45 protein-coding genes and 1 pseudogene are annotated in these 45579 nt (G+C 38.2%); 11 read left to right on the top strand and 35 right to left on the bottom strand.

Annotation, left to right across the window (positions count from 1 at the left end; translation table 11 throughout):
* Window positions 1–264, bottom strand: a 264-nt coding sequence (locus EZL74_RS13245; RefSeq protein WP_204745141.1) for a hypothetical protein, incomplete at its 3' end; no start/stop codon positions are given.
* A gap of 158 nt (window positions 265–422) precedes the next feature.
* On the opposite strand from EZL74_RS13245, the gene EZL74_RS12485 reads away from it, so the two are divergent.
* Window positions 423–674, top strand: coding sequence for a hypothetical protein (locus EZL74_RS12485; protein ID WP_131477004.1), 252 nt, complete (start codon window positions 423–425; stop codon window positions 672–674).
* Between the two features lie 1216 nt (window positions 675–1890).
* On the opposite strand, the gene EZL74_RS12480 is transcribed toward EZL74_RS12485, so the two are convergent.
* From EZL74_RS12480 to EZL74_RS12420, 14 genes are all read right to left on the bottom strand, one after another.
* A complete protein-coding gene (locus tag EZL74_RS12480) occupies window positions 1891–2403 on the bottom strand; it encodes a hypothetical protein (protein WP_131477003.1) in 513 nt (170 codons plus the stop codon).
* 484 nt (window positions 2404–2887) lie between these two features.
* On the bottom strand, window positions 2888–3451 hold the full coding sequence (locus EZL74_RS12475; RefSeq protein ID WP_131477002.1) for a hypothetical protein: 564 nt from the start codon (window positions 3449–3451) through the stop codon (window positions 2888–2890).
* A 164-nt stretch (window positions 3452–3615) separates the two neighbouring features.
* Window positions 3616–4326: a hypothetical protein gene (locus EZL74_RS13115; protein ID WP_154669987.1), complete on the bottom strand. Its 711-nt coding sequence runs from the start codon at window positions 4324–4326 to the stop codon at window positions 3616–3618.
* A 39-nt stretch (window positions 4327–4365) separates the two neighbouring features.
* Window positions 4366–4866 carry a hypothetical protein gene (locus EZL74_RS12465; protein WP_131477001.1) on the bottom strand — a complete coding sequence of 167 codons (501 nt, stop codon included), beginning with the start codon at window positions 4864–4866 and terminating at the stop codon, window positions 4366–4368.
* 158 nt (window positions 4867–5024) lie between these two features.
* A complete protein-coding gene (locus EZL74_RS12460; RefSeq protein WP_131476999.1) occupies window positions 5025–5444 on the bottom strand; it encodes a hypothetical protein in 420 nt (139 codons plus the stop codon).
* 192 nt (window positions 5445–5636) lie between these two features.
* Window positions 5637–6023 carry a hypothetical protein gene (locus EZL74_RS12455; protein WP_131476997.1) on the bottom strand — a complete coding sequence of 129 codons (387 nt, stop codon included), beginning with the start codon at window positions 6021–6023 and terminating at the stop codon, window positions 5637–5639.
* A gap of 154 nt (window positions 6024–6177) precedes the next feature.
* A complete protein-coding gene (locus EZL74_RS12450) occupies window positions 6178–6594 on the bottom strand; it encodes a hypothetical protein (protein ID WP_131476995.1) in 417 nt (138 codons plus the stop codon).
* 1195 nt (window positions 6595–7789) lie between these two features.
* Window positions 7790–8233: a hypothetical protein gene (locus EZL74_RS12445; RefSeq protein WP_131476993.1), complete on the bottom strand. Its 444-nt coding sequence runs from the start codon at window positions 8231–8233 to the stop codon at window positions 7790–7792.
* A gap of 186 nt (window positions 8234–8419) precedes the next feature.
* Entirely contained in the window at window positions 8420–8902 is a 483-nt protein-coding gene (locus EZL74_RS12440; protein WP_131476991.1) for a hypothetical protein, read from the bottom strand.
* Between the two features lie 477 nt (window positions 8903–9379).
* On the bottom strand, window positions 9380–9715 hold the full coding sequence (locus tag EZL74_RS12435; RefSeq protein WP_131476990.1) for an SdpI family protein: 336 nt from the start codon (window positions 9713–9715) through the stop codon (window positions 9380–9382).
* 43 nt (window positions 9716–9758) lie between these two features.
* Window positions 9759–9929 (bottom strand): hypothetical protein, encoded by a 171-nt coding sequence (locus EZL74_RS13170; RefSeq protein WP_162604292.1) that lies wholly within the window; start codon window positions 9927–9929, stop codon window positions 9759–9761.
* The gene (locus EZL74_RS12430) at window positions 9907–11436 is read right to left on the bottom strand and encodes an RNA-directed DNA polymerase (RefSeq protein WP_131476988.1); all 1530 of its coding nucleotides are present in this window, start codon (window positions 11434–11436) and stop codon (window positions 9907–9909) included. The genes EZL74_RS13170 and EZL74_RS12430 overlap by 23 nt, the downstream gene beginning before the upstream one ends.
* Window positions 11437–11536: 100 nt before the next feature.
* Window positions 11537–13279 carry a tyrosine-type recombinase/integrase gene (locus tag EZL74_RS12425; RefSeq protein WP_131476986.1) on the bottom strand — a complete coding sequence of 581 codons (1743 nt, stop codon included), beginning with the start codon at window positions 13277–13279 and terminating at the stop codon, window positions 11537–11539.
* A 359-nt stretch (window positions 13280–13638) separates the two neighbouring features.
* On the bottom strand, window positions 13639–14094 hold the full coding sequence (locus EZL74_RS12420) for a hypothetical protein (RefSeq protein WP_131476984.1): 456 nt from the start codon (window positions 14092–14094) through the stop codon (window positions 13639–13641).
* 192 nt (window positions 14095–14286) lie between these two features.
* Here EZL74_RS12420 and yaaA point away from each other — a divergent pair, with 192 nt between their 5' ends.
* Window positions 14287–15045: a peroxide stress protein YaaA gene (gene yaaA, locus EZL74_RS12415; protein WP_131476982.1), complete on the top strand. Its 759-nt coding sequence runs from the start codon at window positions 14287–14289 to the stop codon at window positions 15043–15045.
* Between the two features lie 416 nt (window positions 15046–15461).
* Here yaaA and EZL74_RS12410 read toward each other — a convergent pair whose 3' ends face one another.
* The 9 genes from EZL74_RS12410 to EZL74_RS12370 form a co-directional block, all read right to left on the bottom strand.
* Window positions 15462–15812, bottom strand: a complete 351-nt coding sequence (locus tag EZL74_RS12410; RefSeq protein ID WP_131476980.1) for a hypothetical protein — start codon at window positions 15810–15812, stop codon at window positions 15462–15464.
* 103 nt (window positions 15813–15915) lie between these two features.
* Window positions 15916–17505 carry an MDR family MFS transporter gene (locus tag EZL74_RS12405; RefSeq protein WP_131476978.1) on the bottom strand — a complete coding sequence of 530 codons (1590 nt, stop codon included), beginning with the start codon at window positions 17503–17505 and terminating at the stop codon, window positions 15916–15918.
* Between the two features lie 30 nt (window positions 17506–17535).
* Entirely contained in the window at window positions 17536–18615 is a 1080-nt protein-coding gene (locus EZL74_RS12400; protein WP_131476976.1) for an HlyD family secretion protein, read from the bottom strand.
* Window positions 18616–18629: 14 nt separating this feature from the next.
* A complete protein-coding gene (locus tag EZL74_RS12395; RefSeq protein ID WP_131476974.1) occupies window positions 18630–19958 on the bottom strand; it encodes a TolC family protein in 1329 nt (442 codons plus the stop codon).
* Window positions 19948–20571, bottom strand: coding sequence for a TetR/AcrR family transcriptional regulator (locus tag EZL74_RS12390; protein ID WP_131476972.1), 624 nt, complete (start codon window positions 20569–20571; stop codon window positions 19948–19950). The genes EZL74_RS12395 and EZL74_RS12390 overlap by 11 nt, the downstream gene beginning before the upstream one ends.
* Window positions 20572–20957: 386 nt before the next feature.
* Window positions 20958–21530, bottom strand: a complete 573-nt coding sequence (locus EZL74_RS12385; protein WP_131476970.1) for an anthranilate synthase component II — start codon at window positions 21528–21530, stop codon at window positions 20958–20960.
* A 242-nt stretch (window positions 21531–21772) separates the two neighbouring features.
* The gene (locus EZL74_RS12380) at window positions 21773–22339 is read right to left on the bottom strand and encodes a YceI family protein (RefSeq protein ID WP_131476968.1); all 567 of its coding nucleotides are present in this window, start codon (window positions 22337–22339) and stop codon (window positions 21773–21775) included.
* Window positions 22340–22362: 23 nt separating this feature from the next.
* Window positions 22363–22995, bottom strand: coding sequence for an NAD(P)H-dependent oxidoreductase (locus EZL74_RS12375; protein WP_131476967.1), 633 nt, complete (start codon window positions 22993–22995; stop codon window positions 22363–22365).
* 12 nt (window positions 22996–23007) lie between these two features.
* Window positions 23008–23463, bottom strand: coding sequence for a MarR family winged helix-turn-helix transcriptional regulator (locus EZL74_RS12370; RefSeq protein ID WP_131476966.1), 456 nt, complete (start codon window positions 23461–23463; stop codon window positions 23008–23010).
* 168 nt (window positions 23464–23631) lie between these two features.
* Here EZL74_RS12370 and EZL74_RS12365 point away from each other — a divergent pair, with 168 nt between their 5' ends.
* Genes EZL74_RS12365 through EZL74_RS12355 form a run of 3 tightly spaced genes read left to right on the top strand, consistent with a single transcriptional unit; the run spans window position 23632 to window position 25939 of the window.
* Window positions 23632–23949 carry a rhodanese-like domain-containing protein gene (locus tag EZL74_RS12365; RefSeq protein WP_131476965.1) on the top strand — a complete coding sequence of 106 codons (318 nt, stop codon included), beginning with the start codon at window positions 23632–23634 and terminating at the stop codon, window positions 23947–23949.
* Window positions 23950–23971: 22 nt separating this feature from the next.
* Window positions 23972–25276, top strand: a complete 1305-nt coding sequence (locus tag EZL74_RS12360; RefSeq protein WP_131476964.1) for an NAD(P)/FAD-dependent oxidoreductase — start codon at window positions 23972–23974, stop codon at window positions 25274–25276.
* Window positions 25277–25279: 3 nt separating this feature from the next.
* Window positions 25280–25939, top strand: a complete 660-nt coding sequence (locus tag EZL74_RS12355; protein ID WP_131476963.1) for a M15 family metallopeptidase — start codon at window positions 25280–25282, stop codon at window positions 25937–25939.
* On the opposite strand, the gene EZL74_RS12350 is transcribed toward EZL74_RS12355, so the two are convergent.
* The 6 genes from EZL74_RS12350 to tsaD form a co-directional block, all read right to left on the bottom strand.
* Window positions 25936–26505, bottom strand: coding sequence for a hypothetical protein (locus EZL74_RS12350; RefSeq protein ID WP_131476962.1), 570 nt, complete (start codon window positions 26503–26505; stop codon window positions 25936–25938). The two genes, EZL74_RS12355 and EZL74_RS12350, sit on opposite strands and share 4 nt — an antisense overlap.
* A gap of 6 nt (window positions 26506–26511) precedes the next feature.
* Window positions 26512–27687, bottom strand: a complete 1176-nt coding sequence (locus EZL74_RS12345) for a THUMP-like domain-containing protein (protein ID WP_131476961.1) — start codon at window positions 27685–27687, stop codon at window positions 26512–26514.
* 80 nt (window positions 27688–27767) lie between these two features.
* Window positions 27768–28724 (bottom strand): zinc metalloprotease, encoded by a 957-nt coding sequence (locus EZL74_RS12340; protein ID WP_131476959.1) that lies wholly within the window; start codon window positions 28722–28724, stop codon window positions 27768–27770.
* 153 nt (window positions 28725–28877) lie between these two features.
* Window positions 28878–29516: a DUF4159 domain-containing protein gene (locus EZL74_RS12335; RefSeq protein WP_131476957.1), complete on the bottom strand. Its 639-nt coding sequence runs from the start codon at window positions 29514–29516 to the stop codon at window positions 28878–28880.
* Window positions 29517–29526: 10 nt separating this feature from the next.
* Window positions 29527–30234 (bottom strand): 16S rRNA (uracil(1498)-N(3))-methyltransferase, encoded by a 708-nt coding sequence (locus EZL74_RS12330; protein WP_131476955.1) that lies wholly within the window; start codon window positions 30232–30234, stop codon window positions 29527–29529.
* Window positions 30235–30236: 2 nt separating this feature from the next.
* Window positions 30237–31259: a tRNA (adenosine(37)-N6)-threonylcarbamoyltransferase complex transferase subunit TsaD gene (gene tsaD / locus EZL74_RS12325; RefSeq protein ID WP_131476953.1), complete on the bottom strand. Its 1023-nt coding sequence runs from the start codon at window positions 31257–31259 to the stop codon at window positions 30237–30239.
* Between the two features lie 99 nt (window positions 31260–31358).
* Here tsaD and EZL74_RS12320 point away from each other — a divergent pair, with 99 nt between their 5' ends.
* From EZL74_RS12320 to EZL74_RS12300, 5 genes are all read left to right on the top strand, one after another.
* The gene (locus EZL74_RS12320) at window positions 31359–35882 is read left to right on the top strand and encodes a translocation/assembly module TamB domain-containing protein (protein WP_131476951.1); all 4524 of its coding nucleotides are present in this window, start codon (window positions 31359–31361) and stop codon (window positions 35880–35882) included.
* Window positions 35883–36024: 142 nt separating this feature from the next.
* Window positions 36025–37011: a 6-phosphofructokinase gene (gene pfkA / locus EZL74_RS12315; RefSeq protein WP_131476949.1), complete on the top strand. Its 987-nt coding sequence runs from the start codon at window positions 36025–36027 to the stop codon at window positions 37009–37011.
* An 88-nt stretch (window positions 37012–37099) separates the two neighbouring features.
* A complete protein-coding gene (gene gap / locus EZL74_RS12310) occupies window positions 37100–38110 on the top strand; it encodes a type I glyceraldehyde-3-phosphate dehydrogenase (RefSeq protein ID WP_131476947.1) in 1011 nt (336 codons plus the stop codon).
* A gap of 121 nt (window positions 38111–38231) precedes the next feature.
* Window positions 38232–39083 (top strand): N-acetylglucosamine kinase, encoded by an 852-nt coding sequence (locus EZL74_RS12305; RefSeq protein WP_131476945.1) that lies wholly within the window; start codon window positions 38232–38234, stop codon window positions 39081–39083.
* Window positions 39084–39233: 150 nt separating this feature from the next.
* Window positions 39234–39608 (top strand): methylglyoxal synthase, encoded by a 375-nt coding sequence (locus EZL74_RS12300; protein ID WP_131476943.1) that lies wholly within the window; start codon window positions 39234–39236, stop codon window positions 39606–39608.
* A 15-nt stretch (window positions 39609–39623) separates the two neighbouring features.
* Here the strand turns inward: EZL74_RS12300 and EZL74_RS12295 are convergent, their stop codons facing one another.
* From EZL74_RS12295 to EZL74_RS12285, 3 genes are all read right to left on the bottom strand, one after another.
* A complete protein-coding gene (locus EZL74_RS12295; protein ID WP_131476941.1) occupies window positions 39624–40316 on the bottom strand; it encodes a cyclase family protein in 693 nt (230 codons plus the stop codon).
* A gap of 3 nt (window positions 40317–40319) precedes the next feature.
* A complete protein-coding gene (locus EZL74_RS12290; protein ID WP_131476939.1) occupies window positions 40320–41726 on the bottom strand; it encodes a pyridoxal phosphate-dependent decarboxylase family protein in 1407 nt (468 codons plus the stop codon).
* A gap of 134 nt (window positions 41727–41860) precedes the next feature.
* Window positions 41861–42475, bottom strand: a complete 615-nt coding sequence (locus EZL74_RS12285) for a TetR/AcrR family transcriptional regulator (RefSeq protein ID WP_131476937.1) — start codon at window positions 42473–42475, stop codon at window positions 41861–41863.
* 82 nt (window positions 42476–42557) lie between these two features.
* Here EZL74_RS12285 and EZL74_RS12280 point away from each other — a divergent pair, with 82 nt between their 5' ends.
* The gene (locus EZL74_RS12280; RefSeq protein WP_131476935.1) at window positions 42558–43007 is read left to right on the top strand and encodes a cupin domain-containing protein; all 450 of its coding nucleotides are present in this window, start codon (window positions 42558–42560) and stop codon (window positions 43005–43007) included.
* Window positions 43008–43165: 158 nt separating this feature from the next.
* Here the strand turns inward: EZL74_RS12280 and EZL74_RS12275 are convergent, their stop codons facing one another.
* Window positions 43166–44833, bottom strand: a complete 1668-nt coding sequence (locus EZL74_RS12275; RefSeq protein WP_131476933.1) for a T9SS type A sorting domain-containing protein — start codon at window positions 44831–44833, stop codon at window positions 43166–43168.
* A gap of 529 nt (window positions 44834–45362) precedes the next feature.
* A pseudogene (locus EZL74_RS12270) lies at window positions 45363–45579 on the bottom strand (integrase core domain-containing protein); the annotation flags it as partial.

Below are 45579 nucleotides of genomic sequence, written 5' to 3'. Positions count from 1 at the left end.
GCATAACACGTAATTATCTTGAACACGTGATTCAGAAAAACATACATGGTAATCATCCGGGAGATGTTTTTCGTTGACTGGTTCTGGAAAATTTACATACTCTGAATTCCAGTCAGATGGGATTGTGATTGTAAAATCATTATTTGGCGAGGTCAGCTTTTTTTTGTCAAAGACAATGTGATAGGATTTATATTCTTCAAAACTTACTTGGCTAAAACAAAGATTGAAAAGTAGTAGATTGATAAATAAGAATATTTTTTTCATTTTATAGCAACTTTTTCTAACTGTCGTACAACGTTTCGCGGCTTTACGTCTGTTGAGAGGTACGAAACCGCGTACTATCGGCTAAGATAAATATTATTACGGAAACTAAACGTGAACTTACCACAAAACTCGCAATAGCGGAAAACCGCTGTTAGCGGATGGCGTTATTAATCAGTAAATCTTGGATTAAAACAAATGCCATAATTGCGTTAACAATTATTCCAATCCACTTCTTTATTGAATTTGGTTCTTTGATACCTGCAATTGCAAATGAAAAACCCAATACTCCTATAATTCCGCCAACGATTGTGAACAAATCTGCTAATCCTTCGCAAACTGCCGGTGAAGGGAAAATAGTTATTAGTAAAAACATTAAAACGAAACAGCTTAAAATTGCTATCGAAAAGTAAAATGATATTTTCGTAAATGAAATATTTTTCATCAAAACTAAATTGTTTTAAGTGTCAAATTAAAAGGGTTTTGCCAACGCTTTCCGCTAACGTTCCGCGGCTTTACGTCTGTTGCGAGGCGCGAAGCAGCGTACTATCGGCTAAGATAAATATTATTACGGAAACTGAACGTGAATTTACCGCAAAACTCGCAATAGCGTAAAACCGCTGTTATACACAGTAATTATCAAAGTAATTATCAAAGTAATTAAACTCCGCAATCCAATTCGGCGCAAACTTTTGGAATTCGGCCAAACTGAAATCCGGCAAGCAGAGAATTTTCGATAAAGACCAAACGATTCCAAATAAAAAACTCGATAAAAATCGAGTAAGAGAAGCATTTTTTTCGGTAAACTTTAAATGCAAAGTTTCAAAGCAAATTTCGGCAAAAATTATTGTGTATAACGTTTCGCGGCTTTACGTCTGTTGCGAGGTAGGAAGCAGCGTACTATCGGCTAAGATAAATATTATTACGAAAACAAAGCGTGAATTTACCACAAAACTCGCAATAGCGGAAAACCGCTGTTAACAGCAGCATTTTGTAGTAGTTTTAAAAATTCTTATTCGGCAACTTCGGACGGACGTTTTCCGGCGCTCAGACTCAGTTTCCATTGTCACAGTCTTTTCCAAACACAAAACACCGATTGTGGAATTTTTAAAACTGCGTGCGTTTCTTTGCGTTAACTTTTGTTTTTATGTTGCTGTTAACGGATTGCGGCTTTACGTCTGTTGCGAAGTACGAAACCGCGTACTATCGGCTAAGATAGATATTATTATGAAAACTGAACGTGAATTTACCACAAAACTCGCAATAGCGTAAAACCGCTGTTATACACAGCAATTATAAAAGTAATCAAACTCCGCAATTCAATTCGGCGCAAACTTTTGGAATTCGGCCAAACCGAAATCCGGCAATCAGAGAATATTCCACAAAGCCCAAACAATTCCAAATAAAAAACTCGATAAAAAATCGAGTAGGGGAAGCATTTTTTTCGGCAAACTTTAAACGCAAAGTTTCAAAGCAAATTTCGGCAAATATTGTTGTGTATAACGTTTCGCGGCTTCGCGACAGTTGTGAAGCCAGCGAACTGATTATTTTCTGTTAAAGATAAATGTTTTTCGTGAACTCGTAAAAATGAAAACCAACAATTGCGCGAAACCGCTGTTATGTGACGGCTTAAATATTTAACGAATCAATTAACTTATTTAATTTGTCAACCATTTTCTGCAACTCGTTTTTATATTGTTGTTCTCCTTCTTTACTCAAAATTCCCAGAGGATAATAATTATTCCATCTATTTTTAAAAAGATTTAATCTTCTTACCAATTCTAAATTGTGAGTGTAATTTTGGTTTAAATTTTTGATACTTAAGTATAAGTCTTCAAAATCATATTTTATTAGATTTAAGTCATATGAAATAAAACTTGTTTCATTCCAAGTTTCTCGATGATTGTAATAAGTTAGTAAATGAGCTATATGTCTAGTGAATAATCTTCCATATCGTTCATCTTCAGAATTTAGAAAAAAGCCTCTATAGTCAGAATTATAAACTAAAACAATATTCGAATTCAATCGAGCATTGAAATCATCCAAGTTTAAACTCGTAATTTCTATTTGTTTGCTATGTATATTTTTATCTTCTTGATTTAAGATGTTTTTTTCAAAAAAAATATTCTTGCTTATTTCCATAATTTCTATTTAAATGTGGTTTTAAAAGCTGTCACATAACGGATTGCGGCTTTACGTCTGTTGCGAGGTAAGAAGCAGCGTACTATCGGCTAAGATAAATATTATTACGGAAACTAAACGTGAATTTACCACAAAACTCGCAATAGCGGAAAACCGCTGTTAACAGCAGCATTCTGTAGTAGTTTTAAAAATTCATATTCTGTAAAACTCGGACGGACGTTTTCCGGCATTCAGGCTCAGTTTCCATTATCACAGTCTTTTCCAAACACAAAACACCGATTGTGGAATTTTTAAAACTGCGTGCGTTTCTTTGCGTTAACTTTTGTTTTTATGTTGCTGTTAACGTTTCGCGGCTTTGCGCTGTAGCGGAGCGCGTGATTGATTGTTTTCGGCTAAGATAAGACTTTCCAGCGGAAAGTCGACAAGCGGCTTAAGCAACCCAGCTATTGCGCGAAACCGCTGTTATGAGCAGGTTAAATATTGCCTATGTTTTGTATTTTTTGTCAACGACAGCTTGAATTGAATCAAATTTTCTGTCGTTTATATTATGAACTTCAAGATATTGATGCATAGTGTCACGGTATAAAACATAGAATTTTTCTATTTCTTTTGTGGAAATTGCAATTGAATCGCTATATCTCGAATTATTTTCGGGAATATCATCTGACATGTCGCTAATAAGTATCGGAAATTGCCTTTCCATATTCTGTATTTTTTTAAGATACTGAATGCTAACATCAAAAATTTTTTCATTCTTGTTTTTCGCGGATTCTGTTTCTAAATTTTTTAAACTTTCTAAAAGCCTTTTGTTTATTTCTTTCTGTAAGTTTTGAAGCTTTTTTAAATTTTCAGCGTCAACCTTTTTTCCATTTCTAACTTCATCAATCATCTGAGTTAAACACACATCTCTCTTATCTCCAACACTTATTACATTAGAAACTGAATTTAAAACGATATAACAATTTTCATCAGCAATGTTTTTTTGCTTGGTTGTATTGCAAGAAATGAATTGCATGATTGCTAAAAATAAAAATACGTTTTGTTTCATCTATTTTTGCTCAATTTATAGTTGGGTTTTTAACTTGCTCATAACGGTTTGCCGCTTTGCGAAGGCGGGGATTTTCAGCACTAAACTTCATTAGATGCACAAAGCTTGAATTTAGCACTTCACTGTCATAGAAGCACGAAACCCCCGCTTTTGCAAAACGGCTGTTAGCTGCTGTTTTTGTTCATGAGTTCATATATTTCTATGGTATTGTCTACATACTTTCTAACTCCACCTGAAACGGTTTTGTACATATCTTCAATTTGTTCTTCTGTTAAATTACCAAGTCGAACATTGTAATGTTGAACTTTCCCACTTTTTAAAGGTGTGGCTAATTTGTAAAAATGTCCTTTAATTAAAGACTCATCAATTTGTTCTCGTCTTATACTATCTATAATTCTAGCTTCTGCTTCATTATCAACTATTATCCCGTAATAATTTAGCTGGTCTTGCAATAAATATGCATCAATAAGAGGTTGACCGTAAAATAACGATTTTTCAAAATCTGCAGTCAGTCTTCCAAATGAAATTGCTCCTTTGGTAGGGGCACCTCTTTGAATAGCTGCTTCTTGGAAAATTTCCAGTACACTTGATAGGATTAACAAATCTGATAATGAATCATCTTTTGTTACAAACAATACCGAATCTGAAAAAGTAATTGACTTCACTCTTTCTTCTCTTTCAAACATTTCATTTTTTTCTTTCAGTGGGCTAACAATTACCCTTTGTAATATATCTTTCATAAAAGACATTTGATGTAGCATTCGTCCAACTTCTTCGTGACTTTTTCTTGCTACCATGTCCTTAAAACCCATTACATCCATGAAACCAATATATCTGTTACAGTCAACTTTCCATTCTTGATTTTCTGTTTTCATGTTTCTGTTATTGTTTTAATAATTAAATGGACATAAAAACTAAAAGTTTTCCATATCGCCTCCAAGATCTTGGTATATGTCATGTAAGTCGTATGAAATTTGTACAAACATTTCTGGAATAACCCATTCTTCACATTCTCTTATTGATTTTTTGTCTTTTATTTCTCCGAGTCCTTGTTCTAAACCATCTGTCATATCATTGAAAGCTTTTGAAGCTTTTAAAAGTATTTCCTGCAATTCATTTATTGAAGGTTCAAATGTCAAATGGTGAGCAAACTTATTTCGCATTTTATTAATCAGTATCAAGACTTCTTTTTGTCGCTCATCAATATGATTTAACCCATATACTAATTCAATTAGTTTATAATGGTTCAGTCCTTCAGCAAAATCTATAAGCTTTGGTTGGCTCAACTCTATTATTTTAACCAGCAGAAACTCAATTACCAAATGTCCAGTCATAAAACTTGACAAAAGGTAGTCTCCAGATACAGTTGTTTCATACAATTCAGAAAAGGTTTTTATATTTTGTTTCGGTTTCATAAAGTTGAGTGTTAAAATAGCAGCTAACGTTTCGCGGCTTCGCGTCTGTTGCGATGCCAGCGAACTGCGTACTGTCTGCTAAGATAAAATATTTTCGTGAAGAAAGAAGTACAATTCAAGAAAAACCAGCAATAGCGCGAAACCGCTGTTAGCGGTAGTTAGTTCCTTTTCAATTTCACTATATATATAATTAAAAGGATAAGTAATAGTGTTGCAAAAGAAATCATGACACCAGCTTGCAAAGGAATTTCACAAAATAATTTCACTACAATCGGAAGATATATAACAGGGATTGTCATGAAGCTTCCAAGAATTGAAGCAAATTGCAAATGATCATTTTCCAACTCTTCGTCTGAATTATAATATAATTGATAATAAACAAAAATACTATTAATAAACCAAATTGGAAATGAAACTGAAATACTTAATAAGGTTAATTTAATTGTATCCGTATTAATAAATAGGTCTTTGCCAAACATGAACACAAATAAAATTCCAGGACAAATAACAGAAACAATAAAAGATGGAATAAAAATAAATGTTATTAGCTTTATTTTATTAAGATCAATATTTGTCATAACTTCTAAATTTAAATTATTCAATGTCCTTGAGTCTGGGAACTAATTACCGCTAACGGATTGCGGCTTTACGTCTGTTGCGAAGTACGAAACCGCGTACTATCGGCTAAGATAAATATTATTACGGAAACTAAACGTGAACTTACCACAAAACTCGCAATAGCGTAAAACCGCTGTTACCAGCAGTTGTTATTATTCTGGATGAAATACTTCCATATTTATTTCTTGACCGTCCTTCAAGTTTTTTCCAACTATATCTTCTGAACCATAAAAATATGGAACACTGAGTAATAATAAATATTTTTCATCGCGATCTATTTTAATTTTCACCGAACCTGAAGAATCAGTTACATATTCAGCTATTTTCGGAAATCGTTTGGCAGGGAATCCAATCGATTCTATTCTGACCTCAATAGTATCAAATACATTTGTTCTAGGTAGTTTAGTTTTTCTGTCTATTGAATTTATTTTTATTGTAATCTGATTTTCTAAATCATTTTTTCTATTACAACTGAAAATAACTAAAGTAATTATATAAACTAGTACTAATATTTTTGGTTTTAGGATTCTTGATCGCATAGTAGTCTATTCTACCTGTTTTACAATTGCTGGTAACGTTTCGCGGCTTTGCGCAGTGACGGCAAGTTAAGAAAAAATTTTTGCGTGAAGAAGCGTTTGGAGAAACCGTTAGGTTTCCGGCGGAGCGGTTAGGAGTCATTGCGCAAAACCGCTGTTACAAGCTGGCTTTTAGTTTCAAAACTGTTTTCACGCAACTTATTAAACCAATTGATGCTTTTCCAGTTTCCATTTGGAAATCATGTTGCTCTCCGTACATGTCAACAATCCTGAATTTTGATAATTCTGGTTTGTTTATTTGCCCTTTAAAATCTCCGTAAATTACATCGTCAACTTCTTCAAAATCTACAAAGCAAACCTTTTCATTTTCCTTTTCAATTATGCGGCGAGTAGTTATAATTGTCTTTGCTTTCGCGCTACTAACTTCAAAAATTGGCAATTCATTTTCTTCAAGTTCAAATTCATTTGCGCTATTTTCTGAGTAAACTTTTGAATAAACCCAACTTTCCGGATTCATTGCTGAACGATTAATTGCTGCAATAGTTATTTCTTTTATCGAATTGTCAGTTTTCATTTTTTTTGCAGAGTGTTTGTGAAGCTTGCTTGTAACGGATTGCGGCTTTACGTCTGTTGCGAGGAGCGAAACCGCGTACTATCGGCTAAGATAAATATTATTACGAAAACAAAACGTGAACTTACCACAAAACTCGCAATAGCGTAAAACCGCTGTTGTGCGTTCGGTTTTTTAATTGGTTAATTTATGGTGCTTTAGGGCAAAATTCCATCACCTTATTGCCCAATTTAAAGACTTTACGAAAAGGTTTCATCACTCCAGTGGCAAGCTCAACTACCAAAATGGGGGAACGCGTCACTTTGGTGGGGAAACGCTTCTCTCGGGTGGGGAAACGCTTCTCTCGGTCGGGGAAACGCTTCTCTCGGGTGGGGAATCGCATCTCTAGGGCGGGGAATCGCGTCTCTCGGGTGGGGAAACGTATCTCTAGGGCGTTCGGACGTATCTTTATAGTTAGAAACGAAATTACTTGGTTTTTAATACCTCGACTCCCTTTCAGAAGATTCTATGATTTTTCATTAAAATTCCTAGCCTTAACCGAGAATCCTAAAAATCTGTTTGCGATTAAAATCTAAAGTGTGATTATTTTTTCGGATTAACCCTAAACTGACGCACAACGTTTCGCGGCTTTACGCCTGTTGCGAGGTAGGAAGCAGCGTACTATCGGCTAAGATAAATATTATTACGAAAACAGAACGTGAATTTACCACAAAACTCGCAATAGCGGAAAACCGCTGTTATGCCCAGTTTTATTTCGATAACATCTTGAATTTTAATTAGTTTTCTTTGGTTGATTAAGTGAGCAATATTTTAGTTAGTTTTTCTATTTCAAAGTTATATTCTTCGAATCAGTTTCTTTGTCGTGTAAACATTCACATTTATCAAGAGTATAGTTCCAACTTCCACCTTTATCCAAGCACGAATCAATTTTAATAAATCTTGTCAATTTATTGTAAGTGAAATAAGTTAAGACAACTAACAAAACTATTAATCCGGAAACTTTTATTCTTTTAGCTTTCATTCATTTTTGCACTTTTTGAAAAATTGGGCATAACGTTTCGCCGCTATCCGACTGTAGCGAATCCAGCGAACTGCGTACTGTCTGCTAAGGTAAAACTTTTTACGTGAAAATAGAAGTACAACTCAAGAAAAACCAGCTATAGCGGATAACGGCTGTTAGCAGACGTGGCTTTTTTTATTAATAAATAACCTTATTCCATTTTGGTAATCCTCCCATGATTTCAAAGTAATTTTTCAGTAATTTACTTTCAATTATCTTTGGACAATCACAGTATTTGCTGTCATGAGTTGCGAACCAATAAATATCCAAAGCTTCGATATTTTCTTTTCGCATTTGGTTTGGCCATGATTTTTTTCTTGGTACTTTTCCAAATTGATGTCCGTTAACCAATCTGTCTTTTATTCCGCCGAGCCCAGCTTTTCGGACAAACATTTTTCCGTCTTTTTGAAGTTTACCGGAACAACCAATATAGACTAGCTCTATTTTTCCATTTTTTAGAGCATACACATAATACACTCCGCTTTTGTCTGTCGGTGCGTTACAAACTTGCTTTAAATCATCATCTGGTTCTAAAAAAAAGTGATTGTTGATTTTGTATTTTTCTAATTCTTCTATGAACATTTTAAAAAATTGAATAAGTTCTCATAAAACCGTTTTTCTGCCATGTCTGCTAACGTTTCGCGGCTTTGCGCCAGTAGCGGCAAGTTAAGAAAAAATTGTATGCGGAAGACAAGGTTTCAGGAATCCGTTAGGATTCCGGCGCAATGCTTACTAGCTATTGCGCGAAACCGCTGTTGGCAGAAGGCTTTACTTTTCACCAAGCCACACTTGACTTCCATATTCTTCAATTCTTAATTCCCAATTATATTCGTCTATTCTGCTTGTTGTTTTTGCAAAGCTTGATTTTTCGATAGTTTTTTTCACTTCGGTTTCATTAAAAATATTCTCGTAATATTCTATTTTTTCATTTATTGCGCAAACTACTTGGGAATTGTAAACATCAGGTTCAAATAACCAAATTTTTAAATAATACGGTTTTCCAAGTTCTTTTAATTGCACATTCCAACGTTCATAAATTTCAAAAAATGATTCGATAATTTTCTTTCGAATTTTTCCTTTTGGATTTGGATAATTATGAATAGACATTGCGACTGGATTCCAAGGAAAAACTCGAAACTTTACATAATCTTTATTAGTTTTTAGAAAATAGTTTAAATCAATTTCAAGACTGTTAATTTTCCAATTCTCAATTTGCCTTAATCGTCTTCTATTTCCTCTGATTTTCTTCATAATTAGATTTCGAGATATAGTTGCGTTTCTCAAGCTTTCTGCCAACGTTCCGCGGATTTACGTCTGTTGCGAGGTGCGAAACCGCGTACTATCGGCTAAGATAAATATTATTATGAAAACTAAACGTGAATTTACCACAAAACTCGCAATAGCGTAAAACCGCTGTTATACACAGCAATTATAAAAGTAATCAAACTCCGCAATTCAATTCGGCACAAACTTCAGAATTCGGCCAAACCGAAATCCGGCAAGCAGAGAATTTTCCATAAAGCCCAAACGATTCCAAATAAAAAACTCGACAAAAATCGAGTAGGGAAAGCATTTTTTTCGGCAAACTTTCGAAGCAAATTTCGGCAAATATTGTTGTGTATAACGTTTCGCGGCTACCCGCAGTAGCGGCGCCAGCGGACAGATTATTTTCGGTTAAAGATAAAGTTTTTTCGTGAAGAAAAAACGTCAATTTGACTAAGCAACCAGCTATTGCGGGTAACCGCTGTTACCAGTAGTGGTTTTGTCTATTCCCTTTAGTCTTTTCTCAATATCAAAATACATTGCTATAAATCCAATAAGTAAAATTGTCAATATCAGAAAGTAACCGTCATATTTTTGATAGTCAAATATTAAATTTAATATCAATGTCGTTGAGTATAATGCAATCATGTAATTTGAAGCATATTTATTTGCAACTTTCCAATGCTCGGTACTTTTCTTGGCGTTTCCAAATTGATAACCGAATAAATAATTTGGTTCTTTTGGCGTAAAAAACTTTAGAATGATTGCGAAAACCAATAATACCGAGAGAATTAATATCATATTTTTTTATTTTAATGTTCTTTTACCGCGATTTGTTTTACCATTACTGGTAACGGTTTCGGGCTTGGCGAAGGTGGCGATTTTCACCACAAATATTGATGCGGAGAACCAAACTTTGATTAACCACAAATGTGTCTGCGGAGCACTGAACCGCCACTTTTGCCAAACCCGTGTTAGCGGTTCGGGCTTTTTTATTCGTCAAGGTTGTCGTCATACTCTGGTTTAAATAGTTGAACTTCTGTCTGATTTATTACAACATCAATGTCCTGAATTATTTGCTCGTCAATTATAGGAGTCGTGCCAATTAAAGTTTTTAGAGTGTTGTTAAGCCAGTCCGAATTCCATATTTGTATTGTTGGGTCATTAACTTTTTTGCAAAGGTCTTCTTCGTAAACTCTTTGTCTATCAATTTTGATTGTCAACCGTTGAAGCCAGATTTTTATATGTCCAGTGTTTGGTATTTTCGCAAACTTGGTCATAGTTGATTGTAAAATTTTGTCTCTTTTTGTCGGGTCGTTTAGTAGTGATAGAAGTTTACTTAAAATTGCAGATGCAATAGGATACGTTCTTGGGTTTTTATACATTATGTCCACAAGAATGCTAACCAAAACTTGGATGTTGTTTAGTTCTGTTAAGCCTTTAATTCTGTTGTAGAATTTCCCTAACGCTTTACTTAAACTACCTGAATTGGGGAATTTGTCTGAAAGATTATGAATTAAAAGCAAATGCTCTTGAATGCTTTTACTGCCATTTTTCTCTGCTATCCAATAGATTTTGTCGGGCTTGATAGAATCACGAATTACATTATTTGAAACCAATGTTTTTTGTGCATTGAGTCTCATTCCAAGTTCTATTAATATTTCTGTCAAGATTTTGGTAATTATTTCTGCGTCTTGTGGGTTGTTTGAAAATATACGGTAGTCGTCCCTGTAACGAATGATATGATAGTCTTGAATGTTTGCTTGTTGAATTCTAATTGATAGTTCGGTGTCTGCATAACCCAAAACCATTTCTGCAATAAAGTCCATTAAAACACTTCCTTGAGGTATGCCATTTGTTTGTCCAAATGCCATATCACGAAGATGTTTGTCAATAATATTACCTAAATTTCCATTCGGGTCTCTATTTGCTTTTGCTACTGGTTTTGTATGAATAGCCCAAGGAACCGAGTGAGTATAAATTGAACCGTAACAGTCAGTAATGTCCGTATGTAAAACATACTCATATTCAAGTGCAAGTTCGATTGATTGTTGTTCAATCGTCTGCCACCATTGAGTTACAGTCGTTGCTTTATCTGATTGCGTTCCGTCCGATTGCAAAGGAATGCTATAACATTTAATTTTCGGATTTGCTGCAAATTGTCCAAACCTTGCAATAATTAAATTCCAGTTAGGTTCTTCGGTTAGGTTGTGAACAAGCGAAACATATAACGCTGGGTGAATTAATTGAAATGGTCGCCAAGCAAATTTGCCGTCTTTGTTATTTAGAAAGATATAATTTACATTTTCAAAGTCACAAGGATAAGTCGCCTTTTGTTGCCCCGCTGGGTTCGTAAAGCTATTGTAAAAGTCAGATAATCTATGTCCGTTTAGTTGTGCAGAAACTTGCTGAATTACGTTTTGGAAAACAAAATATTGAGGCAAGTCAAAGTTGAAATAGCTTTCAGCTTTTAAAAGATATTGTCTTGCTTCTGTATGATTAAGTTCTAAAATTCGTTTCATTAATTGTCAATGTTTATTGTCTGTTGTGTCGTCTTTTAGCCTGACCGCTAACTAGTAAATATCTACAAGTTTAGGTAACTTTTTTGTGTATTACAAAAAACTAGTCCAGTTTTTTCTTATTGTTTTCGTCAATTAGGATGTCCAGTGGACTTTTTATTTTGTTTACACTGTTACTTGTTAGGTGGGTGTAAATGGTTGTCGTTCTTATATCTGAATGACCGAGAAATTGTTGAATATATCTGATATCTGTTCCGTTTTCTAATAAGTGGGTTGCAAAACTGTGGCGCAGGGTGTGTACCGTTGCTTTTTTATTTAACCCGCTTTTTTTTAATGCTTCCCGCATCACTTCCTGTACACTTCTGGAGCTGTAGGGCTCACCGGCAAATTGTCCCTCAAAAACATAGTGCTTCCCATTATAAAGTTCACGGTATATCAATAACGACTGCACAATAGAGTAGGGCAGCATCACCATTCTGTCTTTCTTACCTTTGGCATTTTTGATGTGTATTTTGTACTCATCAAAATGAATATCATTCCATTGTAAATTAACTATTTCACTTAATCTCAGTCCGGCACCGTAGCCTATCAGCAATAATAGTTTGTGTTTTGGGTTGTCAACGACTCTGAAAATTCGTAAACACTCTTCCATAGTTAGTACCACCGGTAATTTCTTTTCTTTTTTGGGTCGGGGGAGTTTAAATTCATATTCGTTCTTGCCCAAAACCTGCTGGTAGTAAAAATGTAAACCGTTTACCATACTGTGTCCTGAGCTGGCCGAAAGACCTCTTTCCATCAAAGAACCCAAAAACCGTATGATTTCTTTGGGCGTGATTTCTTCTGGATTTCGATACTCAAAATGGCGCAAAAACTGAATGAAACTTTGAGTATATCCACGCATGGTTGAGCTGCTGTAGTTCAACGCCAGTAAACTATCCACCATATCGAGCACATACTGACGACCCAGTGCTGAAACCTGATTCAATAGTAACTGCTTTGTGTTGACCAAATCAAGTTGTTTTTTATTGGGCAAATGTTGTTTTTGTAAATAACCTTTCGGCAATTCGTTTAAAATGCCTACTTCCAAGGCCTCCATCTGCAATTGTATGCTGTCATACACCAACGGAGCCGCCGGTAACAAATAGCAGTTCTTTTCTTTACTATACCGAGCCATGGCAAACCGCTTAATCTTTTCATGCACAGCTGCCAAACGGGGTACATACACCTCCATCCATGAAACGGCTTCAGGATGTGGAGCAATTCTAAGATTGGCTCCTCTAAAAGAGGTGTCTTTCGATGTATAATCTTCTCCAAAAAACGGAAAAATCTGCAATACTTCCTCTACCGCAGTTTTTACAGTAGGATTGCGCAAGGCCATGTAACAACGGTAATTATCGTTCCAGTAAACTCCTTTGATTTTTAACAGGGCCCGGCTCGTTTCCTGATCGTACCTCATTTTAAAAACCCAGTACTTGCCAATGTTCTCTAATACTTTCAATCGCAAATTTTTTTCAAATGCCTTTCCGGGCACTTTATGTTCAGGATTGTTTACCGCCGGCAAACCTAACTGACTTTCGCTTGCTGCTATGGGTGAATGGTCACGACTACTGTCGGTCACCGATGCAATTGAATTTAAATCTGAAGTATTGTCAATAATGTAATCACTAAAAACTGATTTAAACCGTCTGTAAGACTCTATGTCGTAATCAAGATACCAACAGGTATTTGTTTTGCTGTATTTTGCACCAATGCTCTTCAGGAGTGCTGCTTTTTTAAAATCATAATCAAAAAAAACACCAATCCTGAACCCTTCACGATGCCATATCTTTTTGATGCTTACCGACATAAAAGGTGTAAAGTAAAATATAAAAGTAGAGATTTTTACTTACAAAAGCAAAAGAAAGAATGAACTTTTTATGAACAATCATAAAGAAAATATGCACAAATCAATATTAGAAAACGAGAGCAACTGGGTATAGAGATATTTTTTAATAATAGTGAATGTAGTGAAATTCTAAATCGATGCTTTTCCGATAAGAATACTGAGTCTTGAGGTCTGTCTTGTCCTGTATAGCATAGGTATGAATAAAGCATATCAAAAGCATATCAAAAGCATCAGTGGTGACAGAAACAGTCATTACATAAAAACTGAGTATCATGGCTCGGTCTTACACAATACAAACATAAGCAGGCTGGCAAAGCAAACTACATAGGCTTCTGCGGGACTTCTTGTGTGGCAATCCCTGATACCTTATTCTCTCCATTGACAGTTACTTTGAGTTCTTTTTTAAAATATTTTTTTTCGTAATCAATACTGTAACGAAACACGTACTCATCAGTATTCTTGTTATGAGTAATATCAATCAGGTTGAGACCTTTGAATCTTCCGTAGCGTTGGTTTATCTTTTGGCAAGTGCTCGATATTTTCTCTTTAGTGGCATTCTGTCGTACTTTTTCTGTAGCCTCATTGCTGCTAAAAGGCTTAAAACGAGAAGTATTACACGCCTCAAGTACCCGTTTGCCCAGTTCATAAGCCCGGTCACTCTTCACCTTATCTACATCTTCGGCTTTAACCATTTCGATAGACCGGTCTGTCGTTCCGTTTTTACTTTTGCACGAAACCAATAATGCAATACCCAGTAACAGTATAATTTTTTTCATAAATCCATTTATTTAAAGTAACCTTAGTATCTACCTCTGATGCTTCAAATTTACAAGCCGTGTGCGGTTTACAGTTACACAATTTTAATCAATGTTTACAACATCACTACATTCAAACAAATCATTTTAGGGTATGGATTTTCAGCATCTAATTTGTATTTTTGACTCCATACACACCAAAATAAAGCTCCTATGAAAATCGTAATATCACCGGCCAAATCCTTAGACTTTGAATCGCCTCTTCCAACAAGTCTTTACTCGGAAGCCGCTTTTTTAAAACAATCAGAGACCATTCAAAAGATACTAAAAAAGAAAAAGCCTAAGCAGTTGTCAGCATTGATGGATATTTCTGAAAAATTGGCTGAATTAAACTGGCAGCGCAATCAGGATTGGCAAACACCTTTCACCCCCGATAATGCACGCCCGGCAGTCTACGCTTTTAATGGCGATGTATACATAGGATTGGAGGCCTACACGCTACCGGCTGAAAAGATAGCTGTATTGCAAGACAAACTCCGAATACTTTCGGGCTTATATGGTGTTTTAAAACCACTCGATTTGATTCAACCTTACCGATTAGAAATGGGGACTAAATTAGCCATCGGAAAAAGCAAAAACCTATACGAATTCTGGAAATCTAACATCACAAAAGCTTTAAACGCTCAGTTAGAAAAGGAAGAATTGTTTGTTAATTTGGCCAGTAATGAATATTTTGATGCCATTGATACTAAAAAACTGAAAGTTCCTGTAATCACTCCCGAGTTCAAAGATTATAAAGACGGGAAACTCAAAATGATTAGTTTTTTTGCCAAGAAAGCCAGAGGGATGATGGTACGCTACATTATAGATACCAATGCCGAAACGCTGGATGACCTGAAAGGATTCAATTATGAAGGGTATGTCTTTGATGGCAATTTAAGCCAAGGAAATAAACTGGTTTTCACCCGATAATTAATGCAAAGCAGAATTTAGTCTGGTTATTTGACCACAAAAGAATACCACTAGTCATATAATTTTTTCTAAAAGCAAACAGAACTGATTATAATGATTTCATGTTGATGCAGTCGAAGTACAATCCAAAATACAATTATCTTAAAGAAGGTCTTCGACAGGATCAGACAGACCATACCGTTCTTAATTGTATCGTTACTAAAATGTATTTATATTAAAAAAAAACAATCAGCAAAACATGTGTCACTATGAGTTTGTAGAAGCACCCAATTGCGAATATCCATAACATATCAAGTCTCTATTAAGACAAATACAACTGATTTCAATAATGTCATTCTGAGCTTGTCGAAGAGCAATAAAAATGCCCCCAATAAGTGTCTAACTTTTTGGGGGCAGTCTATTTTTGGTAGCTTTTTTTATTTCATATAAAAGTACTCTTCATATTCCATACTGGTTTCGCGGGTAACTTTGCGCTGGTCTCTTGCCAATTCTCTCATAGCTTCAACCCCTTTTTTGGCGCACCGCTTTACTTTGCTCAAGCGTCTGGAAAAATCTAAAAGTTTATTGGCATCTTCCGGACTGAGTTTAGTTTTTAATTCATCAACAAAAGAAGAGAATTCTTTTACTACTTCCCGATTTTCGTTGTAATCCGTTTTGAGTTCATCTAACAATTCATCGATTTCTTTGCTGATTTCTTTGCAGTGGTCTTCACTTTTCTTGTGAAGTTCCTCGATGATTTTCTTCTCTCTATTACCAAAAAGTCCCATGATAATTTGATTTAAAGGTTAGTGGTTCCGACAGCTTTCAACCAAATTTAAGAAATTGTTTTTAGAAAAGATATAAATTGTTAATAACTTGTAAATTAGAGGTTTAATGCATAGCTTCGCTCAGGTCTACTTTGTTTTTATTCTTTTTAATCAATAGGATAAAAGGGATACAAATAAGAAAAAGAACACCCAGATACAAAAATACATCCATGTAAGAAAGCACAGTGCTTTGTTTGGTTACCCCAAAATCTAACACTTTATAGGCTTTTTGCAAAGCTACATCGGGGCTGAATCCTTTGGCCATAAATCCTCTTTGGAGCGCATGTAATCGGTCTTGTACGTTTACTTTGGTCATATCCAGATGGGCAATCAGGTTTACACGGTGTTCTTGTCCGAAGCGAGCCAAGAAAGTAGTAATGATCGCAATTCCGAACGAACCTCCTAACTGACGCATCATTCCGGTAAATGCTGCACCCTCTCCGATACTTTTTCCTTTCAGTGCCGAAAGCGAAAGCGTAGTAATAGGTACAAAAAGTAATCCTAACCCAAGACCTCGAACAATCAAGGGCCAAAACATATGTTCTTCACCGGTATCAGGAGTCATGATATTGTGCATCCAATAAGTAAAAATAAAGAATGCCAGAAAACCCAATGCCACTAGATAAGTTTGAGGAACTCCGCGCTGAATCAGTTGACCAATCATGGGCATCATTATAGCCACGGTAATTGAACTCGGAACCAAGAGTAATCCGGCATCAGTTGCGGTCCATCCCAAAATGGATTGGGTGTAAATTGGAATGATAAAAGTGGAACCATACAACCCAAATCCCATGATAAAACTCATGATGACACCAACCCGCAGGTTACTGTCTTTAAGAACTTTTAGATTTACAATAGGAAAGGCATAAGTCAATTGACGCCAAATGAAGAAGAATAAACCTAAACCGCTGATAACCGTGAGGGTTTTAATAGTAGTGTCATTAAACCAGTCGTCTTGTTGTCCGTGCTCTAAAATGTACTGCAGCGAGCCAATAAAGGCAGAGAGTAGTACAATCCCAATCCAGTCAACTTGGTTGGCTTTTAGTTTTTCGCCATACTTTGGACTTCTCACAAAGGTTAGGGTCAACAAAGCCGCAATGATTCCGATGGGTACATTGATGTAAAAAATATAAGGCCACGAAAAATGGTCTACTAAGTAACCTCCTAAAGGCGGACCCAATGTTGGCCCCACAATAACACCCATACCATAAATGGCCTGAGCCATGCCTCGTTTTTCAACAGGATAACTTTCGGTGATAATGGTTTGCGCAGTTACCAGTAAGGCACCACCACCCAAACCCTGTATGAATCTAAACGCGACTAACTCCCAAATGTTATCGGCATTACCACACATGAAAGAGGCTACGGTAAAAATAATGATTGATGCGGCAAAATAATTCCTGCGTCCAAATTGTTGCGATAACCAACTCGTCATCGGAATTACAATCACATTGGCAATTGCATAAGCGGTAATCACCCAAGCCACATCAGTAAGCGAGGCACCTAAACTACCACGCATATTGTTTAAGGCCACGTTTACAATAGTGGTATCAACAATTTCGAGCAAGGCACAAAGCACCGCTGTGATGGTAATGATTATCCTGCGAAAGCCATATTCTACTAAGTCGTCCTGGACTACTGCTGCTTTTGCCATTTTAATAAATGATTAGTCTTTAATTTGTAATTAGTTCAAAATCACGTCTACATCTACGTTCATTCCTGAACGGAGTAATTGTAATTTTTCTTTGTCGTTATTAGCTGTAAAATTGATTCTTACCGGCAATCGTTGTACCGTTTTCACAAAGTTTCCACTGGCATTGTCTGGGGGCAAAAGGGAGAATTTAGATCCGGTAGCCGGAGAGAATGAGCTGATTTCACCTTCAAAATCGGTTCCCGGAAAGGCATCAATTTTCAGTTTTACTTTTTGTCCCTGACGCATTTTATTCAACTGTGTTTCTTTGAAATTGGCTACAACCCACATTTCGTTGTTGTTTACGATGTAAAACAATGATTGTCCCGGTTGAACCAATTGACCCGGTTGAAGGTCAACGGTCGAAATTTGTCCGTCGATAGAGGCGGTAACTACAGTATAGCTTAGGTTCAGGTTAGCAGCTTCAAGAGCAGCTTGTGCTTTTTTTACGTTTGCTTCAGCTACTAAAACCTGTTTGCTGCTCACATTCGATTTAGAAGTCGCTACCGATTTTTGATAAGAAGATGCTTTTTGTTGCTCCTGCAGTATTTTAACCTGGTTTTCGGCTTCCTGCTTGGCGGCTTCGGCTTGTTCAAATTGTTGTTTGGTAATGGAGTGATTTTTATACAAATTGCTGTAACGCTCATAGTCGGCTGCCGCTCTTCTGAGTCTGATTTTGGCAGTTTCAATGTTTCCGAAGGCCGATTGTACATTGGCATCAGATACCGAAACGCCTGCTTGTGCCGAACCAATATCGGCTTTAGCAACTTCTAAATTACTTTGAGCAGCCAGTAAAGCAGCTTTAGCTTCTTCAACTTTTACAAGATAATCACTGTTGTCAATAACAAAAAGAGTATCGCCTTTTTTAACCACATCGTTATCTTTTACCAAAACCTTAGTGATGTAACCGCCAACTCTCGGGATTATCGGATTCATTTTTTTTGCTAATTGCGCATCATCCGTAGTCTCGTGTGACAAAGAATGGATGTACTTGTAACCGCCATAAGTAAGGCCTATCACAAGGAAGGCGATGAAGATTAATGTGAATTTTTTATTCGTTTTTTTATTTTCCATGGTTTTTGAAAATTTTAGTTTTGAGTGATGTTTAATGATGAGGTTAGTTTCCCGTTGGCAAATTGCAACTCATAATACTTCTGAGCTACATCGGCTTTAGAAAGAGCCTGATTGATTTTAGCTTGTAATTGTTCAAAATCGGCTTCCAGTAAATCATTCGTAGTCGAAAGATTATTATCGTATTTATCTTTTACAATGCGGTAGTTTTCGGAGGCCTGTTCTACGGCTTTGTCATATACCAAACTTTGTTTCAACGATAAATTGTAGTTTTCATTGGCCTGAAACGTTTCTTCTTTAATTTGTTCGCTCATCATGCTTACGGCCAATTGCGATTCTTTTGCTCTGCTTTGAGCCAGTTTAACTTGTTTGCTGTTTTTAAAGATGTTCGATAAATCATAAGAAACGCCCACACCCACATTCATGGCATTAGTAACGGTAAGCACATTGTTTAAATCAAAGGCAATGTAACCTCCGGTTAAAAATAATGAAGGGTAATAGTTCCCTTTGGCTATTTTAACGGCGCTTTCTGCCGCAGATTTTTTCAGTTCCAATGATTTTAAATCATTTCTTTCACCGGTAGCAGCAAGGTCACGACTGCTTTGCATGTCTCTTTTTACCGCTTCAATATCAATATCAATTTGGGTATTCTCCGGAAGCTTTAATAACGTATTCAATTTGTAATTGGCAATAGCTGTGTTTTTTCTGGCATTATCTAAAGACAACTGTATATTAGATTCCTGCAGCTGGGCTTTGAGCAAATCATTGCGGGCAATCAAACCATTTTCTTCCATGGCTTTGAAATCTTTAACTCTTTGTTGGGCTGTTTTCAGATTGTCTTCAATAAGCGTTGTCATTTGCTGTGCTTTGTATAGATTGGCAAATAACTCAACTACTTCCAATCCTATTTGCTCTTTAGAGTGCTTTTCGGAGAAGGATTCGGCCTTATACATGCTTTCTGACTCCTTGATACTATTCTTTAGCTTAAAACCGTTGAAAAGCGGCATGGCAACATTTACTTGTCCCAACATCAATTGGTCTACTTTCAAGGGAGCTGCCGGTCCGGACGAAGAAGAATTGTTGGAAGACAAATTAGAGTCGACATGAGCGCTCGATAAACGGAGGTATTGCCCCGATGCTTTTACACTCGGATATTGGTTGTTTTTCACATTGTCGAGTTCTAATTTTGAACTTTCTACTTTGGTTTTGGCTAAATTAGCCGCATCACTGTTGGTTACTGCTATTTCTATGGCTTCTTTAAGAGTAAGCAACTTTTTCTCTTGTGCATGGGTTTTAAAAACCAGCAAAAGAAAAAAGGCAAGAAGCAGTGTTTGGTTATTTTTCATATACTAAAAGGGCTTTAATGGTTTTTTGAATGTGTGCAGTCAAATCGTTCAGAACGTAATTCTCAAAATCTTCTTCAGTTTTTAAACCCAAAATTTCTTTGTAGTACACTTTGTTCATTTGAAAATGGATAAAACTCCCGATAATGATCGTAGGCAGTAAAGTCACGTTAATATCTGACTGAAACATACCTTGTTCCTGACCTTCTTTGATAATACCCTCAAGAAATTTGAGGTTTTGATTTTTAACTTCTGTAAAAGCTTCCAGATTGATTTCTCTTTTCTTATTTGAAAGTTCGAAATGCAGTATCTGATACATGCAACGGTTCTTGTTCACGCGTTCTATATAATACACTATAAGCTTTTCAATTTTCTCGATAGGAGAGATGTTTTCCTGGTACAGATTTTCGAGGTGCATACGCATACCCGATATGCGATACAATACTAAGGACTCCAATAACTTTTCTTTAGAACCAAAATAATACGATATCATGGCGATATTGATGTTGGCCTTTTTAGCTATATCTCTAACCGAAGTACCGTCGAAACCTTCTTCGGCAAACAACTGTTCCGCCACCTGAAGAATTTCAATTTGTTTTTCATTAAATTCAGTCATACTTCTTTTGAATTAAATCGGGGACAAAATTAAACATTTGTTTAAATTAAACGTTTGTTTAAATTAATTTTAACATTTATTTAATGCAGAAAAGAACCATAGATAAAACCTATATTGAATATTTAAAAATATAATTATCAATAGTATAAGATTAATTATGTAAAGTTGTTTTTCGATTTGTTTTTTTAAACGAAATAGATTTTGCCTAGGCTTGATTTCGTAAAATGCAGTTAGAAATGATTATAAAATGTGATTTTTTTTGGAGCTAAAAACAGATTTGAAAAGTGATTTCAGTTCAATTCTCATAGTGAAAATTGTTTGAATTCTGAATAAGGTAATGTAAAAACATAACGTAAAAATCGAGTATGCTTTTAGCGAACGGGAACTTATGTGTTAAGCCAGTTTTTCAGGATGGTTTTTCCGTGAGACGTAAGTACGCTTTCGGGATGAAATTGTACGCCTTTTACATCAAATACGCGATGTCTGATAGACATTATTTCACCATTAGTATCTGTTGAGGTGATTTCCATAATTTCTGGAAAATCAATTTTGTTGACTACCCATGAATGATAACGACCTATTTCAAATTCATTGGGAATTTTGTCAAAAAGTGGCTCGTCAACAACTGTTTGGATGGCATGGGTTGCTACACCGTGGTAGACTTTATTCAGGTTGTTCAGACTCCCTCCAAAAACTTCGGCTATGGCTTGTTGTCCTAAACAAATCCCTAATATGCTTTTGCTGGAAGCGTACGTGGCAATAATCTCTTTTAACAAACCGGCTTCATCAGGAATGCCCGGCCCTGGTGAGAGTAAAATTTTATCAAAAATTTCCAACTCCTGCAGTTCTAGTTCGTCGTTGCGAAAAACCGTTACCTCTGCATCCAAATCTTCGAGATAATGAACCAGATTATAAGTAAAACTGTCGTAATTGTCGATAACGGCTATTTTTTTACGCATCCTTTTTGTGTCTTTGGGTAAGGTTGGTTTTGTGCAAAGGTAAGTAGTTTTTCCCAGCCTTATGATTGGTTTTATTTTGTGAGATTTGTCTAATTTGTTTTTATTTTATAATATTATAAACCAGTATTTTAATTTTGTTTAAATAAATAATCAAATTATATTAATTGTTTCGTTTTTAAAAATAAAAAAACCTCGAAAATTTCTTTCCGAGGTTGCTATTTCACAGCTGTTTTTCTCTGTGATTAGTATTGTAAGTTAACGGTTAAATCAAAATCATCGTTAATGGTTTTGTCTCCAAGATTGTCAAAGAAACTACCTGAACCGTATTTGATTCCGTATTTAGTTCTGTTGATTTTTAACGTTGAAGTTGCAGTATTACCTTTGGTAACCAAATCAAAAGTAACCGGGTTTGTGATTCCTTTGATGGTTAAATCAGCAGTTACAGTATATACACCTTTTGATTTAGTGGCAATTTTAGTGAATTTTAATGTAGAAGTTGGGAATTTTTCAGTTCCGAAGAAATCTTCTGACTTTAAGTGACCGTCTAATTTATCTTTCCATTCGCCTGATAAATCTGTAGCAGTTAACGAAGTCATGTCAACTGTAAAATTTCCACCGGCTACTTTTCCGTTTTTGAAGATTAACATTCCTTCTTTAAAGTTTACGGTACCACTGTGTTCACCGGTTACTTTTTTACCAACCCAGTTGATGGTGCTTTTTTCCGCATTGATTTTTTTAGCTTGAGCTGTAGCTACAGTTGTTCCTAGAGCTACGAATAGGGCGATGGCAATTGTTCTTAAGTTTTTCATTTTTAATTGTTTTTAGTTATTGATTATAAATTGATAAATAATTCTTCATTTGATTTGCGCACTTTTGCGTAGTTCTGAGTAGCATCTTCTTCATGACGGTACCCGATAGTTGCCACCAAAGAGGTGTTCAGTCCTAAATCATTGAGACCTAAAATTTCATTGAATTTATCCGGTTCAAAGCCTTCCATAGGAGTTACGTCAATATTTAACTCTGCAGCGGCATTCAATAAATTGCTTAGTGCTATATAAGTTTGTTTTGAAGTCCACACATTTCTGTTTTCCAAAGGTAACGATGAAATTTTTGATTTCATGAAGTCGCTATAACCTTTTAAAGTATCGGCAGGTAATCCGCGTGTAGAAGCTACATTCTCAATGTATTCATCTATCTGTGTGTCGCCAAAATCAGTGATGTTGGCAAAAACTAATAAATGCGAAGCCTCAACAATTTGAGATTGACCCCATGCAACAGGTTGCAATTTTGCTCTGATTTCAGGGTTTTCAATGATTAGTACTTTGTAGGGTTGAAGCCCATAGGAAGATGCACTCAGACGAATAGCTTCTTTCAAAGTTTCCAAATCGCGATCCGATACCTTTTTGGTTGGATCGAATTTTTTGGTGGCGTAGCGCCAGTTAGCGTTTTTTATAAAGTTGCTCATAGTATGATTTAATTAAATTGTTCGGTATTTTTCTAATAAATGGTTTAGCTGCGCTAATTCTTCCTGATTCAAATTTTTGGCAAAAAACATCTCGTGCTCGTCAACTTTTGGGTCAAGTTCGGTTAGTACATCCAGCCCTTTTTGAGTAATCAGTACTTCAATTTTTCTTCGGTTATCCGGGCAAACTTCTCGGGTCACCAAGTCTTTCAATAGCAGTTTGTCAATCAATCGGGTAGTGTTACTGTTTTTGGCCAACATTCGCTCTTGTATGATGCACATATTAGCCGGTTTACCTTTTTGTCCGCGGAGGATGCGCAAAACATTGTATTGTTCACTCGATAAATCATAAGGTTTCATGATTTCGTTGAACTTGTCACTTATCACGTTTTGAGTATACATGATATTCAGGATAACTCTTTTTGAGTCTTCCAAAGCTACGGTCGATTTTATGATGTCTTCAATTTTCATAATTACCACTACAATATTTGTTGGTACAAATGTATAATATTTTATATTTGTATATACAAATGTTATGTTATTTTTTTGTTAATGTTTAAAATGACAACTCAGATTATGGTCGCATTCGAGTAGTTCAAATCGGTAAAACCATTATATTTGTTACTTAAATACAGTACTATGAATTTATCACAACAAGACTGGGCCAACCAACTAGCTGCTGATACGAATGCCGTGATTCTTGATGTCAGAACCCAAGACGAATGTCAGGAAGGCATTATCCCTAATTCAATCAACATCGATATTTACAAGGGACAGGGGTTCATTTATGAAGTTGATGCTCTGGATAAAACGAAGAACTATTATGTGTATTGTCGTGCCGGTAGCCGAAGCGCCCAGGCTTGTAATATCATGAGTCAAATGGGTTTTGAACACACCTATAATTTAGAAGGAGGATTCATGAATTGGCAAGGAGAAGTTACATTTCCCAATGAATAAATAATAATCAACCCATCAAACCATGAACATACCTCAAACCAATAAAAAGCGCATCGTTATTATAGGTGGAGGTTTTGCCGGTATTGCATTGGCTAAAAAACTCAGAAACAAAAATGTTCAGGTGGTGCTGATAGACAAACACAATTACCACACTTTTCAACCGCTGTTATACCAAGTGGCTACGGGTGGACTGGAGGCGGGTTCTATTGCATATCCCATCCGTAAGGTTATTCAGGGGTATAAAGATTTTTATTTTCGATTGACCAGCGTAAAAGAAATTGATACTGTAAATCAAAAAATAATCTCTGAAATAGGTGATTTGTATTATGATTATTTAGTCATAGCCACCGGATCTAAAACCAATTACTTCGGAAATAAAGAAATCGAGCGCAATTCTATGTCAATGAAAACTATTCCGCAATCATTGAACATTCGCAGTTTGATTTTGGAGAATTTTGAGCAGGCGGTTTTGACCAAAGATGTAACCGAAAGCAATGCCTTAATCAATTTTGTGTTAGTAGGAGCAGGGCCTACAGGGGTTGAGTTGGCCGGAGCCTTGGCAGAAATGAAAAAGGCAATCCTGCAAAAAGATTATCCCGATCTCGATATTTCCAAAATGCAAATTAATTTGGTACAGAGTGACGACAGGGTTTTGAGCACCATGAGTGAGAAATCCTCGCAAGCTGCTGAAAAATTTTTACTCGAACTAGGCGTCAAGATTTGGAAAAACGTTAGGGTAACCAACTATGACGGAAGAACTATAACTACAGATTCTAATTTAACCTTTGAAACGGCTACGGTTATTTGGACAGCCGGGGTGCAGGGAGCTGTTGTTTTTGGTTTGCCTGCAAGTAGTTTGGTCGATAGGGTAGCTCGGATTCGGGTAAATCAGTTCAATCAGGTGAAGGGTTTCGAAAACGTATTTGCCATTGGAGATATCGCCTCTATGGAAACTGATAAATTCCCGAACGGCCACCCCATGATGGCACAACCCGCTATGCAACAAGGACGATTATTAGGAGATAATTTGATTCAATTGATGAGCGGTAAAAAAATGAAACCGTTTGAATACAACGATAAAGGTTCGATGGCAACCATAGGAAGAAACTTGGCGGTGGTCGACTTACCTCATTACCATTTTAACGGTGTATTTGCTTGGTTTGTTTGGATGTTTGTACATCTTATTTCACTTATAGGCTTCAAAAACAAAGCGGTAGTTTTCCTCAATTGGGCTTACAATTATGTTCGGTTTGACCGCGAAGGGCGTTTAATTATTCGACCTTATAAAAAGAAAAGTTTTATAACGTTTACCAGTGATGAAGTGTAATTCATGAAAAAGTCTCTTCTATTCCTATTGCTGTTTTGTTTGGCTTCCTGTAAATCAACATATCTCGATTCCAAGAAATCAGCCCATTTATTAGACATTGCTCAGGAGAAAGACGATAATGTCTTTGTCAATCTCAAAAATTACAGCAATGATTTTGTATACGATATGAAGTATGCAACTACCGATAATTTTCTCAACAAACAGGTTTATCCGTGTGCCGAATGTTTTCTGAAAGTGAAAACCGTTAAATCGCTTTTAGAGGCAAATAAAGCTTTTTTAAACAAAGGATACCGCATCAAATTATACGATTGTTACCGCCCGCGGGATATTCAAAAAAAAATGTGGAAAATTGTTCCCAATGCCAATTACGTTGCCAATCCCAAGAAAGGTTCTATACACAACAAAGGAGGGGCTGTTGATATTTCTTTAGTTGATTCGTTAGGAACAGAACTGAATATGGGAACCAAGTTTGATTTTTTCGGTATTGAGGCCGGTCATAATTATCAAAATCTTTCTGAAGAGGTTTTGGCCAATCGAAAGTTTTTGAAAGAAACTATGCTGCAGCACAACTTCAAGTCTTTCGACTCCGAGTGGTGGCATTACAACTTAATCAACAGTTCAGCTGACGAGGTATCTAATTTAAAATGGAGGTGTGAAAACTAGTTTTCGATACATTTCAAATAATCAATAAAGTATTTTTCGGGCTCAGTAGTTGAATGATTCAGTTCCGAAATTAATTTGGTTTTAAACGGATAATCGATGGTTTCTCCCGAGTATTTGATGCGCATAAAAGTTACCGGAGAAGTTTTTAAATCTTCAAAATTTTCTTTTGCAAACAAAAAAGTACCACTCATGATGCGGTTATTGTTGTTTTTATCATCCCGAAGCAAAGTACCACAAGTGTCATTCCCGGTATGTAAGAGCGTTACAATTTTGCCATTGTTGAGTTGAAGGTGAATTTTACTTCCGGCATCCAAACAGTTGGCCTTTATAAACTCATTACTCTTTTGCAAAAACTGAACTTCAACAGTCAAAACACCATTGGTATTTGATAGCGAAAAGTATATGCTGTTAGACTTTCCGGCAAAACTTCTTTCAAAAATTAATTGCTGTTTGGTTGATTTATAAGTTCCTAAACTGTCATTGACGTTAGCGTCAATTTCACATGGTTTTTGTGCTAAAACAAGTGAACTGAACAACAAGAAAAAGATTGCTACAAGATTTTTCATAGGAGATTATATTTTGCTGCAAAGTAAAACTATTTTGTTATTAGTTGCATCTGTTGTGAAAAAACAATACAGATTTCCTCCGTCTTTGATTTTCCATTTTTTTCGAATGATTTCTACCGAATCAGGGAAGTTTCGAGTGGTAATGTTGGCTTTTTTGTTTTCCAGAAATTCTTTCATTTCTGCTTTGTTATAACCAATGTTTTGTTCTATTCTAAAAACCCTTCCCGGAAATTCAATCAGTTTGTCAGATGTATACAAATGGGAGTGTTGGTGGAGTTTTTCAACATCAAATTGAGTTGCGATTTCGTCAAATCCTCCCGATTTCATTATGGCAGCGTTGGGCTCATATAAATACTGTTTAGGCAGGCCGTAGACAACAGGTTTCTCATTGGCGTTCAATTCAAATGCAAACGATTGTGTCTGATCCTTTGCCAGGTTAACGGCGACCATTTTGACCGGCTGAGTATGGTTTTTTTTTAGAATCCAAAGCAATTCTTTGACTTCATTGTCAACAGCAACGATATGAATTTCACGTACATATTTCAGTTCAGATAAACCGGCAGTAATATCCAGAATAGGAGCTGTTTTAATCATTATGTTCGAAGTCGTTTCAAAATAAAAATCGAGCAGTTCAGGAACATTCGGCAGACAATCTTTGAGCATGAATACTTTACCTTTCGCTTCATTTCTTCGGGAAGGATCAATGTAAATCCAATCCGGTTTTTGGGTTACTTCCTGTAAGACCAGAGTACTGTCATTAGCAATGCATTGGATGTTGCTTATTCTTAAAACATCAAAATTGTATTTTACTATAGCCGAAAGCTCGGGGTTGATTTCACAGTGAATGACTTGAGATACCTTTTGGGCAAAATAAAAATCGTCTACTCCAAATCCTCCTGTCAGATCCATTAACAAGTCTCCTGATACCAATGCTGCTTTGTAGGCGGCTGTTTTTTCAGACGAAGTTTGTTCCACCGAAATTTTTGACGGATATAAGATGTTTTCGGTGTTGAACCAAGTGGGTAATTTTGTTTTTGCTTTTTGTCGGGCTCCAATTTGATTCAGAATAGCTGTCCAATCTGTACCTGAGAATTTGTTTTTTTGCAAAGCCAATGCGGTGACATCCGCATCAGTATGTTGTAAGATAAAATTCTGAACTTCTTTTGACAGTAAGGTTTGCATTGTGGTCTTTTTGGTGGCAACAAGTATAAAAAAAACCTGCCAGTTGTGGCAGGTTTTTTAACAAAAATATAAAATAAGTATTATGGCTGTGCGAAAGATACTCTTGGTCCACCCGAAGAGAAGATGGCATTTATTCGGGCTTTTTGGCCTAAACTAAACATATACATCCCACGATCATCGGTATAGTCCATGTAGTTCATGGTCATTTCAACCGGAGTACCGGTGCACGTGCTGTAGTGTGGGTAAGTTGGTACTCCGTAATTAGGAGCATTGTGTGATGGTGTATCGGCTACCAAGTCGTTTCCGCAAGTAGCATCTCCCCAAATGTGTCTTAGATTAAGCCAGTGTCCTACTTCGTGAGTAGCGGTTCTTCCTAAATTGTACGGATAGCTTGAACTTGAATTGCTGGTTACTCCGAAGTATAAAGGATCAATCACCACTCCGTCAGTAGCAGAAGAGCCACCGGGGAATTGTGCATAACCCAAAATTCCGCCACCAATAGTTCCTACCCAAAGATTTAATTTAGTAGTAGGGCTGGTTGGATCTAAACCGCCTTGTTTGGTTTTTTTAATGGCATCACGGGTTCCCCAAGAAGATTTAGTGGTTGATTTTCGAATGACTTGATCTAATACAAATGAAATTCCCACATTGGCTTTAACTCCCGAGAAAAGCGCAGGAACCTGATTATAATCAGTATTCAATGCATTGAAATCTTTGTTCAATACATCAATTTGTGATTGGATTTGTGTTAGAGATATGTTTTCTGCAGCAGTTCGGTACAGCACATTGACTACCACCGGAATTTCAATCTTTCCGTTTACTAATCGGTCTTTATGCAACAAAGCATTTTCTGTAAAAGCCTCTATCTGGGCCATTTTGGCTGCTAATCCCGGGTCTTCTCTTAATTGTCTTTCCAATACTTCTTGCGAAGCACAAGCTCTTTTTAGGGTTTTTGTTTCCGAATTAACGGTAGTGTCTTCTTTTTGACAGGAAAACAGAATCAATAAAGTTGCTAATGATAGACTTATTTTTTTCATTTTTATTTGTTTTTAAAGTTAAATAGCTGCAACAATGTTATGAAATATTGAATCAACTTGATAATAATGTAACTTAACTTTTAAACAAATCCATGAACTTTTTTCCAATAGAAGAGAAATTAATATTTTAAAGAGGTAAAAACTTATAAATCATTAGTTTTTAAAGATGTAATTCAGAATATTGGCTCCCATTTTTAGTGCTTTTTCTCTTACTTCTTTGGGGTCGTTGTGAACTTCTGGGTCTTCCCAACCATCGCCTAAATCGCATTCATAAGTATACAATAATACCAAGCGGTTGTCTATAAAAATTCCGAAAGCCTGTGGACGTTTTCCGTCATGTTCGTGAATTTTAGGCAATCCGTTGGCAAATACATTGGGTTTTTGGAAGATTGGATGATTACCGGGAATTTCAACCAAATCGTTATTCGGAAAGATACGCTTGATTTCCCGCCGAATATATTGATCCATGCCGTAATTGTCATCGGCGTGTAAAAAACCGCCAGACAGTAAATAATTTCTCAGGTTATTTATTTCAGCATCACTGAAAACCACATTTCCGTGTCCGGTCATGTGCACGAACGGATATGAAAAAATTTCAGGACTTCCGGGTTCTACTGTGGCCGGTTTTGATTTTATGTTGGTATTGATGGTTTGGTTGGCGTATTTTATCAGATTGGGTAACGAAGTGGGATTAGCGTACCAATCACCGCCTCCGTTGTATTTTAACAAAGCAATTTCCTGAGAATAGGAGAGCGTGGAAAGCAATAAACACAGAAAAAATACTCTTTTCATAATCAAATGGTTAAGCTTCATTTTTAAAAACAACGCTGTGACAGGCAACTATGGCGGCCGTTTCGGTTCGGAGTCGAGTGTTGCCCAAAGATACCGGAATAAAATTATTTTCAAGGGCCAGTTGGATTTCTTTAACAGAAAAATCCCCTTCCGGACCTACTAAAATAGTGACATCCTCTTGAGTTTTCAGTTCGTTTTTTAGTGCTTTTTTATCGGTATCTTCGCAATGAGCGATGAATTTCTGACCCGGATGTTCTTTTTTTAGGAACTCTTTGAAGGATAAAGGTTCGTTTAATTTGGGCATATAAAAGTGCAGTGATTGTTTCATAGCCGATTCAATAATCTTTTGAAATCGGTCAGTTTTAATCACTTTGCGTTCCGAGTGTTCACAAATTATGGGAGTAATTTCCTGTATGCCGATTTCGGTTGCTTTTTCCAAAAACCATTCGTAACGCTCGTTCATTTTAGTTGGAGCCACCGCCAAATGCAATTTAAACTGTGACGCTTCCTGCTTTTCAAAAGCTACTATTCTCACGGTGCATTTACTGTCAGACGCTATAGTTATCTCGGTAGTAAATAAATATCCTAATCCATTGGTTACCTGAAGAATATCGCCTTCTTTTTTACGAAGTACTTTGATAATGTGTTTGCTTTCTTCTTTGTCAAAAACAAAAGTAGTGTCGGATTGCTTTATAGAAGAATTGTAGAATAACTGCATACTTAAAACTCGATTCGTGCTTTGGAAACCACTCCGGCATTGGTGAATTGATCATGTAAAAATTTATGGTATCCCACAATACCAATCATAGCGGCATTATCGGTAGTGTATTCAAATTTAGGAATAAAGGTTTTCCAACCGTATTTATTCTCGGTTTCTTTAAGAGTTTGTCTGATACCCGAATTAGCCGATACTCCTCCGCCTATGGCAATTTGTCTGATGCCTGTTTCGGCAACGGCGAGTTTTATTTTTTCCATTAAAATTTCGATAATGGTATGCTGTACTGAAGCGCATATATCCGCTTTGTTTTCTTCAATGAAATTCGGATTGGCCGCTACGTTTTTTTGTACAAAATAAAGGATTTGTGTTTTCAGTCCGGAGAAACTGAAATCGAGCCCTTCAACTTTGGGTTTGGTGAACGGATATTTTTTCGGGTTTCCTTCTTTGGCAAACTGATCAATCAATGGACCTCCCGGGTAAGGAAGCCCCAGTATTTTAGCTGTTTTGTCAAAAGCTTCGCCTACTGCATCATCAGTCGTTTCGCCTATAATTTCCATATCGAAAAAGTCATTGACTTTCACAATTTGAGTATGTCCGCCCGAAATGGTCAGTGCTAAGAATGGGAAGGTTGGTTTGTCGTATCCTTCTTCATCAATAAAATGAGCCAAAATATGTGCATGCATGTGATTCACAGCAATCAGCGGGATTCGCAATGCCATCGATAAGGATTTGGCAAAAGAAGTCCCTACCAACAGAGATCCCATCAGTCCGGGCCCTTGGGTGAAGGCTATAGCTGAGAGCTGTTCTTTGGTGATGTTGGCTTTTTTTAAGGCTACATCAATCACCGGTACTATGTTTTGTTGGTGCGCACGCGAAGCCAACTCGGGTACTACACCGCCATATTCTTCATGAATGCTTTGACGAGCCACCACATTCGAAAGTACTTTCTCTCCACGCAAAACAGCAGCGGCAGTATCGTCACATGAACTTTCAATGGCAAGAATAAAAACTTCTTTGGGATGCATAAAAGGCACGAATTTTGAGTTATATTTGACACTCCATCAGGAAATTCAAATGTAAACATTTTTGCAAAGGTAATTTTCTTTCCGAAGTCATTGTAATAATTGGAAAAAAATAAGACAAATACGGGTTTTAAAAAGTTCAGAAAGGTTGTGCTTCGTACCTTGGCTGTCTTACTCTTGCTCTTATTGCTTACTTGTACAGGGCTTTCCTTGCCGGTTGTGCAAACCAAAATCGCTCATTATGCCACCGATCGCCTCAATAAAGATTTCGGAACGAATATCAATGTAGATGAAGTTGCAATTACTGTTTTTGGTGGTGTTAAGCTCAAGAGAGTATTGGTGCTAGACCACCATAACGATACCCTGATTTACTCTCAACGCATTAAAACTAGCATACTCGATTTAGGGAAATTAATGAATGGTAAACTACTTTTCGGGGATTTGCGTTTTGACAACCTGTACCTTCAAATTAAAACGTATAAAAAAGAAAAGGACACCAGTTTAGACTTATTTATAGAGGCTTTTGATGACGGAAAGAAAGGAAGCGGTAAGTTTTTGATGACTTCAAAAAATATTTACCTGACCAAAAGCCGTTTCACCATGATTGACGAAAATCGCCCTAATCCGGTAGATGCTGATTTTACGAAACTTGATGCTCATTTACAGAATTTTAAAATCAAAGGTCCTAATGTGACTTCCAAAATTGAGTCGATGACGTTTCACGATCACAGAGGTGTTACAGTTGATAATTTGGTGGCCGATTTTACCTATACCAAGAAAAATATCAGGTTGGAAAAATTAACGATGAAAACGGCCGAGTCTTATTTACAAGGACAGGTTGTCTTAAAATACAACAAAGACAATCACGACTTCAGCGATTTTAACAACAGAGTTAAATTTGAAGTAGCTCTTGACAGTGCCACGTTGTCTACCAATGATGTTCGTCATTTTTATAATGAATTAGACAAAAACCAAACCTTTTATCTGCGGTCAAAAATCAACGGGACGCTGAATAATTTTTATGCTACTAAACTGTATTTGCGAGACCAAAAGAATTCTATCATCAAAGGAGATGTCAATTTCAGAAACTTGTTTCCAAGAGCTCCGGCTCCATTTTACATGAAAGGTGATTTTGATAAAATATCCTCTAATTATTCCGATCTGACCAAGCTTTTGCCTAACATATTAGGAAAAAAACTGCCTTCGTCTTTGGCCAAACTGGGTCAGTTTAATTATGCAGGAAAGGCGGAGGTAACCCAAACGTATATCAATACCAATTTTGTCATGAATACAGCATTGGGAATAGTCGAATCCGATTTACACATGTCTAATCTGGATGCCATTGACAATGCAAAATACAATGGAACTGTGATTTTAGACGGTTTTGATGTAGGGGCATTAATTGGCGATAAAACGATTGGAAAAGTATCGTTGAATCTCGATGTTGAAGGCAAAGGTTTTACGCGAAAATACCTTAATACTTCTTTTGTAGGCGATGTGTATCATTTGAAATACAACGGTTATGATTATACTAAAATTATAGTTGACGGTAGTTTTAAAGAACCTATTTTTAAAGGAAAGTTCTTTGTTAACGATCCTAATCTGTTCATGGATTTCAACGGTACAGTTGATTTGTCTAAAAAAGAAAATGTATATGATTTCCATTCCAAAATTGATTATGCCAATTTAGTCAGACTGAATTTTATAAAAGACTCTATAGCCGTTTTTAAAGGAGATATAGTTGTAAAGGCCAACGGTAATTCGTTCGACAACCTCAAGGGTGATTTATTGCTGACCAATGCCTCTTACCAGAATAAAAAAGATCAATATTTTCTCGACACTCTAACAGTAACTTCTACTTTTGATGCCGATGGTGAGCGAGCCATCACTATTAATTCACCCGATGCTATTGAAGGTTCGGTAGTAGGAAAATACAAGTTCAACCAACTTCAAAAAATAGTTGAAAATTCACTGGGAAGTTTTTATGCTAATTACAAGCAGAACAAAGTGCTTCCTAATCAGTACCTGAAATTCAACTTTGCCCTGCACAGTAAAATTATTGAGATTTTCAATCCCGACATTTCTTTGGCACCCAATACTAACCTGAAAGGCAGTATTGGTTCAGAGACCAAAAATTTCAATCTGAGTTTTGATTCGCCCAGCGTTACGGCTTACAACAATACTTTTGACAAAGTTCTGATTCAAATTGACAATAAAAATCCTCTTTATAATGCTTACATTCAAATGGATTCAATAAAGACAAAGCATTATAAAATCAGGGACTTCAGTATGATTAACTCTTTTGCCAATGATACTCTGCAGTTCAGAACCGAGTTCAAAGGCGGAAAACAAGGCAATGATTTTTACAACCTGAATTTTTACCACACCATCAACAATGATAACCAAAACGTGATTGGGTTCAACAAATCGGAGTTGCAATTCAAAGATTATTTGTGGTTTTTGAATGAAGACGAAAACCCGGAAAATAGCAAGATTGTTTTCGATAAAAAACTCAGCAATTTTTCGTTCAAAAATCTGATGGTTTCGCATGATGATCAGAAAATCAATTTCATCGGAAAGTGGAACGGCAAAACCAATAAGGATTTAGAACTTACCTTTGATAATGTCAACCTCAATAAAGTAACACCCGATGTAGAAAAATTTCGTTTTGACGGAAATCTGGACGGTAAGATTAATTTTAAGCAAGTCAATTCTGTTTTCCAACCAACTTCCAAACTGATTATCGACAGCCTGCAGGTCAACGGTATTCCATTGGGCAAAATGAATTTGGATATTAAAGGCGATGAAACGCTGAGTAAATTTTATCTGAATTCTACCCTTGAAAATCAAAATGTAGAGGCTTTCAGTGCTAACGGTGATATCGAAATAATAGATAATAAAACCATGCTCGATGTTGATTTGAGTTTTGATAAATTCAATTTGGGGATTTTAGGCAAAATAGGAGGGGATGTTATCACCAATATTCGCGGATTCGCTTCGGGGAATGCCCGCATAGACGGAGATATTAATAATTTAGACTACAACGGAAGATTATTTGTGAGCGATGCCGGTCTGACCATACCGTACCTCAATACCGATTATGCTTTCGAAAACAATTCGATAGTTGATGTTACCGAAAATAAATTCATCATTCGTGAAACCAACATAACGGATACAAAATTCAATACCAAAGGAAGTATTAACGGTTTTATCAAACACAAACAGTTCGGGGATTGGCAATTGGATTTGGCCGTGAACTCAGACAGGCTATTAGCTCTGAATACTGTGGATCACGAAGATGCAGCTTATTACGGAAAAGCCTTTATGAACGGTTCGGCAACTGTAAAAGGTCCGACCGGAGGACTAATGATCAAAGTAGATGCAGAATCGGCTAAAGGCACCGATATTAAGATTCCAATCAATGATGCTGAGGCTGTTGAGGAAAACAGTTACATCCACATTCTGACCCCACAGGAAAAGAAGAAGAAGGACAAAGAGAGCATCATTCAGAACAAGAATTACAACGGACTCGAACTCGAATTTAATTTTGAAATAACCGATAATGCTAATATAGAAGTTATTCTCAACAGAGAATCAGGTCATGGTATGAAAGGTAAAGGGTTCGGGACTTTGTTGTTCAGGATAAATACTCTGGGCAAATTTGAAATGTGGGGTGACTTCCTGGCTATTTCGGGAACCTATAATTTCAAATACGGCGGTTTGATTGATAAAAAGTTTGATGTTAAAAAGGGTGGTTCTATCATTTGGTCGGGCGACCCAATGGCGGCTACTCTGAATCTGGAAGCTATTTATAAAACATCCGCTAATCCGGCGGTTTTGATAGATAATCCTTCTTTTAATAAAAAGATAGATGTTGAAGTATCAATAGAAGTAAGAGGTAATTTGGCCAGTCCGGAACCTGATTTCAATATTAATTTCCCAACGGTGGGAAGTACCCTGAAATCTGAAATTCAATACAAATTGAACGATAAAGATACCCGACAAAAACAAGCCTTGTATTTACTGGCTTTTGGGGGCTTTTTGAGTCCGGAAGGCATTAATCAATCGCAAACTTCTAACATCGCTTTTGAAAAAGTAAGTAGTGTTTTCAATGATATTTTTTCAGATGAAAATGGCAAACTCAATTTAGGTATCGACTATGTGACGGCCGACAAAACACCGGGGTTGGAGACTGACGGCCGCTTTGGGGTTTCGGTTTCTTCTAAAATAAATGACCGTATTACTGTCAACGGAAAAGTTGGAGTTCCTGTAGGAGGTCTCAATGAGTCAACTGTGGTGGGCGATGTTGAAGTCCAATATAGGGTTAATCAGGATGGCACATTGAATTTAAGAGTTTTTAATAAAGAAAACGACATTACTTATATAGGTCAGGGGATTGGCTATACTCAAGGACTTGGACTGTCTTATGAAGTTGATTTTGATACTTTCAGAGAATTGGTAAACCGTTTGTTCAAGAATGCTAAACTAAACAAGATTATTTCTAAAACAGAAGAAATTCACGACTCCAGCCCGTTACCTGATCATATCCGCATCAAGGATAAAAATGAGGAGAAGCGCAGAACCGAACACAATCAGAACCGTGATGCCGTTCCGACAGAGGATTAGTGGTAACAACTACTATTTATTGGTTATAAATTAAAAACTTATCAACGAAAACGTTTGAATTTGCCTGATTTGGTCAATATTATCAAAGCAAGGACAGAATAATACCTCTTGTTTGTTAATTTTACCGTTTAATACTTAAAATATGTCGAAAAACATAAAAAAGATTGGTGTTTTGACTTCGGGAGGTGACGCCCCCGGAATGAATGCCGCTATCCGTGCCGTAGTCAGAACCTGTGCCTATCATAATATTGAATGTATCGGTATTTACAGAGGCTACCAAGGAATGATTGAAGGTGATTTTAAGGAGATGGGTCCTCGTAGTGTAAATAACATAGTGAACAAGGGAGGTACCATTTTAAAGTCGGCTCGTTCAAAAGAATTCATGACCAAAGAAGGCCGTGAGAAGGCTTATCAAAATTTGGTGAGTGCCGGAGTAAATGCTTTGGTGGTGATTGGTGGAGACGGTTCGTTTACCGGAGCTGAGATTTTCAATGAAGAATACGGTTTCTCGGTAATGGGAATCCCCGGAACTATTGACAACGATATTTACGGAACCAGTCATACGTTGGGCTTTGATACTGCCTTGAATACAGTGGTAGAGTGTATTGATAAAATCAGAGATACTGCCAGTTCACACAACCGTTTGTTCTTCGTGGAAGTTATGGGAAGAGATGCCGGGCACATTGCCCTGAATGCCGGAATTGGAGCCGGGGCAGAGGAAATTCTGATTCCCGAAGAAGACTTAGGCTTGGAGCGTCTTTTAGAATCCCTGCAAAGAAGTAAAGCTTCAGGAAAATCATCGAGCATAGTAGTGGTAGCCGAAGGAGAGAAAATGGGAAAAAACGTTTTCCAACTTAAAGATTACATCGAAGAGCATCTTCCGGAATACGATATTCGCGTTTCGGTATTGGGTCATATGCAACGCGGCGGAGCACCTTCATGCTTTGATCGGGTATTGGCTTCCCGATTGGGAGTGAAAGCAGTCGAGTCATTGATTGAAGGCAAAACTAACTTCATGGTGGGGTTGATTGCTGATAAAATAGTGCTGACTCCTTTAGAACAAGCCATCAAAGGAAACTCTGACATCGACCGTGAGTTGCTGAGAGTTTCAGAAATCATGTCAACATAAAAACGTAACGTACAGTTCCCTAATCAGGTCTTTTTTGGCTTTGTCAGGTGATTTCGTGCGCTATTAATGAATTAACAATAAAGAGAAAATGTCAAAAGTAAAATTAGGAATAAACGGTTTCGGTAGAATCGGAAGAATTGTTTTCAGAGAAACCATGAACCGTGAGAATGTAGAAGTAGTCGCTATCAATGATTTATTAGATGTAGCCCATTTGGCTTACTTATTAAAATACGATTCGGTACACGGTCGTTTTAACGGCAAGGTCGAAGTAAAAGACGGTAAGTTATATGTAAATGACCGATACATTCGAGTAACGGCCGAAAGAGACCCCAAACTCATCCAATGGGATGATAAAGACATCGACGTTGATGTAGTAGCGGAATGTACCGGTTTCTTTACCACGATGGAAACCGCCAGCGCGCATCTTGCCGGAGGCGCCAAAAAAGTGGTCATCTCGGCACCGTCTGCCGATGCGCCTATGTTTGTTATGGGTGTCAACCACACCGAAGCTAAGGCGACGGATTTGGTTGTTTCCAATGCGTCGTGTACGACCAACTGTTTAGCACCTTTGGCCAAAGTAATCCACGATCATTTCGGTATCGTAGAAGGTTTGATGACTACGGTTCACGCCACGACTTCCACCCAAATGACGGCGGACGGTCCTTCGCGCAAAGACTGGCGTGGCGGACGTGCTGCCAGTGTTAACATCATTCCGTCTTCAACCGGTGCCGCCAAAGCCGTGGCTAAAGTCATTCCGTCTTTGAACGGAAAATTAACCGGAATGTCATTCCGCGTGCCGCCCGTCGATGTATCTGTGGTAGATTTAACCGTAAAGTTGGCCAAAGAAACCACCTATGACGAAATCATGGCCGTATTGAAAAAGGCTTCGGAAAATGAAATGAAAGGCATACTCGGTTATACCGAAGACGATGTGGTGTCTCAGGATTTTGTAGGCGATTCGAGAACATCTATCGTCGATGCCAAAGCCGGAATCGGACTGAATCCGACGTTCTTTAAATTGGTTTCCTGGTACGATAACGAATACGGCTATTCGAGCAAATTGATTGATTTATCGGTACACATTACCGGGTTAAAATAACTGAAGAGATAATAGCTGATAGACGGATAGCGCATAGATCGGTATTAATGAAAACTAATGCTGGTTTGTCTCTTATCTATCCGTCTCTTCTCTCTTCGTCTAAAAAATACAACACGACACTATGAAATTACTCGTTGACAGCGGTTCTACCAAGGCCGATTGGATTGCCATTGATGCGACCGGTAAAATACTTTTTACTACGCAAACCTTGGGCTTGAACCCTGAAGTATTGGATAAAGAAACGATTATCGCGCGACTGAATGAACGGTTTGACATTTCGCACAACAAAGACAAAGCCACGCATTTGTTTTTTTATGGCGCCGGTTGTGGGACCGACCGCATGAAAAATTTTCTGACTCAGGTGTTTCAGGAATATTTTACCCATGCAGCCGTTTCGGTGTATGAAGATACGTATGCCGCGGTTTATGCCACCACCCCAAAAGACGAGCCGGCCATCGTCTGCATTTTAGGAACCGGTAGCAATTGCAGTTATTACGATGGACACAAGTTGCACCAAAAAGTGCAGTCGCTGGGCTATATCGCCATGGACGACTGTTCGGGGAACCGTTTCGGACGTCATTTGATTCGCGCCTATTACTTCGGGAAAATGCCGGCAGAACTTGCCAAAGAGTTTGCCCAAGCATACAACCTTGACCCCGATGCCATCAAACACAATTTGTACAAAGAACCCAACCCAAATGCCTATCTGGCCACGTTTGCCCAGTTCATTATCCGACATAAGGATACCGATTTCTGTAAAGCGTTTATCGATGCCGAAATGCGGGAATTTGTTGAAAATTACATTATGCAGTTCGACAACTATAAGGAAGTTCCGGTGCATTTTGTGGGTTCCATTGCTTTTTATCTCAAGGATGAATTGGAGTCGGTACTACAGCAATACGGTATCAAAATGGGGAATGTGCTCCGCCGCCCGATAGACGGCTTGATTGCCTATCATGTTTTGAACCCATAGGAGGAACAGGGCGGTTGAAGGGATAGTATTGTGCCCACGCCAACCCAACAATTTGAGGATTGCTTTTTTGAGGTAATTCGCTGTATGGCAGTTCGCCTTCCCCTTTTTAAGCTTTGCTCTTTTTTATTTTATATTTGTAAAAAACACGACATGGAAATCGCGATTATCGCCCACGACGGGAAGAAAGCTGACATGGTTCAGTTTATCAATAAAAACAAACACATCCTCGAAAAGGAAAACATCAAACTCATCGCCACCGGAACTACGGGAGGCAAAGTGGAGGCTGTTGGCATTAAAGTAAAAAAGATGTTGTCGGGTCCGATGGGGGGGGACGCTCAAATAGCGGCCCGTGTAGCCGAAGGCAAAACCAAAATGGTATTGTTTTTCAAAGACCCCAATTCGAGCCATCCGCACGAACCCGATATCAACATGCTCATCCGCATTTGCGATGTGCACAACGTGCCTTTGGCGACCAATGAAGCTACCGCGCAGTTGTTGCTCTTGGGATTGGATGAATTGAACTGATTTTGTGCAATCAAACTACTCAAAGACCGCAACCGCTCTGACCGGCGAACCGGTTCCTCCTCTTATTTTTAGCGGGAAGGCTATAAACCGAAAATAACCCCGACCTACCAAAAGGTGCAGGTTGATGAGGTTTTCGTAATGGGTATATCCCATTTCTCCACCGATGTGATGTACTTCTTTATTGCCTTGTTTTGGAATGCCGGGCGACAGGGTTTCTACGCCAAAAGCCGCAATGCCCTGATGGCCCAGCCAACGGGCGGCTTCTACTGTGATCCCCGGGCCGTTGGGCCAAGCGCTTGTACCGTAATGCCTGCGGTAATGGTCGGTGTAGAGCAAAACGGTATCTCCCTTTTGAATAGTCAGTTTGTCTTTACTAAGGGCTTGTTCGATATCGGCTGTCGTGATGAATTCCTGTAGGCCCCTGTGCGAAACATCGAGGCAAAGGCCTCTGGTGTAAAACATCGATAGCGGCATGGTATCGATGGTTTGCTCGCAGTAAGCTGCAGCCATGTGGCTCAGCGAATCCACGTGGGTCCCCGAATGCTCGCTCAACTCCAACCGGTACACTGCCGGGGTAGCGGTCTTCGGATTTTCGATCCCCTCCCAGGCTTCATGGGTAACGTGGACCTCCATTTTTACGTCGGGCAGTCCTTTGAAAACCGGCATGCCCGCGTATATCTCCTGGCTCAAATCGATAATTTCCGGCATGATTCAGCGTATTTTTAAGAAGATGTTTTTCATAATTTCGGTTACCATTTCAATGTCTTTTGAAGTGGTTCTCCAGTTGACAAAAGCGGCCCGGATTCCTTTTTTACCCTGATAAACCGTAGGGGTCATGAATACCTGGCCGGTATCGTTTACAGCTTGCAAAAAAGCGGTAACATTAGCCTGTCCTTCCGTCCCCGACAGGGTAAAACAAACGGTATTGAGCCGCACCGGTGCCAATAATTCAAACGAGTCGTCTGCCTTTATGAAGGCTCCGAATTGTTGGGCGTGACGGATGTTGTTTTCCACCATGTCGCGATAGCCTTCTTTGCCATAAGCCATCAGCGTAAACCAAGCCGGCAGGGCTTTCAGGCGTCTGGAGTTTTCGGGCAGGAAATTCAGGTAGGTAAAATTTTCCAACGGATCTCCCAAATAAGGGGCATTCGAGTTTTGAAAGGTTTCCACCTGCAGGTTTCGGTGTTTCTCCTGAATCAAAAATACGGCGCTTTCGTATGGCACATTGAGCCATTTGTGGCAGTCTACCGTAATGCTGTCGGCTTTATCCCATCCGTTTATGAGGTGTTTGTATGTGGGCGAACAAGCAGCAAATCCACCAAAAGCGGCATCAATGTGCCACCAGAAATTATGTTTTGCTTTTAATTGGGCGATGGCTTCAAAATCATCAAAATCGACTGTATTGACCGTGCCGCCACTCGAAATGAGCAAAAACGGTTCGCCTTGCAAGAGGTTGATTTGGGTGTTTAAATCGTTGAGGTCGATGGCCTCTCGGTTGCCCTCGGCTACGTTAACTTTTACAATGTTGCTGCTGCCAATGCCCAGGAGTGCCAGCGATTTTAAGGCCGACGAGTGGGGGGTAGCCGTCAGTACTTTTATGGGGGTTGTGACCCCGTCTTTGGCGAAGTCCAGCCCTTTTTGTGCTCCGATCCATTGTCGGGCTACGGCCAAAGCGGTGAAATTCGACATCGTGGCTCCGGTCACAAAGCCGCCCAAATAGTTTTGGGGCAGCTCAAACAATTCCAGTAGGAGTTGCATGGTTTCCATTTCGATTTGAGCCGAGTTGTCTCCGTTCCCCTTTACCGATTGGGTGTTTTGATCGTAGAGGGTTGCCAGCCAGTCACCCGCTATCGCAGCCGGTGTAGTGCCTCCGGTAACAAAACCCCAATAGCGCGGCCCTGATGAGGCCACGATGAGCGGTTCCAGTCGTTGGTTGAAAGCTTGCAAGGCTCCCTCGGCTCCCAATCCGTGGTGTGGTAAGTGTTGATACTCGGATATTCGGGCGTTGGTGGAGGTCGGTCGGGTGTCGAGTGTCCTGAGATAGTCGAGCCCCTGTTCTTTTACGCTGTCGAGCAATTGCTGCAGTGCGGCAGCGTCTTTGTCTAATTGATGATTCATTTTTGATTGATTTTAAGGGTATAAAAATACGAATATGCCTTTATAAAGGACTATTTTGGGTGTTGATTTGTGCTGCAAATTAGCCTTGCCTTTTGGTATTGGTGTTGTACTATTGGGGCTAAAAGTTATATAATTTATGAACGTTTCTTTTGTTGCTCTGACAGAAAGCCGCTTAGTAATAACTCAAGTCCCCATTTTAAATGATCCATTGATTGTTCATTGGTTAATTTGCAAACGTCTTTCGTAACTATGAGGGATTCTATTCCCATAAAGAGGCTCATGATGCTGGTTATTTTTTCGATATCGTTTGCAGGCATGTCGGGATAGACTCCTTCCATAACTTTTTTTATGGTTTCTACTCTTCGGCCACCTCTGCTTTGTATGGTTTCAGCAGGATTATTCAGTACGATACCCAGGTATTTTCGGAAGGCCAGCTCATTGGTAAGCGATAACTGGTTGTAATAGTTTTGTACTTCGAGCAACTGCGACCTTAGATCGTTCCCTTTCAAATCGCGATACAGGAGCTCTGAATTTTTGGTCTGCATGTCCAGCACCGCTTCCGCGGATAGCGTGGCTACGTTTGAGTAGTACCGGTAAACCGTGGCTCGTGATACTCCTGCCGTTTCAGCAACTTCTTCTAAGGTAAACTCAACTTGTTTTTCTATTAATTCACGTGTGGCTGCCAGTACTTTATCTCTGGTTTGTCGTTTTTGGTTCTTTCTGCCCGAACTGATGTATTCTTTTTTCATAAGACAAATATCTTATAAAATTTTGTAGTTTCAAAATACATTGTATCTTTGTGAGATAATAATCTCATAAATAAATCAAAAAATGAATCAAAAAACGAATCAGAAAATCACACGTTGGGTATTAGGTCATAAAGTAACCCCACTGGATGCTAGTGGGGATTATGACATTATGATTGGCGAAACTCCGGCTAAAGTCCAAGGGCCGCCGCCTCATTTGCACCACAGTTATCATGAATCTTTTTACCTGTTAGAAGGTGAGATGGAGTTTTTGGTGGCCGGTGAGCTTGTACAGGCGAAAGCCGGCGATTTTGTGAATCTGCCACCCAATACGCTTCACAGTTTTAACAATACTACTGAGAAAGCGTGTAAATGGATTAACATTCACAGTCCGAAAGGATTCTCCGCTTTTTTTGAAACCTTGGGCGTGCCTGAAAATGAATCGGATGCTCAAGAAAAATCAGTGAGTCCGGAAATCATACAGCAGGTTATCGCCACGGCTGCCGATTATGATATGTTCATCGCAACGAAGTAATCTCATACCGGGGTATGATTTTAAAAAGCATCTTGTACAAGATGCTTTTTTTATTTCTGTTTTTTGGAAGAGTACTATCGGCTTGTATCAAATGCGGAGCGAATTTCCTGTAACGGTATCCATCCTGTTTCTCCAAGTTTACAGCAAATTTCGAAGCATTAACTTTTAATTACTTTATGAGAGAAATTATAGTCGTTTGCATTGACTTTTAACACGTAGACCCCATGGATTAGATCGCTTAAATCAATTTGATGGTGGCCGTCGGCTTGTTGGTCGGGTTGCCATTGTCGGATGAGTCTTCCGTTTACATCGTACAATGCAAAGGCCAGGTTTTCACTCGATGGCAGTTTTATATTCAAGAGGTCACGGGTAGGGTTGGGGTAGAGGTGTACCTGACTTTGGTTGAGGCTTGGCACGTCCAAAGCACTTTCACCATACTTGGCGATAAGGTAGTTGCTGTTGAAGTTCGCGTCTTGAACACTGCCCACCACATATACGCTTTCGTTGGCCGGATTCCATTTGACAACATCGCCAAAATCTCCCGCCGTGGCATAATTGCCGAATGTAATGTGGGAATACCACAAGAATTGCCCGTTAGCGCTATACTTCAGCGTTGTCATGTCAATCCCGTCGCCGTAAGGGGTGTTATCTCGTGAAGAACCCGTAATGTAGATATTCCCGTTGTGGTCTACCGCCAAATCACTTTGACGGTTTTGAGCCCCCAGATTGTTTCTGTTGAAATTGGTCGCCCATAGTTGCGCGCCATTGTCGGCACTCAAGGCTATAAGGTTGATGCCGTCTGCATTTGACGTTGCAAACACCACATTGCCGTTGGGCAATACTTTGATGGGTTGTTTAGTCGTATACCCGGTGCTTGAACTTACCGATGCCGTGGACCACAAAACCGTTCCGGTGGGGGATAGTTTTTCGATGACCACCTGAAGCGCGTTGATGGACAGTCGTTTGAGTTGGCTCGAGGTATAACAGTTGCCCGCCGCATCTACGGTCAGGTTGATGCCAAAGTCTTCCGCATTTCCGGTTCCGTTGAGTCTGCGTTCCCATTGCAAATTGCCGCTGGCATCCCATTTTAGGGCCACGCTGTCGTAATTCGAATAAATATTACCTGAGTAGGCATAGCCTCGGCTTCGGCCGATGGCCCAAATTTCGCCATTGTCGTTTACCGCGATGTCTTTCAGCATGTCATCGGAGCTGTATTGGCTGTTGTACACTTTTCGAAAAATGACGCTTCCGTTGTTGGCCGCCACTTTGTACAGGATGCCGTCAGCGTCTTGGGTCGTCCAAAGGTTTTCATCGTACATTGATCCCAATAGGTACAATGCCCCGTTTTTGTATTCCAACACCCTGCGTTGGGCTTCTTCGGTTCGGTTCTCCACCGAGTCGGTTAGGTACTGACTCCAAATCACGTCTCCCGCCGGGCTGTATTTTCGAATGGCAATGCGGTTGCGATTGCTGTCGGTGTATCTTGTTTTTTCGTTGTACATGAAGTACACGTTACCGTTCTCGTCGCCGGTCACGGCGTTGGCAAACAACTGCCAATCAGCACTTACTGCATACAGGAATCGTCTCCAGACTTCCTGCCCTTGATTGTTTGTTTTGGTGATGACCAACGCGTCCAATTGCCCGTTGTAGTTTACGATTCGGGCGAAGGCGTAGGTTTCCCCCTCGGGGTTTACCCAAATGTCTGTCGCCTGATCGCTGTTGGTAATGTCAATGTTGTGCGTCCAATCGGGTGTCCTTGAAGTTTGCGCCGTGATTGTTTTGGAGGTCAGCAGTAGTGCTGTCGCTAAAAGAATAACTTTTTTCATGATTGATTGATGATTAATAATTTATAAAAAATGGATTAAAAATACTTGTATGTGTAATGCCTTCCTAAAGGAATGTAACGAACCTGAATTTTCGAGGATTGAATTTGTTTCGAGGTATGCATAGTCTCTTTTTTTACAATTTTTCGAGTCTAAACAGTTGAAAAATGCAATACCCTACCGAAAAAAAATCTATTAGTTCCGTTTAGGAATATCAGAACCGAATTTTTTCTTCGGCTTAATCTATGTATTTGTTTTAAAAATGGAGTTGAAGATGTGTTGCAATTGTTTTATTATGAACTAGTTATTAGAATTTACAGTATTTATTATTACAGATTGAGGAATTTTTCTTTTCTGTATTATAAAATGACCGTTTCTGTCACCATTGATGCTTTATCTATGCCTTTGGTATGCTTTATCCATGCCTTTGCTATACAGGTGACCCGTCCTTGACCCGTCCTAAAATAACTATACAGGTTATTAAATAAATCCTATTATAGCTATACAAATATACTTTTTAATCCTAAAGTTGCTATACAATTGCTTTTTCATGATTAAAACTTCTATTATAGTTTTTCCATCTCTTGTTTAATATTTCTGATTGTAAATGTGCTTGGTTAGGGGTTAAATAATCACAACTGGCATGTGGCCTTAGTTCATTATAAGACTTAATGCTTTTACTTATTCTATGTTTTGTTTGATCAAAGCCTAATGAGCTACTGTAAAGGTTGAACTCTGTTTTAATGATG

It is taken from the genome of Flavobacterium silvisoli (genome assembly GCF_004329815.1).
GTDB classification, from domain to species: domain Bacteria; phylum Bacteroidota; class Bacteroidia; order Flavobacteriales; family Flavobacteriaceae; genus Flavobacterium; species Flavobacterium silvisoli.
Note: the sequence above shows the minus strand (reverse complement) of the source record. Positions and strands in the feature narration are given on the sequence as shown.

What these genes read in the sequence shown, in the direction of transcription:
- EZL74_RS12485 (WP_131477004.1), top strand. Translation starts at nt 423, where the DNA reads ATGGCGTTATTAATCAGTAAATCTTGGATTAAAACAAATGCCATAATT.
- EZL74_RS12480 (WP_131477003.1), bottom strand. Translation starts at nt 2,403, where the DNA reads ATGGAAATAAGCAAGAATATTTTTTTTGAAAAAAACATCTTAAATCAA.
- EZL74_RS12475 (WP_131477002.1), bottom strand. Translation starts at nt 3,451, where the DNA reads ATGAAACAAAACGTATTTTTATTTTTAGCAATCATGCAATTCATTTCT.
- EZL74_RS13115 (WP_154669987.1), bottom strand. Translation starts at nt 4,326, where the DNA reads ATGAAAACAGAAAATCAAGAATGGAAAGTTGACTGTAACAGATATATT.
- EZL74_RS12465 (WP_131477001.1), bottom strand. Translation starts at nt 4,866, where the DNA reads ATGAAACCGAAACAAAATATAAAAACCTTTTCTGAATTGTATGAAACA.
- EZL74_RS12460 (WP_131476999.1), bottom strand. Translation starts at nt 5,444, where the DNA reads ATGACAAATATTGATCTTAATAAAATAAAGCTAATAACATTTATTTTT.
- EZL74_RS12455 (WP_131476997.1), bottom strand. Translation starts at nt 6,023, where the DNA reads ATGCGATCAAGAATCCTAAAACCAAAAATATTAGTACTAGTTTATATA.
- EZL74_RS12450 (WP_131476995.1), bottom strand. Translation starts at nt 6,594, where the DNA reads ATGAAAACTGACAATTCGATAAAAGAAATAACTATTGCAGCAATTAAT.
- EZL74_RS12445 (WP_131476993.1), bottom strand. Translation starts at nt 8,233, where the DNA reads ATGTTCATAGAAGAATTAGAAAAATACAAAATCAACAATCACTTTTTT.
- EZL74_RS12440 (WP_131476991.1), bottom strand. Translation starts at nt 8,902, where the DNA reads ATGAAGAAAATCAGAGGAAATAGAAGACGATTAAGGCAAATTGAGAAT.
- EZL74_RS12435 (WP_131476990.1), bottom strand. Translation starts at nt 9,715, where the DNA reads ATGATATTAATTCTCTCGGTATTATTGGTTTTCGCAATCATTCTAAAG.
- EZL74_RS13170 (WP_162604292.1), bottom strand. Translation starts at nt 9,929, where the DNA reads ATGACGACAACCTTGACGAATAAAAAAGCCCGAACCGCTAACACGGGT.
- EZL74_RS12430 (WP_131476988.1), bottom strand. Translation starts at nt 11,436, where the DNA reads ATGAAACGAATTTTAGAACTTAATCATACAGAAGCAAGACAATATCTT.
- EZL74_RS12425 (WP_131476986.1), bottom strand. Translation starts at nt 13,279, where the DNA reads ATGTCGGTAAGCATCAAAAAGATATGGCATCGTGAAGGGTTCAGGATT.
- EZL74_RS12420 (WP_131476984.1), bottom strand. Translation starts at nt 14,094, where the DNA reads ATGAAAAAAATTATACTGTTACTGGGTATTGCATTATTGGTTTCGTGC.
- yaaA (WP_131476982.1), top strand. Translation starts at nt 14,287, where the DNA reads ATGAAAATCGTAATATCACCGGCCAAATCCTTAGACTTTGAATCGCCT.
- EZL74_RS12410 (WP_131476980.1), bottom strand. Translation starts at nt 15,812, where the DNA reads ATGGGACTTTTTGGTAATAGAGAGAAGAAAATCATCGAGGAACTTCAC.
- EZL74_RS12405 (WP_131476978.1), bottom strand. Translation starts at nt 17,505, where the DNA reads ATGGCAAAAGCAGCAGTAGTCCAGGACGACTTAGTAGAATATGGCTTT.
- EZL74_RS12400 (WP_131476976.1), bottom strand. Translation starts at nt 18,615, where the DNA reads ATGGAAAATAAAAAAACGAATAAAAAATTCACATTAATCTTCATCGCC.
- EZL74_RS12395 (WP_131476974.1), bottom strand. Translation starts at nt 19,958, where the DNA reads ATGAAAAATAACCAAACACTGCTTCTTGCCTTTTTTCTTTTGCTGGTT.
- EZL74_RS12390 (WP_131476972.1), bottom strand. Translation starts at nt 20,571, where the DNA reads ATGACTGAATTTAATGAAAAACAAATTGAAATTCTTCAGGTGGCGGAA.
- EZL74_RS12385 (WP_131476970.1), bottom strand. Translation starts at nt 21,530, where the DNA reads ATGCGTAAAAAAATAGCCGTTATCGACAATTACGACAGTTTTACTTAT.
- EZL74_RS12380 (WP_131476968.1), bottom strand. Translation starts at nt 22,339, where the DNA reads ATGAAAAACTTAAGAACAATTGCCATCGCCCTATTCGTAGCTCTAGGA.
- EZL74_RS12375 (WP_131476967.1), bottom strand. Translation starts at nt 22,995, where the DNA reads ATGAGCAACTTTATAAAAAACGCTAACTGGCGCTACGCCACCAAAAAA.
- EZL74_RS12370 (WP_131476966.1), bottom strand. Translation starts at nt 23,463, where the DNA reads ATGAAAATTGAAGACATCATAAAATCGACCGTAGCTTTGGAAGACTCA.
- EZL74_RS12365 (WP_131476965.1), top strand. Translation starts at nt 23,632, where the DNA reads ATGAATTTATCACAACAAGACTGGGCCAACCAACTAGCTGCTGATACG.
- EZL74_RS12360 (WP_131476964.1), top strand. Translation starts at nt 23,972, where the DNA reads ATGAACATACCTCAAACCAATAAAAAGCGCATCGTTATTATAGGTGGA.
- EZL74_RS12355 (WP_131476963.1), top strand. Translation starts at nt 25,280, where the DNA reads ATGAAAAAGTCTCTTCTATTCCTATTGCTGTTTTGTTTGGCTTCCTGT.
- EZL74_RS12350 (WP_131476962.1), bottom strand. Translation starts at nt 26,505, where the DNA reads ATGAAAAATCTTGTAGCAATCTTTTTCTTGTTGTTCAGTTCACTTGTT.
- EZL74_RS12345 (WP_131476961.1), bottom strand. Translation starts at nt 27,687, where the DNA reads ATGCAAACCTTACTGTCAAAAGAAGTTCAGAATTTTATCTTACAACAT.
- EZL74_RS12340 (WP_131476959.1), bottom strand. Translation starts at nt 28,724, where the DNA reads ATGAAAAAAATAAGTCTATCATTAGCAACTTTATTGATTCTGTTTTCC.
- EZL74_RS12335 (WP_131476957.1), bottom strand. Translation starts at nt 29,516, where the DNA reads ATGAAAAGAGTATTTTTTCTGTGTTTATTGCTTTCCACGCTCTCCTAT.
- EZL74_RS12330 (WP_131476955.1), bottom strand. Translation starts at nt 30,234, where the DNA reads ATGCAGTTATTCTACAATTCTTCTATAAAGCAATCCGACACTACTTTT.
- tsaD (WP_131476953.1), bottom strand. Translation starts at nt 31,259, where the DNA reads ATGCATCCCAAAGAAGTTTTTATTCTTGCCATTGAAAGTTCATGTGAC.
- pfkA (WP_131476949.1), top strand. Translation starts at nt 36,025, where the DNA reads ATGTCGAAAAACATAAAAAAGATTGGTGTTTTGACTTCGGGAGGTGAC.
- gap (WP_131476947.1), top strand. Translation starts at nt 37,100, where the DNA reads ATGTCAAAAGTAAAATTAGGAATAAACGGTTTCGGTAGAATCGGAAGA.
- EZL74_RS12305 (WP_131476945.1), top strand. Translation starts at nt 38,232, where the DNA reads ATGAAATTACTCGTTGACAGCGGTTCTACCAAGGCCGATTGGATTGCC.
- EZL74_RS12300 (WP_131476943.1), top strand. Translation starts at nt 39,234, where the DNA reads ATGGAAATCGCGATTATCGCCCACGACGGGAAGAAAGCTGACATGGTT.
- EZL74_RS12295 (WP_131476941.1), bottom strand. Translation starts at nt 40,316, where the DNA reads ATGCCGGAAATTATCGATTTGAGCCAGGAGATATACGCGGGCATGCCG.
- EZL74_RS12290 (WP_131476939.1), bottom strand. Translation starts at nt 41,726, where the DNA reads ATGAATCATCAATTAGACAAAGACGCTGCCGCACTGCAGCAATTGCTC.
- EZL74_RS12285 (WP_131476937.1), bottom strand. Translation starts at nt 42,475, where the DNA reads ATGAAAAAAGAATACATCAGTTCGGGCAGAAAGAACCAAAAACGACAA.
- EZL74_RS12280 (WP_131476935.1), top strand. Translation starts at nt 42,558, where the DNA reads ATGAATCAAAAAACGAATCAGAAAATCACACGTTGGGTATTAGGTCAT.
- EZL74_RS12275 (WP_131476933.1), bottom strand. Translation starts at nt 44,833, where the DNA reads ATGAAAAAAGTTATTCTTTTAGCGACAGCACTACTGCTGACCTCCAAA.